This window comes from Streptomyces longispororuber (assembly GCF_024448165.1).
In the GTDB taxonomy this organism is placed as follows: domain Bacteria; phylum Actinomycetota; class Actinomycetes; order Streptomycetales; family Streptomycetaceae; genus Streptomyces; species Streptomyces longispororuber_A.
In genome coordinates, this window is sequence record NZ_JAMOLN010000034.1 from 1 (window position 1) to 57,284 (window position 57,284).

49 protein-coding genes and 2 pseudogenes are annotated in these 57,284 nt (G+C 71.2%); 16 read left to right on the forward strand and 35 right to left on the reverse strand.

The features are described from left to right. Positions 1–205: pseudogene (locus M4J07_RS12535) on the forward strand (hypothetical protein); the annotation flags it as partial. Beyond that, positions 202–852, forward strand: a complete 651-nt coding sequence (locus M4J07_RS12540) for a GNAT family N-acetyltransferase (protein ID WP_255971048.1) — start codon at positions 202–204, stop codon at positions 850–852. The pseudogene M4J07_RS12535 and the gene M4J07_RS12540, both read left to right, overlap by 4 nt. A 257-nt stretch (positions 853–1,109) precedes the next feature. Here M4J07_RS12540 and M4J07_RS12545 read toward each other — a convergent pair whose 3' ends face one another. The 11 genes and pseudogenes from M4J07_RS12545 to M4J07_RS12595 form a co-directional block, all read right to left on the reverse strand. Further along, positions 1,110–3,602, reverse strand: a complete 2,493-nt coding sequence (locus M4J07_RS12545; RefSeq protein WP_255971050.1) for an amino acid adenylation domain-containing protein — start codon at positions 3,600–3,602, stop codon at positions 1,110–1,112. Then, complete coding sequence (locus M4J07_RS12550) at positions 3,599–4,339, reverse strand: hypothetical protein (protein ID WP_255971052.1); 741 nt, start codon at positions 4,337–4,339, stop codon at positions 3,599–3,601. Before M4J07_RS12550 ends, M4J07_RS12545 begins: the two co-directional genes overlap by 4 nt. Further along, positions 4,332–5,072 carry a thioesterase II family protein gene (locus M4J07_RS12555; protein WP_255971054.1) on the reverse strand — a complete coding sequence of 247 codons (741 nt, stop codon included), beginning with the start codon at positions 5,070–5,072 and terminating at the stop codon, positions 4,332–4,334. Before M4J07_RS12555 ends, M4J07_RS12550 begins: the two co-directional genes overlap by 8 nt. Continuing rightward, positions 5,069–6,277: a cytochrome P450 gene (locus tag M4J07_RS12560; RefSeq protein WP_255971056.1), complete on the reverse strand. Its 1,209-nt coding sequence runs from the start codon at positions 6,275–6,277 to the stop codon at positions 5,069–5,071. The genes M4J07_RS12555 and M4J07_RS12560 overlap by 4 nt, the downstream gene beginning before the upstream one ends. 29 nt (positions 6,278–6,306) lie before the next feature. Next, positions 6,307–8,073: a non-ribosomal peptide synthetase gene (locus M4J07_RS12565; RefSeq protein ID WP_255971058.1), complete on the reverse strand. Its 1,767-nt coding sequence runs from the start codon at positions 8,071–8,073 to the stop codon at positions 6,307–6,309. 1 nt (position 8,074) lies between these two features. Further along, entirely contained in the window at positions 8,075–8,281 is a 207-nt protein-coding gene (locus tag M4J07_RS12570; RefSeq protein ID WP_255971060.1) for an MbtH family protein, read from the reverse strand. Between the two features lie 44 nt (positions 8,282–8,325). Continuing rightward, complete coding sequence (locus tag M4J07_RS48240; protein WP_255971062.1) at positions 8,326–9,534, reverse strand: MFS transporter; 1,209 nt, start codon at positions 9,532–9,534, stop codon at positions 8,326–8,328. A 16-nt stretch (positions 9,535–9,550) separates the two neighbouring features. After that, a complete protein-coding gene (locus M4J07_RS12580) occupies positions 9,551–14,377 on the reverse strand; it encodes a non-ribosomal peptide synthetase (protein WP_255971064.1) in 4,827 nt (1,608 codons plus the stop codon). A gap of 125 nt (positions 14,378–14,502) precedes the next feature. Then, on the reverse strand, positions 14,503–15,675 hold the full coding sequence (locus tag M4J07_RS12585; RefSeq protein WP_255971066.1) for a cytochrome P450: 1,173 nt from the start codon (positions 15,673–15,675) through the stop codon (positions 14,503–14,505). 157 nt (positions 15,676–15,832) lie between these two features. Continuing rightward, positions 15,833–16,519, reverse strand: a complete 687-nt coding sequence (locus tag M4J07_RS12590; RefSeq protein WP_255971068.1) for a TenA family transcriptional regulator — start codon at positions 16,517–16,519, stop codon at positions 15,833–15,835. A 243-nt stretch (positions 16,520–16,762) separates the two neighbouring features. Beyond that, positions 16,763–17,211, reverse strand: a pseudogene (locus tag M4J07_RS12595) (transposase); the annotation flags it as partial. On the opposite strand from M4J07_RS12595, the gene M4J07_RS12600 reads away from it, so the two are divergent. Then, positions 17,134–17,490, forward strand: a complete 357-nt coding sequence (locus M4J07_RS12600) for a DUF6221 family protein (RefSeq protein WP_255971070.1) — start codon at positions 17,134–17,136, stop codon at positions 17,488–17,490. The pseudogene M4J07_RS12595 and the gene M4J07_RS12600 sit on opposite strands and share 78 nt — an antisense overlap. A 264-nt stretch (positions 17,491–17,754) precedes the next feature. Here M4J07_RS12600 and M4J07_RS12605 read toward each other — a convergent pair whose 3' ends face one another. Continuing rightward, entirely contained in the window at positions 17,755–18,492 is a 738-nt protein-coding gene (locus tag M4J07_RS12605) for an SDR family NAD(P)-dependent oxidoreductase (protein ID WP_255971072.1), read from the reverse strand. Between the two features lie 84 nt (positions 18,493–18,576). On the opposite strand from M4J07_RS12605, the gene M4J07_RS12610 reads away from it, so the two are divergent. Next, positions 18,577–19,182, forward strand: coding sequence for a TetR/AcrR family transcriptional regulator (locus tag M4J07_RS12610; RefSeq protein WP_255971074.1), 606 nt, complete (start codon positions 18,577–18,579; stop codon positions 19,180–19,182). A gap of 347 nt (positions 19,183–19,529) precedes the next feature. Here the strand turns inward: M4J07_RS12610 and M4J07_RS12615 are convergent, their stop codons facing one another. Continuing rightward, positions 19,530–20,447: an MBL fold metallo-hydrolase gene (locus tag M4J07_RS12615; RefSeq protein ID WP_255971076.1), complete on the reverse strand. Its 918-nt coding sequence runs from the start codon at positions 20,445–20,447 to the stop codon at positions 19,530–19,532. 144 nt (positions 20,448–20,591) lie between these two features. On the opposite strand from M4J07_RS12615, the gene M4J07_RS12620 reads away from it, so the two are divergent. After that, complete coding sequence (locus M4J07_RS12620; RefSeq protein WP_255971078.1) at positions 20,592–21,041, forward strand: MarR family winged helix-turn-helix transcriptional regulator; 450 nt, start codon at positions 20,592–20,594, stop codon at positions 21,039–21,041. Positions 21,042–21,207: 166 nt separating this feature from the next. Here the strand turns inward: M4J07_RS12620 and M4J07_RS12625 are convergent, their stop codons facing one another. Continuing rightward, the gene (locus tag M4J07_RS12625; RefSeq protein ID WP_255971080.1) at positions 21,208–21,939 is read right to left on the reverse strand and encodes a TetR/AcrR family transcriptional regulator; all 732 of its coding nucleotides are present in this window, start codon (positions 21,937–21,939) and stop codon (positions 21,208–21,210) included. Between the two features lie 89 nt (positions 21,940–22,028). On the opposite strand from M4J07_RS12625, the gene M4J07_RS12630 reads away from it, so the two are divergent. Both M4J07_RS12630 and M4J07_RS12635 read left to right on the forward strand, forming a co-directional pair. Further along, positions 22,029–22,889, forward strand: a complete 861-nt coding sequence (locus M4J07_RS12630; protein WP_255971082.1) for an SDR family oxidoreductase — start codon at positions 22,029–22,031, stop codon at positions 22,887–22,889. A gap of 50 nt (positions 22,890–22,939) precedes the next feature. Continuing rightward, positions 22,940–23,965 (forward strand): YdcF family protein, encoded by a 1,026-nt coding sequence (locus M4J07_RS12635; RefSeq protein WP_255971084.1) that lies wholly within the window; start codon positions 22,940–22,942, stop codon positions 23,963–23,965. Positions 23,966–24,002: 37 nt separating this feature from the next. Here M4J07_RS12635 and M4J07_RS12640 read toward each other — a convergent pair whose 3' ends face one another. The 3 genes from M4J07_RS12640 to M4J07_RS12650 all read right to left on the reverse strand — a co-directional run bounded on the left by M4J07_RS12640 (position 24,003) and on the right by M4J07_RS12650 (position 26,958). After that, positions 24,003–24,758 (reverse strand): alpha/beta hydrolase, encoded by a 756-nt coding sequence (locus tag M4J07_RS12640; RefSeq protein WP_255971086.1) that lies wholly within the window; start codon positions 24,756–24,758, stop codon positions 24,003–24,005. 48 nt (positions 24,759–24,806) lie between these two features. Further along, positions 24,807–25,742, reverse strand: coding sequence for an SDR family NAD(P)-dependent oxidoreductase (locus M4J07_RS12645; protein WP_255971088.1), 936 nt, complete (start codon positions 25,740–25,742; stop codon positions 24,807–24,809). 436 nt (positions 25,743–26,178) lie between these two features. Then, entirely contained in the window at positions 26,179–26,958 is a 780-nt protein-coding gene (locus tag M4J07_RS12650; protein ID WP_255971090.1) for a glucose 1-dehydrogenase, read from the reverse strand. A gap of 106 nt (positions 26,959–27,064) precedes the next feature. On the opposite strand from M4J07_RS12650, the gene M4J07_RS12655 reads away from it, so the two are divergent. After that, positions 27,065–27,697, forward strand: coding sequence for a TetR/AcrR family transcriptional regulator (locus M4J07_RS12655; RefSeq protein WP_255971093.1), 633 nt, complete (start codon positions 27,065–27,067; stop codon positions 27,695–27,697). A gap of 121 nt (positions 27,698–27,818) precedes the next feature. Here M4J07_RS12655 and M4J07_RS12660 read toward each other — a convergent pair whose 3' ends face one another. After that, a complete protein-coding gene (locus tag M4J07_RS12660) occupies positions 27,819–28,700 on the reverse strand; it encodes an alpha/beta fold hydrolase (protein ID WP_255971095.1) in 882 nt (293 codons plus the stop codon). Positions 28,701–28,853: 153 nt separating this feature from the next. On the opposite strand from M4J07_RS12660, the gene M4J07_RS12665 reads away from it, so the two are divergent. Next, positions 28,854–30,890, forward strand: coding sequence for an AfsR/SARP family transcriptional regulator (locus M4J07_RS12665; RefSeq protein ID WP_255971097.1), 2,037 nt, complete (start codon positions 28,854–28,856; stop codon positions 30,888–30,890). Between the two features lie 281 nt (positions 30,891–31,171). Here the strand turns inward: M4J07_RS12665 and M4J07_RS12670 are convergent, their stop codons facing one another. Then, positions 31,172–31,720, reverse strand: coding sequence for a CGNR zinc finger domain-containing protein (locus M4J07_RS12670; RefSeq protein WP_255971099.1), 549 nt, complete (start codon positions 31,718–31,720; stop codon positions 31,172–31,174). A 147-nt stretch (positions 31,721–31,867) separates the two neighbouring features. Here M4J07_RS12670 and M4J07_RS12675 point away from each other — a divergent pair, with 147 nt between their 5' ends. From M4J07_RS12675 to M4J07_RS12685, 3 genes are all read left to right on the forward strand, one after another. Continuing rightward, positions 31,868–32,293, forward strand: coding sequence for a hypothetical protein (locus M4J07_RS12675; RefSeq protein WP_255971101.1), 426 nt, complete (start codon positions 31,868–31,870; stop codon positions 32,291–32,293). 127 nt (positions 32,294–32,420) lie between these two features. Next, positions 32,421–33,074, forward strand: coding sequence for a GPP34 family phosphoprotein (locus M4J07_RS12680; RefSeq protein ID WP_255971103.1), 654 nt, complete (start codon positions 32,421–32,423; stop codon positions 33,072–33,074). Positions 33,075–33,204: 130 nt separating this feature from the next. Beyond that, a complete protein-coding gene (locus M4J07_RS12685) occupies positions 33,205–33,570 on the forward strand; it encodes a winged helix-turn-helix transcriptional regulator (RefSeq protein ID WP_255971105.1) in 366 nt (121 codons plus the stop codon). 82 nt (positions 33,571–33,652) lie between these two features. On the opposite strand, the gene M4J07_RS12690 is transcribed toward M4J07_RS12685, so the two are convergent. Further along, positions 33,653–34,993, reverse strand: coding sequence for a CHASE3 domain-containing protein (locus M4J07_RS12690; protein ID WP_255971107.1), 1,341 nt, complete (start codon positions 34,991–34,993; stop codon positions 33,653–33,655). Positions 34,994–35,238: 245 nt separating this feature from the next. Here M4J07_RS12690 and M4J07_RS12695 point away from each other — a divergent pair, with 245 nt between their 5' ends. Then, on the forward strand, positions 35,239–36,732 hold the full coding sequence (locus M4J07_RS12695; RefSeq protein WP_255971109.1) for a TetR/AcrR family transcriptional regulator: 1,494 nt from the start codon (positions 35,239–35,241) through the stop codon (positions 36,730–36,732). A 51-nt stretch (positions 36,733–36,783) separates the two neighbouring features. Here the strand turns inward: M4J07_RS12695 and M4J07_RS12700 are convergent, their stop codons facing one another. Then, on the reverse strand, positions 36,784–39,030 hold the full coding sequence (locus tag M4J07_RS12700) for an ATP-binding protein (protein WP_255971111.1): 2,247 nt from the start codon (positions 39,028–39,030) through the stop codon (positions 36,784–36,786). Between the two features lie 224 nt (positions 39,031–39,254). Here M4J07_RS12700 and M4J07_RS12705 point away from each other — a divergent pair, with 224 nt between their 5' ends. Continuing rightward, entirely contained in the window at positions 39,255–40,055 is an 801-nt protein-coding gene (locus M4J07_RS12705) for a GNAT family N-acetyltransferase (RefSeq protein WP_255971113.1), read from the forward strand. A gap of 73 nt (positions 40,056–40,128) precedes the next feature. Here M4J07_RS12705 and M4J07_RS12710 read toward each other — a convergent pair whose 3' ends face one another. From M4J07_RS12710 to M4J07_RS12720, 3 genes are all read right to left on the reverse strand, one after another. After that, entirely contained in the window at positions 40,129–40,515 is a 387-nt protein-coding gene (locus M4J07_RS12710; protein WP_255971115.1) for a hypothetical protein, read from the reverse strand. 187 nt (positions 40,516–40,702) lie between these two features. Next, positions 40,703–41,107, reverse strand: a complete 405-nt coding sequence (locus M4J07_RS12715; protein ID WP_255971117.1) for an SsgA family sporulation/cell division regulator — start codon at positions 41,105–41,107, stop codon at positions 40,703–40,705. A 58-nt stretch (positions 41,108–41,165) separates the two neighbouring features. Next, a complete protein-coding gene (locus M4J07_RS12720; protein WP_255971119.1) occupies positions 41,166–41,780 on the reverse strand; it encodes a hypothetical protein in 615 nt (204 codons plus the stop codon). A gap of 309 nt (positions 41,781–42,089) precedes the next feature. On the opposite strand from M4J07_RS12720, the gene M4J07_RS12725 reads away from it, so the two are divergent. Continuing rightward, positions 42,090–42,749 (forward strand): response regulator transcription factor, encoded by a 660-nt coding sequence (locus M4J07_RS12725; RefSeq protein WP_255971121.1) that lies wholly within the window; start codon positions 42,090–42,092, stop codon positions 42,747–42,749. 33 nt (positions 42,750–42,782) lie between these two features. Here the strand turns inward: M4J07_RS12725 and M4J07_RS12730 are convergent, their stop codons facing one another. The 7 genes from M4J07_RS12730 to M4J07_RS12760 form a co-directional block, all read right to left on the reverse strand. Continuing rightward, the gene (locus M4J07_RS12730) at positions 42,783–43,148 is read right to left on the reverse strand and encodes a response regulator (RefSeq protein WP_255971123.1); all 366 of its coding nucleotides are present in this window, start codon (positions 43,146–43,148) and stop codon (positions 42,783–42,785) included. A gap of 161 nt (positions 43,149–43,309) precedes the next feature. Beyond that, positions 43,310–45,190 carry an MFS transporter gene (locus tag M4J07_RS12735; RefSeq protein ID WP_445276300.1) on the reverse strand — a complete coding sequence of 627 codons (1,881 nt, stop codon included), beginning with the start codon at positions 45,188–45,190 and terminating at the stop codon, positions 43,310–43,312. Between the two features lie 123 nt (positions 45,191–45,313). After that, positions 45,314–47,047, reverse strand: a complete 1,734-nt coding sequence (poxB, locus tag M4J07_RS12740) for a ubiquinone-dependent pyruvate dehydrogenase (protein WP_255971125.1) — start codon at positions 47,045–47,047, stop codon at positions 45,314–45,316. A gap of 237 nt (positions 47,048–47,284) precedes the next feature. Further along, complete coding sequence (locus M4J07_RS12745) at positions 47,285–47,464, reverse strand: hypothetical protein (RefSeq protein ID WP_255971127.1); 180 nt, start codon at positions 47,462–47,464, stop codon at positions 47,285–47,287. Between the two features lie 124 nt (positions 47,465–47,588). After that, positions 47,589–48,254: a TetR/AcrR family transcriptional regulator gene (locus M4J07_RS12750; RefSeq protein WP_255971129.1), complete on the reverse strand. Its 666-nt coding sequence runs from the start codon at positions 48,252–48,254 to the stop codon at positions 47,589–47,591. Between the two features lie 146 nt (positions 48,255–48,400). Next, complete coding sequence (locus M4J07_RS12755; protein ID WP_255971131.1) at positions 48,401–49,219, reverse strand: oxidoreductase; 819 nt, start codon at positions 49,217–49,219, stop codon at positions 48,401–48,403. A gap of 201 nt (positions 49,220–49,420) precedes the next feature. After that, positions 49,421–51,682 carry an ATP-binding protein gene (locus tag M4J07_RS12760; RefSeq protein WP_255971132.1) on the reverse strand — a complete coding sequence of 754 codons (2,262 nt, stop codon included), beginning with the start codon at positions 51,680–51,682 and terminating at the stop codon, positions 49,421–49,423. A gap of 261 nt (positions 51,683–51,943) precedes the next feature. Between M4J07_RS12760 and M4J07_RS48245 the strand changes: the two genes are divergently transcribed. Next, positions 51,944–53,221 carry a cytochrome P450 family protein gene (locus tag M4J07_RS48245; protein WP_255971133.1) on the forward strand — a complete coding sequence of 426 codons (1,278 nt, stop codon included), beginning with the start codon at positions 51,944–51,946 and terminating at the stop codon, positions 53,219–53,221. Positions 53,222–53,303: 82 nt separating this feature from the next. On the opposite strand, the gene M4J07_RS12770 is transcribed toward M4J07_RS48245, so the two are convergent. From M4J07_RS12770 to M4J07_RS12785, 4 genes are all read right to left on the reverse strand, one after another. Beyond that, positions 53,304–53,903, reverse strand: coding sequence for a DUF308 domain-containing protein (locus M4J07_RS12770; RefSeq protein WP_255971134.1), 600 nt, complete (start codon positions 53,901–53,903; stop codon positions 53,304–53,306). A gap of 43 nt (positions 53,904–53,946) precedes the next feature. Continuing rightward, complete coding sequence (locus M4J07_RS12775) at positions 53,947–55,587, reverse strand: tannase/feruloyl esterase family alpha/beta hydrolase (protein ID WP_255971136.1); 1,641 nt, start codon at positions 55,585–55,587, stop codon at positions 53,947–53,949. 261 nt (positions 55,588–55,848) lie between these two features. Beyond that, the gene (locus tag M4J07_RS12780) at positions 55,849–56,547 is read right to left on the reverse strand and encodes a cytochrome b/b6 domain-containing protein (protein ID WP_255971138.1); all 699 of its coding nucleotides are present in this window, start codon (positions 56,545–56,547) and stop codon (positions 55,849–55,851) included. Beyond that, entirely contained in the window at positions 56,495–57,220 is a 726-nt protein-coding gene (locus M4J07_RS12785) for a molybdopterin-dependent oxidoreductase (protein ID WP_255971140.1), read from the reverse strand. The genes M4J07_RS12780 and M4J07_RS12785 overlap by 53 nt, the downstream gene beginning before the upstream one ends. Positions 57,221–57,284: the final 64 nt, after the last annotated feature.

Below are 57,284 nucleotides of genomic sequence, written 5' to 3' on the forward strand. Positions count from 1 at the left end.
GGATGCTCTCGGTCTGATCGGACACACCATGTCGAGCTGGCCGCAGCTGGCCAGCGGGGTGATGCTGGGCGGCGCCCTGGTGACCGACGCCGCACGCCGCATCCTGCTGGGCGCGCCCGTGCCCTCGGGCCGCTACTACGCGGACCTCGAAGAGCTCGTCGGCCCCGTCGATGCCGAGCGCGTCCTCTCGGGAGCGGCCCGGTGAACCACCTGCCCGAACTCCACGGTGAGCACCTCTGGTTGCGCGAGCTGCGGGCCACCGACCTGGCACCGTTCGAACGCATCCACACCCACCCCGTCCTCACCCGCTACCTCGGAATCGACCGGATGGACGCCCGTCAGGCCCAGGACGCGTTCGCACAACACCTCGCCCAGCCCTACAGCCACCCTCGGCGCAAGCACACCCTGGCCATCTGCCCGCACGGCCAGGACGCCATGGTCGGCACCATGGGCCTGCTCGTCGAGGAGTACGGCCGCAACGCCATGCTCACCAGCCTGGTCCTGCTCCCCGACGCCCCCGTACGGGGCCACGGCCACGAAGCGGGGCGCCTCCTGATGGCCTACGGATTCGGGCACCTGGGGCTGCATCGCATCTGGGCCGGGCACCGCGCCGATCACACCCGGATGCGCGCCGTGATGCTCGCGGCCGGGCTGCACCCCGAGGCCACGCTGCGGGAACTGTTCCACACCCAGGGCCGTTGGCACGACGTCACCACCTACGCGGCTCTGGCGCCCGCATGGGTCAGCCGAGCCACCCCCGCCGAGCAGGCCATCCTCCGCGGTGCCGTCCTTCCTTCCCCTGCCGGCCCCTCGGACGCACCGGCCCAGTCCGCGTATGTGACAAGCAGCTGATGAATCGTTCCGTCGGCGGCCTTCGGTCATGCAGGGAGGGCCGCCGCGGTACCGGAACGCCGGCAGCAGGATCACGCAGCTGTCAATTGGCGCAGAGGCTCTGGATCTGCACGTCATCGTGGTTGGCCGCAGAAAGACAGTGATCGTAGGCGGAACAGTCGGGGCTTCCACGATCCTGGGATCGATAGACGGCGGCCAGACCGGCGTGGTCGGCCGCGGCTTGTTGGTGAAGCCCCGCACCAGGCTCGGCATGGCACTTACTGATCTCCCTCCGCGAGTGCGGCCGCCAGGACAGGACCGATCTGGTTCAACGCCGAGGGGCGCATCATCCGGAGATGTGTGGTGGCGATCTCGTGGGTCGTGATGCGGCCGCCGACGTGCGGGCTCCAGTCGTCGGCACGTGTATGCGGTCCAGCCGTGCACAGGAGCAGATCGCCGCCGAACCGGCCGGGGGTGAAGCGGTCTCGCAGTCGGCCGCTGTGCCTGAGGGTGGTGGTGATTCGGGCGATCACTTCCTCCGGCAGGCTGGCGACGCCGAGCTCTTCCGCGAGCGCCTCGTCGAGGGTGTCCCCGGCGAGGTCCTCTGTGTGCGTGCCGTCGGTCTCCGGGGGCAGTGGTGACACGTCCAGTACGGCGAGCAATTCGACCTGCTGCCCCTCCTGTTCGAGCTGCACCGCGATCTCGTGGGCGACCAGACCGCCGAACGACCAGCCGAGCAGCCGGTACGGTCCGCTCGGCTGCACTTTGCGGAGGTGACGCAGATAGTCCTCCGCCAGCTCCTCGATGGTGCTGGGCGGTTCGGACGCCCCGCTCAGGCTCGGCGCCTGCAGTCCGTACAGCGGCGTCCGCGGATCGAGGTGGTGCAGCAGGCCGGCGTAGGACCAGCTGATGCCGGTGGACGGATGGACGCAGAAGAGCGGTGTCCCGCTGCCGTGGCCGCGTAGTTCGAGCAGGACGTCATGGGCCCCGCTCCCCGTGGTGCGGCCCGCGATCAGCCGCGCGAGCGCGGTCGGTGTCGGTGCCTCGAAAAGGGCGCTGACCCCCAGTTCCACCCCCAGCGCGTCACGCACTCGGCGCATCAGGCTCATCACCATGAGCGAGTGCCCGCCGAGGTCGAAGAACCTGTCGTTTGGGCCGACTTCGCGAAGGCCGAGCACGTCGGCGAAGATCGTGCACAGCACCGCCTCCGCCGGTGAGCGGGGGCGGTCGGCCGACGCGTCGAACGTCGGCGCCGGCAGGGCTCGGCGGTCGACCTTGCCGGTGGGGGACAACGGGAACTCCGCGCACACCATGACCACTGCCGGAACCATGTGTGCGGGGAGCTGCTCGGACATGAACTCTCGTGCCGAGGTGCTCAGTTGTGCGGGATGCGCCGATCCGCTCGACCTGGCCGGCGTGACGTGCCCGACCAGACACGGCTCGCCCCGCCCGTTTGTGCCGGCGACGACCACCGCGTCCGCCACACCGGGGCAGCGGGCCAGCACCGACTCGACCTCGCCCAGCTCGATCCGGAACCCCCGGATCTTCACCTGGTCGTCGATCCGGCCGGAGTATTCCAGGCCCCAGCGCCCCCAGCGCACGAGGTCTCCGGTCCGGTAGAGCCGCTCACCGGCGGGACCGAACGGATCCGGCACGAACCGCGCGGCCGTCAAGCCGCCGCGGCCCCAGTAACCCCACCCCACGCCGACGCCGCCCACGTACAGCTCGCCGACCACACCGGGTGGTACGAGGTTCATCGCTTCGTCCAGGACATAGCACCGGACACCGGGCAGCGGTCGGCCGACCAGGCCGGTCGCGGTCGTCAGATGGCGGTCGAGGGCGGCATGCGTGACATGGACGGTGGTCTCGGTGATTCCGTACATGTTCACCAGCTGTGGCGTGGCCGGGTCGTGCCGCTCGTACCAGTCCTCCAGCTTCGCCAGGTCGAGCGCCTCGCCGCCGAAGATCACGTGTCGCAGGGCCAGTCGGGCGGAGGTGACCGGATCCTCGGCTTCGGCGCGTGCCAACTCGTAGAACGCCGATGGCGTCTGGTTGAGGACGGTGACCTGCTGGTCGGCCAGGAGCCGGAGGAAGTCCGGCGTGGAGCGGGCGGTGTGGACCGGGACCACCACCAGTGTGCCGCCGTGCAGGAGCGCGCCCCACAGTTCCCAGACGGAGAAGTCGAACGCGTAGGAGTGGAACAGCGTCCAGACGTCGTCCTGGCCGAAGTCGAACAGGTCGCGGACGGCGGCGAACAGTGCCAGGACGTTGGCGTGCGCGACTACGACCCCCTTCGGCCGTCCCGTCGATCCGGAGGTGTAGATCATGTACGCGGCGTCGCCGGGGTTCCGCACGGCCGGCGGAGGGCCGTCGGGGGTGTCTGCGAGGCGGGCCGCCGTGGCCGGATCGTCGAGCAGGAGTACGGATCCCCTGGGCGGGAGTGTCGCCGACGTGCCGACGACCACGACGGGGTCCGCGTCCCGCACCATCCACGCGATCCGTTCCCCGGGATAGTCCGGGTCCAGCGGCAGATAGGCCGCACCGGTCTTCAGTACGGCAAGCAGCGCCACCGGCAGGTCCACGGATCGCGGGAGGCTCACCCCGACGAACGCGCCGGGGCGGGCGCCGGACTCGGCCAGTAGGTGGGCCAGCTGGTTGGCCCGCCTGTCCAAGTCCCGGTAGGAAATGGTCTGTTCGCCGCACATCACGGCGGTGGCGTCCGGCCGGCGGCGCGCCTGCTCCTCGAACAGGTCGATCAGGTGCACAGTCACGATGGAATCAGCTCCCTTTGCCTCGGCGCCGGATCGGAAGAAGCACTGAGCCGGATCCAGGTGGCCTCCGCCCGGCCGAGCTCGGTCCCGTCGGCACCGAACAGCCCGCTGACCACCCGGGCGGTCCGTCCGGCGGTCTCGATGTTCCGGGCCACGACCACGGTGGGTTCCCCGGGCGGCGGGACGGCGTGGACGCGCGCGGACATCCTGCCGAGCACGTACGGGGAACCGCTCTGGTCGAGGGTCCAGCCGCCGGGGCAGTCGAGGACAGCCCAAACCGTGTCAGGGTCCACGTCGCCGGGGGTCCAGACGCACGCGGTGACACCCGGCATACCGTCCACTTCCCCTGGGGTCAGGTGCAGCGCGGCCGGGTCGGTCCTGGCGGTGCCGCACACCACGCACGACGGGAACGGGTGCGCTGTCGCGCCCTTGAAGATCGCGCCGGCTCGCTGGGCGGCGGCGACGGTGACGAACGGCGCCGTCGCTGGATGTTCGTGCCGCGCGGCGGACACCGTCGCGACGAGCTCGTGTTCGTGCCAGACACTGGCGCGCCCACGATGCGCCTGGACGTTCAGTTCGGTGTCGAGCGGCGGGGCCGCGTGCAACTGGACCACCGCGGCCGTGCCGACGGCGTCGGCGGCGGTCCGGGCGAACAGCCCGCACGCGTACCCGCCGTTGGCGCTGCCGGAGGGGCCGTTGCGGGTTCCGGCGATCCGGCAGGTGAGCACCTCAGTCATCGGAGGCCATTCCCTCGGCGAAGTGCGCCAGCAGTTTCGCCGGGGCGTCGAGGAACGTGTGATGAACGCCCGGCAGCACCACGCGGCGGACCCTCGCGGCGTACTGGTCCCACCCGAGCATGAGCTCGGGGGCGACCTCTTGGTCGTCCGACCAGCCGATCGTGGTGATCGCGGTGTCCAGGAGTACGGGCTCGGCCGGGTGGTAGGCCTTGTTCGCCTCTACGTCCGCTCGCAGCACCTCCGTGACGAGGTCCAGCACCGAGTCGTCGATGTCGCTGGCGCTCAACGCCACGAGTTCTGCGCGTAGTTGGTCGTCCGTCATCGTCAAGTAGCTGCCGTAGGGGCCTTCGTGGGGTGCGACCTGCGAGGAGCAGAAGAGCGTCCGTGGCATCGGCAGCCCCTCGCGCTGCAGCACGGCGCCGATCTCGTACGCGATCAGCGCGGAACTGCAGTGCCCGAAGAGTCCGAAAGGGCGGTCCATGGCGGGCAGCAGTGCCTCGACCACATCCTTCGCGAGCTGTTCGTAGGTCCCGAAGTGCGGCTCGCGCATCCGGTTCTCCCGACCCGGCAGCTGCACTGGGCAGAGGCCGGCCGCCCCGCCCGCGGTGTCCGGCCACCGGTTGTACATGGAGGCGCCCGCGCCCGAGTAGGGCAGACAGAAGATCCGCGACGGGGTGTCCGGCAGCGGCCGGGGCAGCCACCTGCGCAGCGGAACAGCCGATGCGTTCGTCATGGCCGTGCTCCTCGTGCCGTCACTGGCAGACTGGTGTATCCCGCGATGAAGTTGGACCGCAGCCGTACGGGTTCGCCGACGACCTCGATGTCGGTGAAGCCGGTCAGCAGCTCGTGGAACAGGGTCCGCAGCGCGACCCTGGCGACGGTGTGTCCGACGCAGTAGTGCGGGCCGACGCCGAAGGCGACGTGCTTGTTGGGGCGCCTGCGGATGTCGAAGGTGTCGGGCCGCGCGAACACGTCCTCGTCGCGGTTGGCCGAGCCCAGCCACGCGACGACCGCTTCGCCCGCGTGCACCGTGACATCCCGGATCCGCACGTCCCGTGTGGCGTAGCGCATGAAGTGCTGCGCGGGCGACGACCAGCGCAGGGACTCCTCCACCCCGCTGACCGTCAGCTCCGGATGCGCCGCCCAGTCGGCCAGCGTGTCGGTTCCGGCGAGCTCCAGCAAGGCGGCACTCGGCGGCTGGGCGGTGGTCACGTTGGCTCCGAGCAACAGGCTGTAGCAGTTGGAGACGATCTCGCTCGGAGTGAGCCGTTCCCCGTCGACCCGCATGCCGAGCAGCACGCCGATCAGATCGTCGCCAGGGGCGGCGTGCCGCTCCGCGACCACGTCCTGGAAGTAGGCGAACAGCTCACGGTGCGCCCGCACGAGGGTCCGCTGCGGGCCGCCCGAACCGACGTAGGCGGGGTCGTCCGGCGCGATCGACGCGGCCGTCAGCCGGGTCAGTTCGGGCCAGTCGGCCGGGGGAAGCCGCATCCACGATCCGATCACCGCCATCGGCATGGCCGCCATGGCCCCGGCGAAGTCGAACACGCCGCCGTCCCTCATGGGGGCGAGCAGCTCCCGGATCAGGGACCGGATACGCGGCAGGTCGCGCTCCACCTCCTTGACCGACAGGGCGCGCTGCAGCGGCTCCCGCAGCCGTGCGTGCCGGGGTGGGTCGGTGACCGCCATCTGCCGGCCACCGGCCGGATCGCCCTTGCCGAGGAGGGTGAGCAGTGAACCTTGCTCGGAGGTGAACGTGGTGTGGTCGCGCAGCACGTGCTGGACGTCGTCGTACCGGGTCACAGACCAGAACCCGTCGTCGCCGACCGGATGCCAGCTGACGGGCGTCACCTGGCGCAGACGGCGCCAGACGGCGTGCACATCGGTGGTGGCGAACGTCTCCGACGCGAACAGATCGACCCCTGGCCCGGCGTGCATCGGGCACCGGCCCCTCTCGACGGCGACGGTCATCGCGGTGCCCCGCTGCGCAGGGCGTTCTCCAGTTGCTCGCCGAGTTCACCGAGGGTCGGCTGCAGGTAGAGGACGCGCGCGGGAATCGTGACACCGAACTCCGTGCGTACCGCGACGAGCAGTTCCGTGGCGTTGAGCGAGTGACCGCCGAGGTCGAAGAAGTCGTCGTCGGCGCCGATCCGCTCCACGCCCAGCACGCCCTGCCACAGCTCGGCCAGGCGGTGCTCCAGATCGGTCCGCGGCGAGACGAACTCGTTCGGTACGTTGCGTGCTGTCAGGTCCGGCACCGGCAGCGCACTGCGGTCGATCTTCCCGTTGCCGGTCAGTGGCAGGGTGTCCCGTACCAGGACGGCCCACGGAATCATGGGCGTCGGCAGGGTCGCGCGCAGTTGTTCGCGCAGCCGCTCGCCCCAGTTGGGCGGTTGTACGTCCTCCGGTACGACATAGGCGACGAGCCGTTTCGTGCCGTCGGCGGCGGTGCGCACGACGACGGCGGTGCGGCTGACGTTCGGCAGACGGTGCAGGGCGGTCTCGACGGCGACCGGTTCGACCCGGTGGCCGAGGATCTTCACCTGGTCGTCGACTCGGCCGACGAACTCGCAGGCGCCGTCGGGCCGGAGCCGGACGAGGTCGCCGGTGCGGTACATCCGTGCACCCGGCTCGCTCGCGAACGGGTCGGGGACGAACCGGTCGGCCGTGGCGCCCGGCTGCCCCAGATAGCCGTGGGCAAGCCCGGCCCCCGACACGTACAGCTCACCGCAGGCGCCTTTCTCGACCGGCCGCAGCGCGGAGTCGAGGACCGCGATCCGCGTGCCGTTGACGGGAGTTCCGATCGGGATCGAGTCGAGGTCGTCCCCGGTCGCGGAGTCTGTCGTCCAGGTCGTGGTGAAGGTGGTGTTCTCAGTGGGTCCGTATCCGTTGGTGAACGTGATGCCCGGATGGGCCGCGAGCAGCCGCCCGACCGGGCCGGGCTGGATCACGTCGCCGCCCGCGACGAGGTGACGTACTCCGGCGAACGCGCCGACGTGGTGCGCGACCATCTCGTGGAACAGGCCGGCCGTCAGCCACGCCACGGTCACCCCGTGCTCGCGTACGGTCTCCGCCATCCCGTCCACGGTGATCCGGCCGGCCGGCGCCACCACGAGATGGCAGCCGTGGGTCAGCGGCGCCCAGATCTCGAAGGTGGAGGCGTCGAAGGCCAGCGGGGCCGCCTGGAGGAACACGTCGTCCTGGCGTACGGACATCCAGTTCATGTCCGTGACCAGGCGCAGGACCGCGCCGTGCGGGACCATCACGCCCTTCGGCCGGCCGGTCGAGCCGGAGGTGAAGCTGACGTAGGCGAGGTCGTCCTCCGTGGTGCTCGCCGGGGTACCGGGCGGGCGGACGGCGGCCGAGCCGGTGACCGTCGGCGAAAGCGTGGTGAACCCGTCGGGCACGCACGCGCGCAGCGCGTCGTCCGCAACGACGCATTGCGCACCGGCGTCGGTCAGCAGGTCGTTGCGGCGCAGCGGCGGGTCGTCGGGGTCGACGCCGACGTAGGCGGCCCCGGCCCGCAGGAGCGCGAGGAGTGTGATGACCATGTCGGCGGAGCGTCGCATCAGGACGCCGACGATGTCGCCCGGCTGGACACCGGCGGCCGTCAGGGTGACGGACAACTCGTCTGCACGGCGTATGAGTTGTTCGTAGGTCAGGGTCTCGCCGCAGGTGACCGCTGGGGCCGATGGGGTGCGAAGGGCCTGCCGGGCGACGCGTTCGTACAGCATGTCAGTTCCCTTCCATGCGCCTGCGGACGCTCAGCGGCCTCATGTCCGTCCATATGCGGTCGATGTGGTCCAGGCATTCCTGTCGGGGCCCGCGGAATCCTTCGGTGGTCCATCCGGCCGGAATCTCACGGTCGGCGAGGAGGATCGAATACTGTTCCTCACCGTTGAGCACGACGATGTAATCGACCTTTTCGCCGATGTCCACCATGATCGACCTCCGCATTTCGTCGACAGAAAATCTTGGGCGTTGCGCTATTTCTCGCTGCCGCGGACCGTCGTGACGAGCACGACCGCGACCAGGGGTGCCAGTCCCGCCAGGAGCAGTCCCGTGCCGGCGCCGAAACGTGTGACGAACCAGCCGGTGACCGGGCTGGCGAGGGCGATCCCTACGTAGCCGATGGCGGAGAAGTTTCCGAACGCCTCCGCGAGCCGCTCGGCCGGAGCCTGTTCGGAGACCAGCAGGATGACCGCGCTGTCGCCCGGCGCGAAGGCGATTCCGGCGACCAGCAGGCACAGGACGGCGATCCACAACCGGGGCGCCGCCGCGGCGCTCGCCAGGACGATGCCGTACGCGGCGGTCAGTACGCATGCGACCGTGCGGGTCGGCACCTTCCGCAGCGGGTGGGTGGCCGGCAGCGCGGCGTAGACCGAACCGCTGACCGCGCTCGTGGCGAAGAGGCCGGCGAGCACCAGGCCGCCATTGGTCGCGGGCTCGCCGTGATCGGTCATCAGGGCCGGCAGCGCCACGTCGAGCGCGCCGAGGTTGATGCCGATCCCCGCGTTGAGGACGAGCGGCGCCCACAGCATCCCGAGGAGCGCGCGCACCGAGGTGCGTTGCTGCGTCGTACCGCCCGGTTCCCGCCTGGGCAGGGTCCAGCTGAGCAGGGCGCCCGCGGCCGTCACCGCGGCCACGACGCCCACGCATGCCTGTGGTCCGATCGCGGCGGCGATCACGGCCGCCAGCGCCGGGCCGCCGATCCAGGCCACCTGCACGGCGACCGCGTCGACCGCGTAGGCCTGGGTGAGCTGCGGGGCGGGCAGGAAGTGCGGCAGTACCGACCGATAGGCCCCGCCCACCCCTGATCCGGCGCACGCGGCCAGGACGACGAAGACCAGCAGCAGCCACAAGGGGGCGCCCGCGGTCGCCGCGACCGACGTGGCGACGAGCCCGGCGGTCGCGGCGAGCAGGGACCACCCGAGAGCGTGGGGCAGCAGTGCCCGGTCCATCTGGCGGCCGCGCCACGGGGCGCACAGCGCATAGGTCATGGCACTCGCGCCGCTGAGCAGGCCGCTGCCGACGAACGACCCGGTCGCCTCGTGTGCGGTGAGCACCAGCGCGACCGGCAGTGCGGTCTGCGGCAGCCTGGCCAGTGACGCCGCGGCCAGCCAGCGCAGCCAGACGGGGTTCCGCCGCAGCGGTGGGGCCGGCGCGGTCTTCGGAGCGATTACCTTGCCCTGCACATCGAGCCTCCGCATCTCAGATCGGCATCGCGCCGCTGAGCAGCGCTTCGCGTTCGCTGGGCAGCAGCACGTCGGCTGTGTCGAGCCGGGCCCCCGGATCGGCCACCGTGGCGCGCATCACCTGGACGAGCCGCTGGGTCAGGGCTCTAACGGTCTCCTCGTCGAAGACGTCGGTGGCGAACTCGACCAGGCCGGCCATACCCTGCGGACTGCCGTCGGCACCGCGCCGCTCCGTGAACGAGAACGACAGGTCGAACTTGGCGGTCTGTGCGTCGATCTGGCGCCTGGCCGCTGCGACGCCGGGGAGGTCGAGTTCGGCCTCGCCCGCGCCTTGCAGGGTGAGCGTCACCTGGAAGAGCGGGTTGTGGCTCAACGAACGAGTCGGCCTGAGTGCTTCGACCAGCCGCTCGAACGGCACGTCCTGGTTGGCGTAGGCGGCCAGGTTGGTCTCGCGCACCCGCGCCAGCAGTTCGGTGAACGTGGGGTTGCCGCTGGTGTCGGTGCGCAGCACCAGCGTGTTGACGAAGAAGCCGACGAGGTCGTCGAGCGCGTCGTCGTTGCGGCCGGCGATCGGGGCGCCGATCGGGATGTCGGCGCCCGCGCCGATCCGGTTGAGCAGTCCGGCCAGCGCCGTCTGCAGCGCCATGAACAGGCTGGCGCGGCCCGCTCCGGCGAAGCGGGCGAGTGCGGCGTGCAGGTCGGTGTCCACGTCGAAGTGCACGGTCCCGCCCTGGTGTCCGCGCACGGCCGGGCGCGGCCGGTCGAGCGGCAGCTCCAGTGTCTCGGGCAGTCCGGCCAACTGCTGTGTCCAGTAGTCGACTTCGGACGTGACGGCCCCGCCGTCCGTGCCGAGGATCTCGTGCTGCCACAGCGTGTAGTCGGCGTACTGGACCGGCAGCGGCGTCCACTGCGGTGCGCCGCCCGCGCGCCGGGCCGCGTACGCGGTGGACAGGTCCCGCAGGAGCGGCCGCATCGACCAGTGGTCGGTGGCGATGTGGTGCAGGATGACGAGCAGCACGTGCCGGGTCGGGCCGAGCCGGAAGAGCACGGCCCGGACGGGCGGCGCGCTCGCCAGCTCGAACGGGCGCTCCACCTCGGACCGCAGGGCGTCGGCGAGTTCGGACTCCGAAGAGTCCACGGTGGTCAGCACGGGGTTCCCGGGGTCGAGGACACGCTGCCACGGTTCGTCACCATCGACCGGGAACGCGGTGCGCAGACTCTCGTGCCGGGTGAGCACGTCGTCGAACGCGGCGTGCAGCGCGTTCAGGTCCAGTTCCCCCGTCAGCGAGAAGGCCGACGGGATGTGGTAGGCGGACGCGTGGCCCACCGATGTCTCCAGCTGCTCGACGAACCACAGTCTGCGCTGCGCGAAGGACAGTGGCATCCGCTCCGGTCGGCTCATGACCCGGGCGGGCGGCCTGTTCGGCGCCAGGTCGTCGATGGCGTTGGCGATACCCGCGACGGTCTGCTGTTCGAAGATCACCCGCACCGGCAGGGGCACGTCGAGGACCGACCGCACCCGGCTCGCCAGCCTGGCCACCTGCAACGAGTGACCGCCGAGCTCGAAGAAGTCGTCGTCGACGCCGACTTCGGCGATCTTCAGCACGTCGGCAACCAGCCGGCACAGCAGCTCCTCCTGCGGGGTCCGCGGGGCGCGGCCGCCGGCCGTCCACTGCGGTGCGGGCAGCGCCGCGGCATCCACCTTGCCGTTCGCGTTGACCGGCATCCGGTCCAGCGCGACGAACGACGCCGGGACCATGAACGCGGGAAGGAGGTCGGCGAGGTACCGTCGCAGCCGCGCCGGTATCAGCCTCGTCCCGTCCACGCCCACCGCGTACGCCACGAGGCGGATGTCCCCCGGCGCCGGCTCGACCGCGATCACGGCGGCGCTTGCCACGTCGGGGTGGCCCAGCAGGGTGGCCTCGACCTCGCCCGGCTCGACCCGGTACCCACGGATCTTGACCTGGTGGTCGGTCCGGCCGGCGAAGAGCAGGGTGCCGTCACTGGTCCACCGGGCCAGGTCGCCCGTACGGTACATGCGCCGGCCGGTGCCCACGAACGGGTCGGGCAGGAACCGCTCAGCGGTCAGGGCGGGCCGCGCCAGATAGCCGCGGGCGACGCCTTCACCGGCGACGAAGATCTCACCGATCACGCCCGGCGGGACCGGCCGAAGCTGGTCGTCCAACAGGTAGATCCGCTGGTTCCACACCGGTCGGCCGATCGGGACGGCCGTGGCCTGCTCCTTGGCAGCCGCCTTCCCGGACAGGGCGAGCATGGTCGCGGCGTGTGTCTCCGTCGGACCGTAGTAGTTGAGCAGCCTGCGCTCCACGGGGCCGCCGAGCAGCGCGCGCATGTCGTCGCTCAGCATCAGGGGCGAGCCCGCCTGGGCGATGTCGGTGAACGCGGGCAGTTCGAGGCCCTCGGCGACCGCGGCCGAGCAGATGCTGTCGATCATCAAGGTCGGCGCGATGACCATCGTCACCCGGTGCCGGTCCATCCAGTGCACAAGGCGTACGGGGTCGGTACGCACGTCCGGCTCGGGGATCGCGATCGTGCCGCCGACGATCAGGGCCGGCAGGATCTCCTCGAGGGACACGTCGAATCCGACGCTGGCCAGCTGCGCGACGACACCTCCGGAGCTTCCCGTGTCGCGGTCGGCCTGCCAGCACACCATGTTGAGCAGGCCCGCGGCGGGCATGACCACGCCCTTGGGCACGCCGGTCGAGCCGGACGTGTAGATCAGGTAGGCAGCGGCGGCGGGGTCGCCGACGGCTCGTTCGTCCTCGGTGAGCGCCGTCGCCGGGTGGCGCTCGAGCCGCGTCATCTCGTCGGCGGCGTCGACGACCAGCGCGCCGGGCACCCGGTGTGCATGCTCGCGACGGGTCACCACGACCACCGGCGCGGCATCCTCGATCGTGAACGCGAGCCGCTCGTCGGGGTAGTCCGGGTCCACCGGCAGGTAGACCGCGCCGGCCTTGACCGTGGCCAGCAGCGCGACCAGAAGGTCCACGGACCGGTCGAGGAGCACCGCGACGACGCGCTCCCGGCCCGCGCCCCGGCCGATCAGCTCCCGGGCCAGCCGGTTGGCTCTGGCGTGCAGTTCCTCGTAGGTGACGCTGTCCGTGTCGGTGACGGCGGCGATCGCCGACGGCGTGCGCGCGGCCCGGTCCTCGAGCAGCGTCACCAGGTCGGCGTCCGGAAGGGACCGCGCGGAGTCGGTCCCATCGGTCAGCACCCGGTGCCGACCGGCCGCGAGGAGCAACTCGCCCTCCGCCACCGGCCGGTCGGGATCGGCGACGGCCTGGGCGAGGACCAGGCCGAACTGCTCGGCCATGGCCTCGACGGTGCTCTGGTCATACAGGTCGGTGGAGTACTCGATCATGCCGTCGATGCCGCACGGCGTGCCGTCGGCGGACCGTCGTTCCTGGACCGAGAAGAACAGCTCGAAGCGGGATACTCCGATGTCGACGGCGTCGAACCGGGACGTGATGCCGGGCGCGTCGAGTGCGGGAGCGACGTGCGTCTGCACCGCGAGCATCACCTGGAACAGCGGGTTCAGTCCGGGCGAACGGACCGGGTTGACCGCCTCGACGACCTGCTCGAACGGCACGTCCTGCGCGTCGAACGCGGCGAGATCGGTCGCCCGGACGCGCTCGACCAGCTCACGGAAGGTCGGTTCGCCGGAGGTGTCGGTGCGCAGCACCAGTGTGTTGACGAAGAAGCCGACGAGATCGTCGAGCGCCGCGTCGGTGCGCCCGGCGACCGGGGCGCCGATCGGCAGGTCGGTGCCGGCGCCGAGCCGGGTCAGCAGCGCGCCGAGCCCCGCGTGCAGCAGCATGAACAGCGTCGCCTGCTGCTCACGGCCGAGGTCGGTGAGGCGCTGGTGCAGCTCGGCGTCGAGGTGGAAGGGCACGCGGCCACCGCGGTAGCTGATGCCGGCGGCGGACCGGGGTCGGTCGGCGGGCAGGGCGATCTGCGCGGGCAGGTCCTTGAGCTCCGTCAGCCAGTGGCCGAGCTGCTTGGCCAGCATCCCGTCGGCATCGTCGTCGGCGAGTGTCCGCTGCCACTGGGCGTAGTCGGTGGACCGCACGGGCAGGTCCGGCCAGGCCGGAGCCGCACCGGCGAGCCGGGCCCGGTACGCCGAGGACAGGTCGTGCCGCAGGGGCTCGAACGACCAGCCGTCGACCGCGATGTGGTGGAACGCGAGCAGGAGTACGTGTTCCTGCGGGCCGAGGACGAAGAGGCGGGCCCGCAGGGGGACGTCGGCGGTCAGGTCGAAGCCCTCGGCGGCATGCCGCCTGACCGCCTCCGCCGCCTCGTCGGGCTCGACGTGCAGCACCGGCAGGACGGCCGCCAGGTCAGGAACGTCTTGAACCTGCTGGGTCGGCGTGTCCGACTCGGCCGGGAAGATCGTCCGGAGCGCGTCCTGCCGGGCGATCACGTCCCGCACCGCGTGCCGGAGCGCGACGTGGTCCAGCTCGCCGGACAGCCAGAGCGCCACCGGGATGTTGTAGCCGGACCCACCGCCGGCGACCTGGTTGAGGAACCACATGCGCTGCTGCGCGTACGACAACGGGATCTGCGGGGACGGTTCGTGAGGCGCGACGGGCGGGCGTGTCGTCCGGTAGGAGTCGAGCTTGCCCGTCAGACCGCTCGGTGTGGGCGAGGAGAAGAACTCCCGCGCGGTGATGTCCACCCCGAAGGCGGCGCGCAGCCGGCCGAGCACGCGGGAGGCCAGCAGCGACTGCCCGCCCAGCTCGAAGAAGTCGCCGTCCGGGTCCACTTCGGGCAGGTCGAGGATCTCGGCGAATATCGAGCGGACGAGATCGGTTCTCGGATCCATTCCCGATCGCTCCCTCGTGGAGTCGTGATACGCGGACATGACGCCCCTCCGTACGGCAACACGGTGCCGGTCTCGTGCGGCAGGTCGATTGGGCTGGGGAGTTCCCGTCGCTCGGAACGAGCCAGTCACTCGGAATGAAGAGCGAAGGGCAGATGTTCGAGGCTGTTGGTGACATAGGAGGGCGTGCGGCGCGGCTCACCGGTCAGCTCGATCCTCGCCACGCTGCCCAGGATCTCTTCGAGGAAGACCCTGATCATCACCCTGGCCAGCGGAGCGCCGATACAGAAGTGGCGGCCGCCGCCGAAGCTCACGTGCCGGTTGGGGTTCCGGTCCAGCTGGAGCTCCATCGGCTGGTCGAAGACGTTCTCGTCCCGGTTGAGCGACGACAGCCATACGCTCACCGCCTGACCCGCCTTGATCTCGACTCCGCCGACCGTCGTGTCGGCGACCGCGGTGCGCATGAGATGGGTCACCGGCGCCGTCCAGCGCACGAGTTCCTCGATGGCCGACTTGAGCGGGACCGCCCCGGAACGCAGCGCCTCCAGCTGCGCCGGGTTGGCGAGCAGTGCGAGCAGCCCGCCGCTCAGCACCTGACGCGTCGTCTCCCCGGCGGCCACAGCCAGGTTGTCGCAGGTCAGGATGATCTCGTCGTCAGTGATGTCGAGCCCTTCCGCCTGCGCGAGGACGAACGCCGACACCACGTCGCCGGTCGGGTGAGCCCGGCGCTCCTCGATCACGTCGGCGTAGTAGGCGAGCACCTCGAGGTGCGCCTGCTGGGCGGCCGTCCCGTCCAGGTCCGCGATGTTGCCCACGGCCGCCTCGGCGTACTCGGCGACCCGCTCCACGTCCTCGCCCTCGACACCGAGCAGACCGGCGATGACCTGGAGCGGGTAGGGCGCCGCGACGTCGTTGACGAAATCGTGGGGGCCGGCGTCGATGACCTGGCGCAGCAGCGACCGCGACACCTCCGTCGCCCGGTCCCGGAACCCGGCAGCCGCCTTGGGTGTGAACAGGGCGGCCGCCGCCTTGCGGAGCACGTCGTGCCGGGGCGGGTCGGAGAGCGTCATCATCACGCCCGCCCCCGGATACGGGTCGGACAGGTTGGGCCGCAGGAACGTACCTCTGGCCGAGCTGAACCGCTTCCAGTCGCTCAGTACCTCAAGGCCCTCGTCATAGGTCGTGACCGCCCAGAACGGTTCATGATCCGGTTCTTCGTGCCAGGAGACCGGGCATTCTCTGCGTAGCCGTTCCCAGGTGGCATGCGGATCGCCGTGCGAATAGAGACGGGGATCGGTCAACCTGGCTATGGCAGGGGCGGCCACTGGTCAACTCCTTCGCGTGGTGAGCGTCAGTCGCTTTCTTCAGTGGAGACCCCATGGGTCACGGAGCACTCCCTTTCTGGTACGGACCGCATCGCCGATGACGTCGTGCTCGGCGGTCCATTCCTGAGGAGCGTCAGGGAGCCGGGATCATCCCGGTCTCGATGGCCAGTCGGTCGAAGAAGGCAGTCCAGTGACGCCACATCGCATCGGCGGATTCGAGAACCGCCAGTTCCTGCTCCGGCTCGAGTCCCGAGAACAGGGCATTGGTCGCCTGGTCGACGTGGTCGGGTTCCTGCGTGACATGGATGTCGACCCACGCATTGCGCTCCGTGCCGGACTCCCGCTTCACCGCCTCGCCGATCGCCGAGACCATCAGCAGGTCCGTGACCTCGGTGGCGAAGATGCCGCCAAGCGCGGAACACCTCTCCGCCGAGCATGCCTCGTACCACGCCACCAGCGCGGCGGTCTCCGCGAACGGCTCGGAACCGGTCACCGTCCGACGGTCGTAGCCCGCCTTCTCCATGCTGTCGGCATAGATCACCTCGTGGGCGGCCTTGGCCGACCGAGCACCGGCCTCCTGCGAGAGAATCCGTGTGATCGCGCTCTTGGACTCGATGTCGGGCAAGACCGAGATGCAGCGCGCGAGGAAGGTCGGGAAGTAATGCAGCGGGTGCCACCACTGGCCGAGGAACATCGCAACGTGCTCGTGCGAAAGGTTGCGGCTGTTTACCTGCTTGAAGAACTCGTGATCGACAAAGGCGCGGTGCGCCTCGGTCTCAACAAGCCGATCGGATATCGATTCAACGATTTCGACTGCCATGATGCCCTTTCCCGTTCAGGTAGGCCACGAATGCGTCGCGACGGCATGGTCTTGATCTTTACGGGGGGGGAGCGCGAGAGACCCCCGCCGACCCTGTTCTCACCGTGCTGCTGGAAAGAGAGTGGCGTGCCCCGGAGGGGGTGAGCAAGAAAATGTAGCGCCCCTCAAGTCTGCCTAGAGGCAGTCATGTAACTGATCTTGGAGTCGGCGTCGGTGCGGCCCGTCGCTGTTCGAACTCGCCGCTCATACAGCGAGGTTGAGGTTGTGCAGGCGGGCGTTGCCGAGCATGGCGTGGTGGACGCCGTCGCTCTTGAGGCGACAGTCGCGCAGGATCTTCCGGCCCTTCATCCGGGCGAAGGTGTGCTCGACGCGGGCTCGGACTCGTCTGTGAGAGCGGTTGCGCTCTTCCCTCCAGGCCGGAAGATCCACTCCCCTGGTCCGGCGGTGCGGGATGACCGGGCCGGTGCCCTGGCAGCCGCCGTCGGCGATGGTCACGGTTTGCCGACCGCGTCTTTGCCGCCGGATTCCTCCCAGCCGCGGGAGTCATGCCGGTTGCCGGGCAGCGGCCGGCCGACCACGACAACCAGGCGGGTGTCTGCGTCGATGACGACCTGGTGAGCCGTGGAGTAGCGGTAGTTCTTCGGCTGCTCGGCGATCGTGCGATCACGGGTGGGCACCAGGGTCCCGCTCACGGGCACACGGTCGACTTCTGCCATGGGGAACTCGCCGGGTTCCGTCCCACGATCGCCCTGCATGTGACGCTGCACGACCCAGCTCGCGCTCTACGGGAGGTCGAGGCAAAGCGGCGCGTTCTGGCCCGCCATACGCTCAGCCCGGCCACAGGCGACCCGGAACTGCCGTGGGACAACCGCGATGACTGCCAGTTCGACGGCGAGACCTGGCCATGCGAAGACCTGCTCGACCTCGCCTCGCCCTACGCCGATCACCCTGACTGCCCTCGACCAGCCTGAGCCCAGAGATCGTTTACGGGGCAACCTTTAGTCGCGACGAGCCGCGTGTGCCCGGGACGTCGGCAATGGCGCCGGATCTGCTGCACCGCCAGAATCAAGCCGCCGTACTGGCCGTTCCGTCAGTGGCCGGCGATCTGCGGGCGATACGTCGATGCCCAAGACCACGACACCGTAGCTGTGACATCCGCTTCGGCCAACGGGCCAGCGGGCTCGCGTCGTCCCGAGCCCGCCGTGTTGCGATGGACGGAGCTCGCCGGCCGTCGTTCAGGCCCGCGTATAGCCGCCGTCCGCGAAGAGTTCGGCGCCGGTGACGAACGATGAGGCGTCCGAGGCCAGGAACAGGGCGGCCTCGGCGATTTCCTCGGCGTCGGCCAGTCGCCCCAGGGGCACGGTGGCCTCGGCGAAACGGTCGGCCTCCGCGCCTGCGACGCCCAGCAGTCCGGGGGTCCGGGTGGGTCCCGGGCTGAGCACGTTGACCCGGAATCGGCGCTCGCGCGACTGCCGGGCCCAGTTGTGCACGAGGTTGCTCAGGGCCGCCTTCGAGGCGCTGTAGACCTCGAGTTGTTCGTTGGGCCGCACGCTGTTGCTGGAGCCGATGACCAGGATGGACGCGTTCTCCGCCAGGAGCGGGAGCGCCTTTTGAACGGTGAACAGTGGGCCCTTGATGTTGACGGCGAGGGTCAGGTCGACGTTCGCCTCGGTGTGGGCGCCGAGCGCGGCGTCCGCGACGATTCCCGCGTTGGCCACCAGCACGTCGATACGTCCGGCCTCTTCGCGTACTCGCGTGTAGAGCGCGTCCAGGTCGGTCAGGGCCGAGACGTCGGCTCGTACGCCGGTGGCCGCAGGGCCCAACTCCTTGACCGCGGCTTCGAGGCGGTCGGTGTCCCGGCCGGTCACGAAGACCTGCGCTCCCTCCCGGACGAAGCGGTGGGCGATGGCCAGCCCGATCCCGCTGGTCCCTCCGGTGATCACGGCAACCTTGTCCTGCAGCACGCCTGGCATGGCGAACCCCTTCAGTTATGGAATCGATCGTCCATAACGTAGGCAGTAATGGACGATCGAGTCAAGAATGGGTACGGTGAGGTCATGGCGAGACCACGCGCATTCGACGAACGCCGAGTCCTGGAGCAGGCGCGGGAACAGTTCTGGGCGACCGGCTACGCAGGAACCCGGATGGACGACATCGCCCAGGTCACCGGTCTGGGCAAGGGCAGTCTGTACGGCGCGTTCGGCGACAAGGGCAAGCTGTTCCACCGCGTGTTCGACGACTGGTGCACCGCCGTCGTCGAGGTGGCCGAAGAGCGGCTGGCGGGTGGCCCGGACTCGGAGGCCCTGGCCCGGTTGTCGGGATACGTGCACCTCATGGCGGAGAACACCGCCTCCGACACCGAGCGCCGCGGGTGCCTGCTGGCCAAGGGCGTGGCGGAACTGGCCCAGCTCGACCCGACGGTCGCCGGGCGGTCGGCCGAGACCATGACCGCGCTGATGAACCTGCTGCGGACGGAGATCAGCGCCGCTCAGCGCCATGGCGACATCGACAGCTCCGCCGATCCGGAGCGGCTGGCGGCACTGCTGCTGACCGTGGTCCGCGGCATCGAGGCGGTCGGCAAGGGCGGCCTGGCCCCGGAGACCGTGCGGAGCGTTGCCGACACCGCGCTGGCGGTGCTGCCCACGCCCGAGGGGCGGGACTGACGCGCGGCGCCGCATCCAGGGGCAGTTCGGCCCGCGAGATCTGGTGCGGCGCCATCACCGTCACACGAAGCCGTGCGGGAACGGCTGGTGAGAGTAGGCGAGTTAGGCTCTGGACTCTCTCAGGAGTCCGACCCTGTCGGCGCCCTCCGCGCCGGCGACGAGGATGCCTACCTCCAGGGGCGATCGGTGCCCCGCGCACCGACACCATTGTGTGCCCGTGAGGGGTTCTTCCCCTCTCCGATGTGGGGAACGACGGCCCGACAGACACTCTTCCGCGCATCCCTCGCACTCACATCAGTCAACCCGAAGCACCTCCGACACACGCTCCGGGCCGAGGGATTCGGTCGTCATTGTGGCTGGTCGTGCCCGGCGTCCGTGGTGTCCAGGGGGCGCCAGGCGGGGCCTTGGCCGTCGCGGCGGACGTGCCCGAAGACCACGTCGGCGAAGTGGATGCCGAACCCGATCGTGTCGGGTTCTTCCAGCTCGGCGATGAGGCGGTGGCGGTGACCGGCGGACCGGGCCGGGTCATGGTCGTAGACGCAGGACCACTCGGGGTGGTCGGCCTGGATCGGTGAGTGCATGGAGTCGCCGAAGGCGATGAGGCGTCGTCCGCCTCCGGTGATGACGAACTCCGCGTGTCCTTCGGTGTGGCCGGCGGTGATCCGGACCTGTACGCCGGGGAAGATGTGCTGTCCGTCGGTCACCGTGCGGACGTGCGGCGCGAGCGCGGCGATGGCCTCGTCGGCCGTGTGGTCGGTCTCCGGCTGTGCGTGCTGGGCCCATTCCGGTTCTGTCACCAAGTAGTCGGCGTGGGCGAAGGCGCGCGCACCGGTGCCGGGGGCCGGGTGTACGGCCCAGCCGAGGTGGTCGGGATGCAGGTGGCTGAAGGCGACCGCTTCGATCTGTTCCGGGCTTCGGCCGAGTTCCGCCAGGCTGTTCAGGAACCCGCCGCCGTATATGGAGCCGTTCGGTGTTCCCGGGTCGGCCGACAGCGCTTGGGGGCCGAACCCGGTGTCGATCAGCAGCGCGCGGTCGCCGTGCTCCACCAGGAGGCCGCCGAGGCTCGCCACCAAGTGCCCGGTGTCGTCCAGATATTGCGGGTGAGCCGCCCAGAAGTCGTCGGTGCTGTCGGGCAGCCAGGCGCTCGGCCGGCCTTGTACTGCCCCGTCCGGTACGAAGGAGACCTTCGTGGCACCCAGCCATATCGAGCGGAGTTCCGCCGGGCGTCGCAGTCGCTCGTCTTGGTCGGCCAGCGAGTTCGGCATGGTTGCGTCTCCTCGTCCGTCGTATGCGTGCTGTGCCAGATCGTCGCTGCACGCGGGGGCGGCGACTCGGCAACCATAAGCATCAAGCTTGAATCATTCAAGCTTTCATTATTCAGACTTGATGAACTTGCTAGAGTGGGGAGCATGACCTCTTCCCCGCCTCCCCCGCAGGCGCAGGCCGTCGCAGAGCGAGAACTGTGCGGCCTGGTGAACGGGCTGGCCCATCAGATCTCCGATCACGTACGCCGACGGGCCGGCACCCTGGGCCTGACCGCGGCTCAGGCGACCGCGCTGCGGGAGATGACCGGGGCGATGACGATGCGCGAGCTCGCCGAGCGCATGAGCTGCGAACCCTCCAACGCCACGTTCGTCATCGACAAACTCGAGAAACAGGGCCTGGTCGAACGCCACGCCCACCCCACCGACCGGCGCGCCAAGCACCTCGTGCTCACCGCAGAAGGCACCACGCTGCGTGAGCAGCTCCTTGACCTGCTCACCCAGGACTCGCCGCTGGCCGCACTCACCCCCGCCCAGCAGCACACCCTGCAGAGCCTGCTGGAGAAGACCGTCAGCCAGCCTCAGAAAGCATCCTGACCCACGAAGCCCTCCTTCTCGGCCCGGACGGTCTCGTCCGGACGGTCTCGTCCGGACAGTCTCGTCCGGGACCATCACAAAGACGTCGCCGCCGCCATCGAAAGAGGCGCCACGCCCCGGCCCCGAGCGCGCACAGCCGCCCGCCTGCTGGGGCACTGACAGGCGATCAGGCGTGTGGCGTTCCGGCGTCCGCCGCGAGGCGGGTGAGCCACTCGTGGAGCAGGCTCTGCTCGGCGTCGCTGAGGACGTCGGCCTTGTCGGGGAGGGCCGCACGCAGCGCGCGGGCCGCCGGGGCGGGGCCGGATTCCTCGGCGGGGACCGTCGGCTCGGCCCGGGTGACAGCGGCGATCATGGCCTCGCGCAGGACGGTCAGCAGCATCGGGTCGCGGCGCTCTGCGGGGGTCGAGTGCCAGGTGGTGACTGCTCCTTGGCCGGTGGCCTGGATGATCTGGGCGGCCAGTTCTTCGTCGACCCGCAGCCATCCCGCGGCCGCCAGTCGGCATACTCGGCCGTGGAGGATCTCCAGGCCCGCGCGGTGTGCCGCGTCCGTTCCTGAGCTGGTGGATCTGTTCATCACGGCGAACAGTTCGCGATGCGAGACGCCGAACTCCACCACCATGTCCCAGCCGTGGCGCAGCTCCTGCACCGGGTCCGCCGGTGTGAGGTCGAGCTGGGCCCGCTTGTCCTTGAGGAACTGCGTGTAGCCGTGCTCGGCGACCGCCTCCAGAAGGCCGTCCTTGTCGCCGAAGTGGCGGTAGATGGCCGGCGGCTGCATTCCCGCCGCGGCGGCGACGGCGCGGGTGCTCACCGCTTCGGGGCCGCCGCTCTCCAGCAGTTCGACGGCCGCCTCGACGATGCGACGACGAGGGCTGTTGTCAGTGGTGTCACGGCTAGGCATGTATCGATGATATCGACATTTTGATTCCGGCGATAGTTCCAGTGTTATCGTTTGAGTGATTCCACTGGAAACCGTGTGGGGAGAACCCTGTGATCATCGTGACCGGAGCCACCGGAAAGCTCGGCCGTCGCACCGTCGAACACCTCCTGGAACGCGCCCCCGCCAAGCACATCGGCGTCAGCGTCCGCGACCCCCGCAAGGCCCAGGACCTCGCCGATCGCGGCATTCGCGTCCGGCAAGGCGACTTCGACGACCCCGCCTCCCTCGCGCACGCCTTCGAGGGCGCCGAGCAGGTGCTGCTCGTCTCCCTCGACCGTGCGGGCGAGGAATGCGTCACCGGCCACCGCGCCGCGATCGACGCGGCAGTCAAGGCAGGAGTCGGCCGCATCGTCTACACCAGCCAGATGGGCGCCGCCCACGACTCGCTGTTCCAGCCCTGCCGGGACCACGCCCGGACCGAGGACCTGCTGCGCGCCAGCGGCCTGCCCTGGACCTCGTTGCGCAACGGCTTCTACGCGGCCAGCGCCCTGCACTTCCTGGACTCCGCCCGCCGCACCGGCGACATCGCCCTGCCCGCCGACGGACCCGTCGCCTGGACCGGACACGACGACCTCGCCCTGGCCGCCGCGGCCGTCCTCACCGACCAGGGCCGCTTCGAAGGACCCACCCCGCCGCTCACCGGGCCTGCGGCCCTCGACTTCGACGCCGTCGCCGAAATCGCCGCCCAGGCCACCGGTCGGCCCTTCACCCGCACCGTCGTCTCCGACCATGCCTTCCGCGAGCAGGCGCTGGAGCACGGCGCTCCCACCCCCGTCGCCGACCTGATGCTGAGCGTCTTCGCGGCTGCACGAAACGGCGAGTTCACCGCCGTCGACCCGACCCTGGCCGAACTGACCGGCCGTCAGACCACTACCTTCCAGTCCCTGTTGGAGGACGGCTGGGCGGCATAGCCCCGCCTGGCCGTGAGAGGCGGCCCGCCGAAGCCCCTAGCATGTGCGGCATGTTGCTCTACGTGCCGTCCGCACTGTGCCTCGTCGGGTTCTGTGTGGGGGTGGTACGGGATCACCGCAGGCTCAGCAACGCGGTCTTCCTGGGGCTCACCGTCGTCTTCGCCGTGGTGGCCGCTCTGCTGCAACTCGGATCTGCGAAACCCGGCTTGAGCGGTGATGTCGCGTTCGGCCTTCTGGTCACGGCCGCTGTCGCTGTTGTCGTCCTGGCGGGTTTTCTGCTCGCCAACGGCGTCACCATGGTCCGCAAGGAAGGCAGGAGCCTGGCGAACCTGGTGTCCTTGGGGGTCGGCCTCGCGCTCATCGTGCTGCTCGCCCTGCTGGTCGCGGCGTTGGTCCTGCACTCGCGGACCCTGGCCGTCATCGCGGGGACCGCCGTCGTCCTGGCCGGCTATGTCGCCTTCCTGTTCGTGTGTTTCCTCTTCTACGCCGCCCTCTACCAGCGGCTGGTCTTCTGGCGCAGAGGCGACTTCGTCGTCGTCCTCGGCTCCGGGCTGATCGGCGGCAGTACCGTCCCTCCGCTCCTGGCCAGCCGATTGGAGAAGGGACGCAAGGAACACACAAGGCTGTCGCGTCGCGGGCGGCGGCCCGTGCTCATCGTCTCCGGCGGGCAGGGGCCCGACGAGGAACTGCCGGAGTCCCACGCGATGGCTTCCTACCTCGTCGAGCGCGGCTTCCCTGCCGACCTCATCGAGCGCGAGGACCGCTCCACGACCACGGAGGAGAACCTGACGTTCAGCCAGGCCCTGATGCACACGAAGAAACCCGCATCGCGCTGTGTGATCGTCACGAGCAACTACCACGCGTTCCGTGCCGCCATCACCGCGAGACGGGTGGGTGTGCGGGGCCACGTCGTGGGAGCGCCGACGGCTTCGTACTTCTGGCCGAGCGCCGTCATCCGTGAGTTCATCGCCCTCGTCGTGCACTACCGCCGCCTCAACGCGGCCATCCTCCTCGTCGTCCTTCTGAGCGGCCTGTTCCTCTGGTGGTGGGGCTGGCCGCCCACGAACCACATCTGAGGCTCCCACGCCACACGCCGCACCCCACACACCATGCTCAGCATCCGGCAGCAGTCACCTGCGGCGACGTACTCCACACATCCTGCGCCCGAACGCTGGAAGCGATCTCCTCCAGGACGTCGGCGAGTTCCTCCGGCATGGAGAGCATCGGGGTGTGACCACTGGGCAGGTGATACGTGGTACCGGTCCGCAGGGCGAACGGCTCCTGGTAGGACGGAGCGAGACTGCGGTCGTCGTCGCAGAGCACGTAGCTGCTGGGCAGCGTCTTCCAGCCGGCTCGGCTCACCGGTTCGGCGAAGGAGAGCGTGCTCTGCGGCAGCAGTCGGGCCAGAGCCGCGTCCCGCGCGCCTTGGGGCACGTCGTTGTAGAGCGTCTGCTCCGGGTCGTCCCTGACCGGGATGGTCCCCTCCACCGTGGCGAGGTCCGGCTGTTCGCCGCCGAAGCACGTCATCAGGCTCTCCCCCTCGTCCAGCGCGAAGGCCGACACGTACACGAGGTGGGAGACGTTGGCGGCTGCCGTGGTGGCCTCGGTGACCGGAGCGCCGCCGTAGGAGTGTCCGACCACGATCAGCGGGGCCTGAACGGCGTCGATCTTCTCGCGGACCGCCCGGGCGTCGTCGAGCAGGCCGGGCAACTTCCCTACGGCGCCCTCGGCCACGACGCTCGGCAGGTCGACCGTGTGGCTGGTCCAGCCGCGGCCGGCCAGTACGTCCTGGAGTTCGCGCCAGGCCCATGAGCCGTGCCAGGCGCCGTGCACCAGGAGGAACTCGGGGCGTCGCCGGTTGTCCTTCAACTCATTCCTCGTTCCGTGCGTGGTCGATGGTTGTGCGGGTGGCAGGGGTCAGCGCACCGCGGGGAGGGCGAGATCCCACAGTCGGTCCGCGGCGGCGGGGTCGACCGACCACCTGGCGACGCCGGCCATCACCTCGGCGCCGCCCTCGACGACCGGCGATTCCTGGTTGTCCTCGAAGTAGCGCCCGGTCACCCCTTCGAGGAGGGGCGAAGCGGCCAGCAGCACTGTGGTGGCCGCACCCTGGGCCGGGGTCTTGTAGTGGTCCGGGGTGAGCAGGTTGCCGTCCTCGTCCATGGCGCCGAGGGCCCGCATGGTCGCCCGGTCGATGTGCCGGGTCAGGTTGGTGTGAATCCATCCCGGCGCGCAGGCGTTGGCGGTGATGCCGTGCTCGGCCCACCGGCGGCTGATCCCGACGGCGAGCAGTACGTCGGCGGTCTTCGACTGGGCGTAGGAGACGAACGGGTCGTAGGGGCGGCGCTCGAACTGCGGGTCGTCGAAGTCGAATCCGGCCCGGAGCTGCGCGCCGGAGCTGAGCACGACCACGCGCGGCCTGTCGGCCTCCTCCAGCGCGGCGCGCAGGCCGACGGCCAGGGCGAAGTGACCGAGGTAGTTGGTGGCGAGCTGCGCCTCCCAGCCCTCGGCTGTGACCTGCCGGGTCGGGAGCATCATCACGCCTGCGTTGGCGACGAGGCCGTCCAGGGGACCGCTCCATGCCTGGCAGAAGGCGTGGGCCGAGGCCAGGTCGGCTAGGTCGAGGGCGACGGCCCGGGTTTCGGGGAACTCCGTGAGCAGCGGCGCGGCGGCAGCGGGGTCGCGGGTGGCGACGGTCACCTGGGCGCCGGCACCGGCCAGTGCGCGGACCGTCTCGACGCCCAGGCCGGAGGAGCCGCCGGTGACGACGAACCGGCGTCCGCTCAGATCGACTCCGTCGAGTACCTCCGCCGCGGTGGCGTGCTTGCCGAACGGAGTGGTGGTCAGCATCATGGCTGTGCCTGTTCTGGTGAAGGGGGTGGTGCCGCCCGGCCGCAAACACCTCTTCGCGCCCGTTCCGGCCGGACACCACTCATCGGGCTCAGGTATCTGATGCAGCCAAGGTATCTCACATACGTGTGACTATTGTGCATGCCTCACGGTCTTTCACCGTCGCGCCTGGTGAGCGTTACGCTGCCTGCGCCGCACCGAAGGCTCTGCTCCCTCTGCATACGTGTTTCTCACCGAGTGTTCCGGCACGAGCACACACATCCAGAGGATCCAGAAGAAGATCTCGATGCGGCGGGGGCGGCCGGTGCGGCGGCCCGTTGTGTTGATGTCGATGATCCGCTGGTGCGTCGTGGCGGCCGGAGTGATCTCGATGGCCGCGCGTACTGCCCGCGTCCATGGGTGTCCCTCCTTTCTGGTGTGGTGGTCGGGGTCGTCCAGGTCAGGCGGCGTCGTGCTGGAGCGCGGGGCCGAGGAGGAGTCCCCCGTCGATGACGAATTCCGAGCCGGTGGCGAAGGAGGCGTCGTCCGAGCTGAGGAAGAGCAGGGCGCGGGTGATGTCGGCGGGTTCACCGAGGCGGGGGATGGCGAACGGCTCCGGTGAGTAGAAGTCCGAGATCGGGGCGTCGCTGCCGGCGGCGGGTTCGGTGATGAACGGCGTGGCGATGACGCCGGGGTGGATGGCGTTGACCCGGATGTTGTCGCGGCCCAGTTCCAGGGCGGCGGTCTTCGTCAGGCCCCGTACCGCCCATTTCCCGGCGACGTACGGGGCGTAGAGGGCCGTTCCGCCCACGCCGGAGGTGGAGGCGATGTTGATGATGACGCCGCCGCCGTTGCGGCGCAGCGATGGGGCCGACGCCTTGATGCCGAGGAAGGTGCCGGTGAGGTTGATGTCGAGGATGCGGTCCCACACCTGACGGTCGGTGGTCTCGATCGGGGCGGCGGGGTTCTGGACCCCGGCGTTGTTCACGAGGACGGACAGCGGGCCGAAGTGCTCCTCGGCCGCCTGAACGGCGGCGTTCCAGGAGCTTTCGTCGGTGACGTCGAGCCGGACGTACAGGGCGCGGTCGCCGAGTTCGGCGGCGAGCGCGCGGCCCCGGTCCTCCGCGATGTCGGCGATGACGACGTCGGCGCCCTCGGCGTGGTAGGCGCGGACGTGGCTGGTTCCCTGGCCGCCGGTGCCGCCGGTGACGAGCACGGTGTGGTGGTCGAAGCGTTCCATGGGGTGGTTCCTTTCACAGTGGTGAGTCAAGTGACTCGCCTCGCCATTGACCGTACGAGGACGAGAGATGGTGAGTCAAGTGACTCACCTCGCCTAGGATGGGGCCATGACCACCGAGCCGTCGGCCTACCACCAGCGCGTCGCGGAGCAGAAGCGGGCCGCGATCCTGCGTGCGGCCACCCGTCTGTTCCTGGACTCCGGATACGACCGGACCTCGCTGTCGAAGATCGCCGAGACCGCCGAGGTGTCGAAGGCGACTCTGTTCAAGCAGTTCCCGACCAAGGCGGCGCTCTTCGACGCGATCGTCACCGCGTCCTGGCAGGCGGGCGACGGGGACGAGGCGGCTCCGCCGCCCGGTGATCCGCGGGCCGGCCTCGCCCTCATCGGCCGCCGGTACGCGGCCCTGCTCACCCGCCCGGACATGGCCGACCTGTTCCGGATCGTCATCGCGGAGCTGCCGCGCTTCCCGGAACTGGCCGAGTCGCAGTTCAACCGCGGGAAGATGCCCTACTTCGACTCGGTGCGGCGGTACCTGGAGGCCGAACGCGAGGCCGGCACGATCGTGCTGGACGATCCCGAGCTGGCCGCCACCCAGTTCCTCGGCATGATCTCCAACTACGTGTTCTGGCCGCGCATGCTGCTGCCTCGCTGGTCTCCGGACGGCACGGCTGTCGAGCACGTCGTGGACGAGGCCGTGGCGATGATGGAAGCCAGGTACGCCGCACCCGCCCGCACCTGACACCGCACGGCGGGGAACGCTCAGCGCCGACCGCGCCCCGCCGTGCGACGTGTGCACGGCGGGGCGCGGTCACCGCTCGCACCGGCCCAGGGCAGGGCAGGGGACAGCGGGGCGAGGGGTCTCAGCGCTCGCCGAGCGCCCGGATCTCCTCGGCGATGAGCTTCGGGTCCTCCTCCGCCATGAAGTGGCCGCAGGACACCGTGCGGTGCCGCAGGTCGTCGGCCCAGGCGCTCCACAGTCCCTGCGCGTGGTAGCCGAGCGCGGCGCCCCAGTCCTGCTGGAGGACCGTGACCGGCACGGCCAGCTTGTGGCCTGCCTCCCGGTCGGCGGTGTCGTGGTCCACATCCACGCCGGCCGAGGCGCGATAGTCGGCCACGATGGACGGCACGGCCGCCGCGGACGCCGCCAGGTAGTGCTCACGGACGTCGGCCGGGATCGCTTCCGGGTCCTTGGTCCAGGCGTCCAGGAAGTAGCCGAAGAAGGTGTCGGCGGCCCCCTGGATCATCTCCTCCGGCAGGCCCGGGGCCTGGGCCATCAGGTAGAGGTGGAAGCCGACCGCGCCGGACACGCCGCGCAGCGCGTCCCACATGTCGAGGGTCGGCAGCACATCCAGGAACAGCGCCCGGGAGACGGTGCCGGGGTGGTCCATCGCGGCGCGGAAGGCGACCAGGGCGCCCCGGTCGTGGCCGGCCAGGGTGAAGCGGTCGTGGCCCAGACCGGCGGCGAGGCGTACGACGTCCCGCGCCATGGTCCGCTTGGAGTAGACCTCGGGGCCGCTCTCTGCGGGCTTGTCGCTGGCTCCGTAACCGCGCAGGTCGGGGCAGATCACGGTGTGGTCGGCGGCGAGATCGGCGGCGACGTGCCGCCACATCAGATGGGTCTGGGGAAAGCCGTGCAGCAGCACGACCGGCGCGCCGCTGCCGCCGACGGCCGCGTTCAGGGTGACACCGTCGTCGACCGTCACGCGGTGCTCGGTGAATCCGGGGATGCTCGGGTGGGACACAGTGACTCCTGCGGCTCGTGGCAGAGTGGACGTTCCGGACCCGGCGGTGCGGGGCGTCCGGGGACGTCCCCCACACTGCGGGCCCCGGATCAGCGATCGATGAGTGGTCACGCGGCACCCCGGAGACGGCGCCGCCCGCGAAGGGAACGAGCCGTGGGCGTGGAGTTCGGACTGCTGGGGACGGTCGCCGCCTGGGACACCGAAGGGGCGTCCCTGCCGCTGGGAGCGCCCCGCCACCGGGAGGTCCTGGGGCGGCTGCTGATCGCCCGGGGCCGGGTCGTCCCGGTGGGCCGCCTCGTGGCCGACCTGTGGGAGGACGCGCCTCCGGCCGGCGCGGTCGGCGCGGTGCGCACGTTCGTCGCCGCACTGCGCCGGGCCCTGGAACCCGGACGTCCGCCCCGGCAGCCGTCCCGCCTCCTGGTCACCGACGGCCCCGGCTACGCGCTGCGCGCCGGACGCGAGGCGGTCGACGCCTGGCGCTTCGAGGACACCGCCGCGCGAGCCGCGGAAGCGCCGCCACGCTCGGCCGTCGCCCTGTGGGGCCAGGCCCTGGCCCTGTGGCGAGGGCCGGTTCTGACCGACTTCCCCGCCGCCGCGTGGGCCGCCGCCGAACAGGCTCGGCTGGAGGCGCTCCGCCTGGACGCGATCGAGCGGCGTGCCGACGCCCTGGTGGCGACCGGCGCCGCCCGGGACGCCGTGGCGGACCTGCAGGCCCATGTCGCCGCGCACCCGGGGCGGGAGGACGGCTGGGTCCTGCTCGTGACCGCGCTGGAGAGATCCGGCCGCCGCGGCGAGGCCGAGAAGGCCCTTCGCCACGCCCGCCGGACCCTCGCGGGGGCCTCCGGCGCCGCCCTGGCCCGCGTCGAGGCCCGCGTCCTGAGCAGCGACGCCTCGGCGACCGAGCCGGCCGGGGCGGCGGACGGGGTCTGGGACCGCACCGCCGCCGCCTGGGACCGTTCCGTGCCCGCCCGGTCCCGCGCGCGGCTGCATGCCACGGCCGGTCTGCTCCGCGACCTCGCGGTGACCGGCGCCGAGGGTCTGGAGGAGGCGCGTGAACATCGGCGGGACCTGGTCGCGGCGGCCGAGACGACCGGCGACACCGAGCTCGCCGCCAGGATCATCGGCTCCTACGACGTCCCCGCGGTCTGGACCCGCGCCGACGACCCCGACGGCGCGGGCGAACTCGCCCGGTCCGCCGCCCGCGCCGCCGCCCGGCTCGGCCCGGACGGCCCGCCCGCGCTGCGGGCCAGGCTGCTGTCGGTCGTCGCGGTCGAGTCACGCGGCGACGCCGCCGCGGACACGCCGCCGCCGCGGGCGGCCGACACCTCCGGCGTCGAGGCGTGGCGGCTGCGCGCCGAACGCGCCGCCGAGGAGGCAGTGCGCCTCGCCCGCCGTCTCCACGACCCCGCGCTGCTCGCGTTCGCCCTCAACGGCGCCTTCATGCAGTCCTTCGCCACCTGCGGATCGGCCGCCCTCCGCGACGGCCTCGGTGCCGAGCTGACCCGGCTGGCCGTCGACCATCAGCTGCCCAGCCACGAGGTACTGGGCCGCCTCGTCCGTCTCCAGGCCCTCGCCGGACTCGGCGACCTCGCGTCCGCGGACGCGGAGGCCGAGGAGATCGACCGGCTGGCACACCGCAACGAACGACCGCTCGCCCGGGTGTTCACCTCGTGGTACCGGGCGCTGCGCACCTGCGAGAACGACGGATGGGCCGTGGCCCGACCCCACTACACGAAGGTCCTCACGGAGACGGCCGACTGCGGCATGCCCGGACTCACGCGGGGAGCGGCCGTCCTCGTCGCGCTGGTCCCGGCGATGCGCGGCGACACGCTGCCCGACCTGGACGACTTCGCCGGCCTCGACGCCGGCCCCTACCGGCCGTGGCTCGACCCGCTGCTGATGGCCGCCTCCGGCGCCACCGAACGAGCCCGGCACGCCCTCGCGACGGTCCCCCGCCCGCCCCACGACCTCCTCCAGGAAGCGCTCTGGTGCGTCCTCGCCCGCACGGCCGCGGCCGTGGGACACGAGGGGGTCCTGCGCCGCGCCCGCGACGAACTCGCCGCCGCCGAGGGCGAGTCGGCGGGCGCCGGGAGTGGCCTGATCTCGTTCGGGCCGGTCAGCCGGCATCTGCGGGCCGCCGACGCGGCCCTCGGGGCACACGAGCCGTCGCGTACGCGGCCGGACGCCTAGGGCCTGCGCGCGGCGGGGCCGTGCAGGTCTGGCTGAGGAGTGCGCCGGGCAGGCCTCAGGCGTTCTGAGCGTCCGACGGGCCGCGCGTGGCGGCTCCATGGCCGGCACCGCTGAAGGGCATCGGTGAGGACGCCGGGCGAACGGGAGACGAGGGACGGGGGACGGGGGACGAGCAAAGGTGACGGCGCCCGACGCCGCGGGCGACCCGCGCCCGGCTGATGCGCGTCCACCCGGATCATGCACACCGCCTACCTGCGACAGCAGGCCGGCCGGATCGGGGTTCAGTCCTGGGTGGCGTGCTGCCGGGCTCGGTACGCGGCGGCCTTGACCCGGTTGCCGCAGGTCTTCATGGCGCACCACTCGCGGCGGTGGCCGCGTGAGCGGTCGAGGTAGACCTGGGTGCACTCGGGGCGGGAGCATTCGCGCAGCAGTGCTCCGTCGTCGCCGCCGAGGATCTCGACGGCCTCGCGTGCCAGCGCCGCGAGGCCCTGGGAGACCGTGCCGGTGCGGGTGGTGCCGTCGGGGCCGAGCCGCAGCGTCACCGGCTTGCCGGACGCCTGCAGGTTCAGCTCGGCGACCGCGTCGGTGGGCAGCGGCTTGCCGTCCAGGCGGGCGGCGACCAGATCGTAGATGGATTCGCGCAGGTCGATGGCGATGGCGAGGTCCACCTCGCTCGCGCCGGGTGCCAGGTCGAGCATCTTCGACTCGACGAACCAGTCGTCGAGCAGCTCGGGGGTGGCGAGCTTCTCTGTCGGCTCTTCGTTGCGGCGCGCGCGCAGCGTGCCGACGAAGTCGAGCGGGAGCGTCCCGCAGGGAAATGCATGATTCACGTAACCATACTGACAAGTGACTCAGGAGAACGCAACCCCCGCCACCGGCCCGTTCGCCGGGCGGAACCGTCTTGACGGGTGACGCGGGACGTGGAATCTTAGTAACCGTTCCAGCCGGTTACTTCTCTGATGCAAGGGGCTCCTCCCATGGCCGTCGTCCGATTCCACCTCATCTCCTCCCTGTCTCCCGCGCAGGCCCTGGCCACGCTCACCGACTTCGGCCCCGGCCGCGCGGAGGCCTGGCCGACCATCGACGCCGACCACTTCACGGTGCACGAACTCGGCGTGAACTCGGCCGAGGTGACCGAGGGGACGAGCGCCGCCTGGGAACGGGCCCGGTACACGTGGACCGATTCCAAGGTCACCGTCACCACCTTGGACTCGAAGCTCTTCGGGGCGGGCGGCGGCTGGGTCTTCGACCTCACGCCCGAAGGCGACGGCACGCGCGTCGACGTCGAACTCACTCGCGTTCCCAGCGACTTCAAGGGGAAGATGCTCGCCTCCCTGCTCCCCCTCGTCGCTCCGTCGTCCCTGCGCAAGTCCTTCTCCGGCCCGCTGAAGGCTGCCGCCTGACGGCCCCGGCACCCTCTTGGCCGACGTCACGTGCCTCCGCGTGGCACCCTGAACACACCCGGAACGACGGCCCGGGTGAGCGCCGGGACAACCGCCCCGGACTCGGCCGATCGACATGGAGACACGTATGAGCACCGCACAGGATCTGGCGATCATCGCCCTGTCGGCGTCCGACCGCGAAGTGGGACAGGGCGATCTGTCGCTCGCGCTCGCCGGAGCCGAGGTGCTCGACCTCGTCGAGGCGCAGGTCCTCGGCCTGGACGGCGAGCGTCTGGTGCCCGGTACCGGATCCGCGGCCGACGACCGGCTGCTGGGCGAGGCCGCCGCCTCCGTCGTCCGCCAGGAACCGTACGAGGCGGTCGAGGACTGGCTGTGGCGGCGCGGACGCGAGCTGTCCGCGGCCTATACGGACGAGTTGGAGCGGGCCGGGCTGGTGAACCGCACCCGCGGCAACCGACTCTTGTCGAGGCCGGAGCGGGTGGTCCTCGTGGACTCCCCCGCCGTCCGCCGGGCCGAGGAACGCCGCGCCGCGGGCGAGCCCGTGCTCGCGGCCCTCGCCGCCGCCGTCGGACTGGGCGACCGGGCGGACGACAAGGGCAAAGAGGGCGACGACGAGGGTCAGGACGTGGGCAAGGACCTGGACGCGGGCCATGACCTCACCGACGACGCGACCGTGACGGTCCTGGCCGCCGTGGGGAACGCCGTGATGGAGCTGGAGGCCGTACGTCAGCGGCGCTCGGTCGAGAACGCCGCCTTCGACAACGTGTGGCGCGGGTTCTGAACACCTACAAAAGCTCCGGGGCCGGCCCACGCCGTATGCGGCCCGGTCCCGCCGGCCCGGTGGAGCGGGGAACATGTTTCTCCCCCATTGGCCGTCCGCACAGCGCAAGAAAGGAAAGTATCCTCACCGCATGACGGTCGATCAGCAGCACGACGCCGCCGGTTGCAGGCAGGTCAGTTCCGCCATCACCCGGGTGTTCCAGCTGCTCGGCAAGCGCTGGACCGGCCCGATCCTGGCCGTGCTGACCGGCGGACCCGCCTACTTCGTGGACCTGCGCCGGGCGGTGCCGGGGATAAGCGAGCGGATGCTCTCCGACCGGCTCACCGAACTGGGCTCCGCCGGGCTCGTCGAGCGCGACGTCGACGCGGGGCCCCCGCTGCGGGTGTCGTACCGGTTGACGCGGGCGGGAAGCGCCCTGGAACCGGCCCTCGCCGAGCTCGGGACCTGGGCCGAGACTCATTTGCCGGAGAAGCAGGAGCCGCACGCCGGTTGCTGACCGGACCGGCGGGCGGGACAGACCTCCGCCGGGCCGAGGCGGAGCGGGGTGGGGCGCCGGGCGGTGGCACGTTCCGCCCCGGTCAGTCCCCCACCGGGATCTGGACCAGGACCGACGTGCCGGCGCCGGGCGGCGACTCGATCGACAGCTTGCCGTCGAACGCCGCGACCCGGTCGGTCAGTCCGGTGAGACCGCTGCCCGGTGTCGCCGTGTCCACGCCGCCGACGCCGTCGTCCACCACACGTATCCGCAACACCTCGGTGAGGTCGAGGTAGATGTCGATCCGGGAGGCTTCGGCGTGCTTCACCGCGTTCGTCACGGCCTCGGCCACGATGAAGTACGCGTTCGACTCGACGGCCGAGGAGATGCGGCGGTCGTACGTGCTGTGGACGACGACCGGCACCGGGCACCGGGACGCCAGGTCCTCCACCGCCGTCACCAGGCCGCGCACCGTCAGCGCGAGCGGGTAGATCCCGGAGGCGAGCTCCCTCAACTCGTCGATCGCCGTCTGCGCGTTGGTGATCGACTGGTCGAGGAGTTCGGTCACCGTCGTCTCCGTCCCGGGCACCATCTCGCGCGCCAGCCTGAGGCCGATCATCAGGCTGACCAGGCGCTGCTGCGCCCCGTCGTGGAGGTCGCGGGCCGTGCGCCGGTGCACGGCCTCGACGCTTTCCATGATGCGGCGGCGGCTGTCCTGCAAGGAGACGGCCATGGAGTTGAAGGACTCGCCGAGGGCGCCGACCTCGGCCACCTTGCTCGGGGGTATCCGTACGCCGAGGTCGCCGCCCGCGAGCCGCTGGGCGGCCGCCGCCGCGCCGCGCACCGGCCGCACCACGGCCCGGTGCTGGAGCACCGTGACCACGGCCACAAGACCGATCGACGCCGCGAGACCCACGGCCGCCGTGATCACCGCCTGGCGGCTGTTGGCGCCGGCGGCGTCGGTACGTTCCGCCAACTGGACGCGCTCGGCCTCCATGTACCGGTCGAACTGCGCCCGCAGGCCGTCGACCCGCCGTTTGCCCTCCACTGCCACGGCCGCGCCGGACGCCGCGCGGTCCCCGCGCCGTACCGCGTCGACGAGCGGGACCGAGTAGTCGTTCAGGTAGGACCGCACGCCCTTGGTGATCTCGGCGGCGATCCGCCGCTGTTCCGGCGACGTCACCGACGCCGTGAACCGTCGGGCCTCCGCCGGGAACGCCTTGCGGGCCGCCGTCCACGGCTCCAGGAAGTCCTTCCGCCCGGTGATCACGAAGCCGCGCTGGCCCGTTTCGAGGTCGAGGACGATCTGCTCCATGCTCCCGGACTTCACCAGTGCCGTCCGGGACGCGCGGCGCGCCGAGACGGAACTGTTCGCGTCGGCGATCGCCCACAGCAGCACCGTGAACGCCACACCTATCAGCAGAGCGAAGAGACTGCTCGCCACGATGGTCAGGCGGGTCAGACCAAGCTGCCGCCCCCGATACCCACGCACCCTGATGCCCGCCTACATGTGATGTCCGAGTCCGCCCCGCCGGGACAATGTATCCGGGCCCGTTCGGGGAGCACAGGCAGAACGGACGCAGTCGACGGGCGCGGCAAGCTGCATGCGAACTGCCTGTTCCCGCGCGCCCGCGTCCGCTGGGATGGGGAAGGGCATGCTGGCCGGCGCTCCAGGAACGGGGGTCACTGATGAACACGCAGGTCGAGGTCTCCGTCCTCACCGCCGCGGAGCAGAGCGTCCGCACTCCTCCGCAGGCCCCCGCCGGGCCCTGCGGACCGGCCGCACAGGACGGGCTGGTCAGCCGCGAGGCCGAGTTGCTGGAACTGCGGGCGTTCGTACGGGAGGCCGTGACACACGGTGCGACACGTGTCGTGCGCGGCGGCGCCGGGTCGGGCAGGTCGGTACTGCTGGAAGCCGGTGTCGAGCAGGCGGCGGCCGCCGGGATGCGGGTGCTGCGTTGCACGGGCGGCCGGAGTGGCGTCCGGCCCGGTATGCCGGGCCTGCTGCAGATCCTGTGGCCCCTTCTGAGCGATGCCCGGCTGCCGCCGGCCGGCCGGGACCGTCAGGTCCTGGAGGCGCTTCTGGTGGATGGTGCTCCCGCCCGTGAGGATCGGGCGCGGCTGCCTTTCACCGTGTTCCGGGTTCTGGAGTCGGCGGGCGCCGAACGCCCTGTGCTGATCGCCGTCGACGACTGGGACGCTCTGGACGAAGCCAGCGCCGAGGTGCTCGCGTTCGTCGCCCGTAGAACCGCCGGTCATCCCATGGGTGTTCTGATGACCGCGCTCACCCAGGGGGCGCGCTCGGCGTCGTTGGCCGGTCTGCCTGAGGTGCCGCTGCGCCCGCTGACTCTGGCCGAGTCCGCGGCGCTGCTGGCGATGCGTCGTCCGGGAACCGATCCGCACACGGTGCGCGACCTCATGGCGACGGCGGCCGGCAATCCCCTGGCGCTCCTGGAACTTCCCGTGGCGACCGGCGGCGCCGCGGCCCGTCGGCCGCCCTCTTGCAGTCGTTGTACTCATGCCGTCGTCGGCGCGATCTGCGACCGTGCAGTACCGACCGCCGCACGCGTCGCGCGTGCGCAGGGACCAGAGGAAAGGGTCATACCCATGGCGCGCCCTCGTGGATTCGACACCGCGCTGGCAGTGGAACAGGCCGCACACCTCTTCCGGGAGCGCGGCTACACCGCCACCTCACTGCCCCTCCTGACCGAGCGGCTGAGCATCGGAAGCGGCAGTCTGTACGCGGCGTTCGGATCCAAGGAAGGTCTCTACGCGCAGGTGCTCGCCCGGTACTGCGACGACCTCGTGGACCGTCTCGCGGAGCACCTCGACTCCACCGCGGACATCCGCGTCACCGTGCGCGACCTGCTGCTCGCCCTGGCCTCGGCCGACCTGGCCGCCCCCGAGCGGGGCTGCCTGCTGGTCGGCGCCGCGACCGAGCGGGCCGGCCACCCCGCCACGGTCGAGCGGGTGAGATCGGCCATGGCCGCGATGGAGTCCGTGCTCGCCCGCGCGCTGGAACGGGCTCAGCGGCGCGGCGAACTGCGGGCCGCCCACAGCCCGGTGGAGCTGGCCCGCTTCCTCACCACGTTCGTCCAGGGCCTGCGCGTCATGGGCAGCGCGGGGGCGGACCGGGCCTTCTTGGAGGCCGCCGTGTCGGGGGCTTTGAAGGCGCTGGACTGACGTACACACTCACGTGCTCGCTGACGTGCTCGCTGACGTGCTCCGGGAGGGTCAGTCCGCCCTCGACGGCAGGGATTCCGCCTTGGCCCACATCTGCGCGGCGTCGCGCACGCGCAGGGCGGTCAACAGCTCGGCGGCGCACACCCAGTTCGCCCGGGCCTGCGCCTCCTCCCCCTGCTCCAGCTGGGCGGACGCGAGGTGGTCGAGGACTCCGGCCCGGTTGTAGTCGTCGAGGAGTTCCTCGAAGAGCCGCAACGCCGTGCGGTAGCCGGTGACCGCGGCGTCGAGCCGGCCGAGTCCCTGCTGGGCGCGGCCGATCGCGTCCCAGGCACCCGCCTCGAACCGGCGGTCCCCCACCTGCCGCAACAACGGCAGCGCCTCCTCGCAGGTGGCGATGGCCGCCTCGTACTCCCCCAGGTGGGCCAGGACCCAGCCGACATTGCTGAGCGTGCTCGCGATCCCGTCCGGCCGGCCGATCCCGCGGTAGATCTCCAGGGCCCGCCGCGGATGGAGCAGGGCCTCGGTGAAGCGGCCCTGACGGATGCGGAAGAACCCGATCTCGCACTCGATACGGGCCCGCACCTCGGGCGGCAGCCGGTGCAGATCCGCGAGCATCGCGTCGATCGACGCCTCGACCTCCTCGGTGTGTCCCGTCTCCAGCAGCGCACGCGTCAGGTTCGAGCGGCTGCGTACGGTGGCCACCGGGTCGTCGAGCGCGAGACCGGCGTCGAGCCCGACGCGTGCCGTGCCGATCTCCTCGGACCAGCGGCCCACCACTTCGTTGTAACCGATCCATTCCCGCGCGCAGTTGCCGCGCAGGCGCAGCAGCCGCGGATCGTCCAGGGACAGCACGGCGGGTCCCACGGCCGACTCCTCCTGGCGGAACCAGTGGAGCGCCTCGTCGCGGTCGGCGAGCACCACGTGCACCACACCGTCCAGTGGCTGCTCCTCCGGTTCGGGGTCCAGTTGCGACACGTGGCGGTTGGCCGTGTGGGCGTTGTGGCGCAGGTAGTCCAGCAGGCGGGCCTGCGCGCCGAGGCGGTCGTCGTCCTCCTGGTCGGCCAGTTCGCCGCCGTAGGCCCGCACCAGGTCGTGCTGTATGTAACGGCCGTCGGCGTCGCGGGAGAGGAGGCTGGCCGCGGTCAGTGCGCGCAGGTGGCGGCGGGCCGGTGTCAGTTCCACGCCCGCGAGCGTGGCGGCGGCCTCGGCGGACACGGCCGGGCCCGGGTGCAGGGACACGTACCGGAAGAAGCGGGCCGTCCCGGCGGTGAGCGCCCGGTAGGACCAGGAGAAGACGGTGCGGACGTCCACGCGCAGGTCGTCGGTGGCCAGGGCGTCGAGCCGCGGCCGGGTCCGCCGCAGTTCGCGTACCGCGAGGCGCAGCGGCATCCGCGGTTCGCTGCTGAGCTGGGCACCGACCACGGCGACCGCGAGCGGCAGGAAGCCGCACAGGCCGACCAGTTCGGCGGCGGCCTCGGGTTCCTCGCGGCAGCGCTCCTCCCCGATCCTGGCGGCGAGCGCCGCGAGCGCCTCGTCCTGTCCCCACACGTCCAGGTTGATCGACGCGGCGCCCTCGACGGCCACCAGCCCTGACAGCTGGTTGCGGGAGGTGACGATGGTCAGGCATCCCGGGGACGTCGGCAGCAGCGGTCCGACCTGCTCCGGGTCCTTGGCGTTGTCCAGGACGGCGATCAGCCGCCGGTCCGCGGTCAGCTCCCGGAACAGCGCGCCGCGCCGGTCGACGCCGGACGGGATGTCGCCGCTCGGCACCCCGAGCGCCCGCAGGAAGCCGCCGAGCGCCTCACCGGGGTCCAGGGGGTGTTCCGACGCCTCGAACCCGCGCAGGTTCACATACAGCTGGCCGTCGGGGAAGCGGTCCGCCACCTGGTGCGCCCAGCGCACGGCGAGCGTCGTCTTGCCCACACCTGCCATGCCGCCGATCGCGGAGATGACGACGTGTCCGCCCTGGCCGGTGACGCGGTCGGTGAGGTCGTGGACGGTGGCGAGGGCCGCGTCGCGGCCGCGGAACTGGGCCAGGTCGGGCGGCAGTTGGCGGGGCACCACGGCCTGCGGCGCCCGTCGGGAGGCCGCCCGCACGAGACTGCTTCGCTCGTCCTCGTCCAGGCCGAGCGCGTCCATCAGCTCGGCGAGCGTCGACTGGCGCGGCAGACTGTGGCCCCGTTCCATGTCGCTGATGGCGCGTCCGCTCACCCCGGACGCCTCGGCGAGGCCCTCGATCGTCAGCAGTGAACGCTGCCGTGCCCGGCGCAGCAGCCGGCCGAACGTCCCCTTGTCCATCCCCACTCCGAGCCGGGCCGCACGACGGCGCCCGTGCCGATCCGTGCCGATGGCCCGGGAAGGCCGTCAACGTAGCAGTTCTGGATTGAACATTCGCAGAGGTGTCTCACATGTCGAACGGCTCGAACGGGGTGCTCCGCGCACACCTCGGTGAACCCTCACACGTCCGGCGTCGTTCACACAGAGCGGGCTGCTCCCGCACACCGACGACCTGAGGGGTTCTGGTGCACGATCTGGCGGACTCGATCGAATCGATGGAACAGCTCTCCGTGGCCTGGCGTGCCATGGTGCTCGACCGGGACCCGGACGCGGACGTCCGCGACCTCCCCGGCATCGCCGTCCGCTGGGCGGACTGCCGCTTCGCCTTCTGGAACTGCCTCACGCTGACCGAGGTCGGCGTGGGGCCCGGCCTCCTGCGACAGCGGCTCGACGAGGCGGCCGGGATCATGCGGTCGAAGGAGCACCCGGGCTTCCTGTGGGTCTTCGACGACCTCCTGCGGGACGACGCCCGGGCCGGGCTCGACGCGGCGGCCGGACAGGCCGGTCTCGAACACGCCTTCCCCGGCACCGGGATGGCCGGGGACTTCCTGCCCGTTCCCGAACCGGTCCACCCCGAGCTGGACTTCGTACGGGTGACGACCGACGCGCACCTGCTGGCCTTCGCCGACATCAACGCGCGAGCTTACGGGTTCCCCGTCGAGGACGGCCGCGACGGCCTGGCCGGCTCCGCGCTGTGGCGCGACCGGGTGCACGCCTTCCTGGGTCTGCGGGACGGGGTGCCGGTGACCTGTGCCGGCGCGGTGGAGGCCGAGGGGCGTCTGTTCGTCGCACTCGTCGCCACGGATCCGGCCTGGGAACGCCGCGGCTACGGCGAGGCGGTCACCCGCAAGGCGCTGCACGAGGGGGCCCGCGCCACCGGACTGACCCGGGCGACGCTGCACGCGACCGCCGCCGGGGCTCCGGTGTACCCGCGGATCGGCTTCGAACCGAACTCGCCGATGCGTTTCTACGCGCTCAAGGACTGACGGACTGACGCAGGCGGCGGGGCGGCCGTGCCGATTCCCTGACGACTCGGCACGGCCGGGGGCCGGTATGTGGCTACGGAGTCGTGGCGAGCACCCGGTAACTGCGGAACCCGGTCGCGACCTCGGTGCCGCTCTGGTGCAGGCCGTCCAGCCGCAGGACGGCGTCGGTGTAGGGGGAGTCGGGCACCCCCGGAGCGCAGTCGGCCTTGTAGTAGACGTCCATGTACTGGGTGAGCGAGTAGTTCTGCACCGAGTACATGGCCTGCGGCAGGGTGTGGCACTCGTGGTCCGCGGGGTCGGCGCGCACTTCCGTGCCGCTGAAGTCGTGGTTCGTGTAGAAGGCGATCCCTCCGATCTCGACGGCCGCGGCGGGCTGGACCAAGCCGACGCCCGCGAACACGGCCGCTCCCGACGTCGCCGCTGCCACGGCCACGAGTCCGCGCTTCCACGGTGTGCGCATGTCCTACTCCCTGTCGATATGTCGCTGTGTGAACGTGTGGATGTGTGGATGTGTGGATGTACCGGGCCGGTCGTCGACCTCGACACATGTGATCCGTACGCCCATACACTTGCGCATTCAACGAAAACTGGAAAGCCGTGATCCGGTCATCTGTCTCTGGCTTCCGCCGACTGCCTCAGTCGCTTCTTCACTCGACCCGCTGGACGAGCTCGTCCCAGTCCACGCCGTCCAGTTCGGTGCCGCGCGGCACCATCTCGTAGGTCCTGGCCAGCCAGTTCGCGACCGGCTCGGCGTCGAACTCGATCAGCGCGGTGTGGCCGCTGCCCAGGCGGACGCAGAGCGAGGTGAGTTCGCCGTCGTCGTCGTGGACCGGCCACAGCCGGACGTCGCCCTCGCCCACGTGGTCGGCCAGCCCCTCGGCCATCAGGTCACGGGACAGGACCCAGCGCACCGGCTGCCGCCCGCCGGTCTCGAAGGCCAGGGCGACGGCGAGCGGATCGGTGCTGTCGTACGACACCTCGCAGGTGCGCGGCAGGGCGAGGTCGTCGAACACCCAGTGCGCGATCTGCAGGGAGAGCTGGCACTTCTTCATGGTGGCCTCCTAGAGGGACCGGCCGGTCGGCCGCGGGACGGAGAGGGGTTCGTTCGCGTCAGTCGATGGCCCGGAGCGTGCCGGGATGGCGGCGGGCGGCGGCGAACGCCTCCACCGCCGCGGTGGCCACGAGGACGAGGCCGCCGACGTCGGCCAGTTGCGCCAGGGACTCGAAGGGGAAGGCCGTCATGAACAGACCGGCCGACACGATCACCGCGTTCAACAGGTCGTCGTAGACGAAGACATGGCTCACCGAGGACGAGGTGACCGAGACGGCCATGGTGAGTCCCCGCAGCAGCCAGCCGCAGCCTGTCCACACGCCGAGCAGGAACGCCGTGTCCGCCCAGCCGTGCCAGAGGGCGACGCCCAGCGCGAGCGCCGCGAGCCCTCCGGCGGCCAGCAGCCGGCGGACCGTCGCCGACGCCATCGAGTCGCGCACCGCAAGCAGATGGAGCACTCCCTGCACGGCCATGTGCACCCCGAAGAGCGTTCCCGCCTCCTCCGGCGTGGGTACGGGCACGGTGATCAGCACGCATCCCACCAGGGCGGACGAGAGTGATCCGGCGAGCATGGTCCGCCGCGTGAGGGCACCGCCCGGGCCGGCGACCACCCGGGCACCGAAGCGGCGCACGGGCCGTCGGGCCTCGTCCCGCGGGATGTCCAGCTGCGCCATGTCCTGTTTCCGTTCGTCAACCACATGTGTGTGGGCTCGTGGGCCGGAGGGATCCCGGGTTCCATGTGACTCATTCTGTGAGTGGCGCGCATCCGGGTCTGTCGTGTGGTCCCTCGCCCTTGCTGGGGGCTCCCTCACCCGGTTGTAGGGTCTACCCCACGCCGTGGCCGACGACTTCGGCACCGTTCCGCACCCCGCACGTGCGGTGCCGCGCCCCGGGGCCCAGTCGCTCTCGCTCAAACACGGGAGCGCGGCCGATCACACGTCCCGTCATATGTTTGTGGCACTACCGCAGGCTAGGATGCCGCCATGAGCCAACCACTGCGGGCGGTGCTCGGCGAGGACCAGCCGATCGTGCGCGAAGGAATCGCGACCATTCTGCGCCGGGCCGGCATCGACGTGGTCGCGGCGGTCGACGACGCGGTGGACCTGGTCGCCGCCGCCGAGGAGCACCGGCCCGACGTGGTGATCACCGACATCCGGATGCCGCCGGACCTGGCGGACGACGGGCTGCGCGCCGGGCGGAAGATACGGGCCGCGCGGCCGGAGACCGCCGTCATCGTCCTGTCCCAGTACCTCGACGCGTCGTACGCGCTCGATCTGGTCGGGGACGATCCGGGTGGCGTCGGCTATCTCCTGAAGGAGAAGGTGGCCAGCCCGCAGATCCTCATCGACGCCGTCGAGCGGGTCGTGGCCCGTGACTCGGCCCTCGACCCGGACGTGATCGCGGCGCTGCTGGGCCGCAAGCGTCCGGAGGACCCGCTGGCGGCGCTGACGCCCAAGGAGCGGGAGGTTCTGGCGCTGATGGCCGAGGGCCACTCCAACAAGGGCATTTCCGAGAAGCTGTTCGTGAGCGTCGCCGCCGTGGAGCGGCACGTGACCGGCATCTTCCTCAAGCTGGGACTCAGCCAGACCGCCACGGGCCAGCACCGGCGGGTGCTGGCCGTGCTGCGCTACCTGAAGCAGTGACGCGGGTGACGCCGGCCCGCGCGGGGGCCTGCGTCACGAAGCGGTGGGGCTGAACAGGCTCCGCAGATCCGCGTCGAACAGTCTGTCCTTGGCGACGAAGGATTCGATTCCGGCCCGCTCCAACTCCTCGTGCGACCAGAGCGACTTGTCGGTGGACGTCAGCACGATCCGCGGCGGGTTCTGCTCCTCGGTGACCTGGCGGGCCACGGTCAGTCCGTCCGTGTCCGGCAGGTGGAGATCGAGCAGCAGCCCGTCGGGGCGGTGGTCCCGCACCGCGGCGAGGGCGGACGCGCCGTCCCGGGACTCCGCCACGACACGCAGGCCCCGCGCCGTCAACAGCATCGTGGCGACGCGGCGGAACCCGGGGTCGTCGTCGACGACGACGATGTTGATGCACATGCTCTCAGCATGCCCAACGGCCCGGCGGGCGGACCATAGGGGGAGCCCTACGGTTTGTGTATCCCCCACGCAAGGTCAGCCCGTGTGCCGCGCCCGTCTACGTCGACAAGGGCGGGGCCCCGGGCCGGGCCGGCGGCTCGGCCCGGGGCCCCGAAGGGCGGTCAGCCCGTCGGTACCGTCAGCAGGATGTCGTGCGCGACGGGCTCCTCGGCCACCACGATCGTGGACGTCTGTGGCCGGTAGCCGTCGGCGGAGGCGATCAGGACGTACTGTCCGGCGCCGGGCACGTCCAGCGTGTACGAGCCCTCGGGCCGGGCGGCCGACCGGCCCAGCTCGCTCCCGTCCACGGTGGTCAGCGTGACCTCGCCGGCCGGGACGAGATCGCCCCCGGCGACGCGGATGCGGCCGTGGACGGCGATGCCCGCGGGGACTTCGGAGGCGGTCCGGCCCGCCTCCGCCGCCTGGGCCAGACCGCTGGACGCGCGCAGCGGGACCTCCTTGATGAACAGGGTGACGAGCAGGGCGAGCAGGGCGATCGGAGCGACGTACAGGAAGACGTCGCCGATGCCGTGGCCGTAGGCGCCCTCCAGCCAGGTACGGACGGGGGCGGGCAGCAGGGCCAGGTCAGGCAGCCGGCCGCCGCCGGAGGCCGTCGCGGCCGTCGCCCTGTCCTGCGCGTCGAGTTGGGTGATGGTCTCGCGGGCGTAGTGGCCGATCCGGGTGGTGAGGACCGAGCCGAGCACGGAGACGCCCACCGCGCCGCCGAGGGAGCGGAAGAAGGTCACCGTGGAGGACGCGGCGCCGAGGTCGCCCGGGGACACCTGGTTCTGGGTGCACAGCACGAGGTTCTGGAGCGTCATGCCGACTCCGAGACCCATCAGGGCCATGCAGAACGCTATGTACAGGTACGACGTGTCGTAGCGGAGCATGCCGAGGAGGGCCAGACCGGCCGAGAGCAGGACACCGCCCGCCAGCAGCCAGCCCTTCCACTTCCCGGTGCGGGTGATGATCCGTCCGGAGACGGTGGAGGAGACGAACAGGCCCGCGATGAACGGGATCGTCATGACGCCCGACATGGTCGGCGACGCGCCGCGGGCCAGCTGGAAGTACTGGCTGAAGAAGACGGTGCCCGCGAACAGGGCGATGCCGACGAACAGGGAGGCGACGGAGGCGAGGGCGATGGTGGGGTTGCGGAACAGCCGCAGCGGGATGACCGGCTCGCTCGCCTTCGTCTCGACGAACAGGAAGACCAGCGTCAGCAGGATCGCCGCACCGACCAGGGTGTACGTCTGCCAGGACAGCCAGGCGTACTTGTCGTCGGCGAAGGTGACCCAGACCAGCAGGACGCAGACGGCCGCGGTGACGAAGAAGGAGCCGGCCCAGTCGACCTTGACCTGACGCCTGATCACGGGCAGGTCCAGGGTCCGCTGCAGCACGACCAGCGCGACGACGGCGAACGGGATGCCGACGAACAGGCACCAGCGCCAGCCGAGCCATGAGGTGTCGGTGATGACGCCGCCGAGCAGCGGGCCGCCGACGGTGGCGACGGCGAAGGTGGCGCCCAGGTATCCGGAGTAACGGCCGCGCTCCCGTGGGGAGATCATCGCGGCCAGCACGACCTGGGCGAGGGCGGACAGACCGCCACCGCCGAGGCCCTGGACGACCCGGGCGCCGATCAGGGTGGCGGGGTTCTGGGCGAGCCCGGCCAGCAGGGAGCCGAGGACGAAGACGACCAGCGACGACTGGACCAGGATCTTCTTGCTGAACTGGTCGGCGAGCTTGCCCCACAGCGGAGTCGAGGCGGTCACCGCCAGCAGGGACGCGGTGACGACCCAGGTGTAGGCGCTCTGTCCGCCGCCGAGGTCGCCGATGATCCGGGGCAGCGCGTTGGTGACGACGGTCGAGGAGAGGATGGCGCAGAACAGTCCGAGCAGCAGTCCCGACAGGGCGCGCATGATCTGCGCGTGGGTCATCGGCGGGTGGGCGGCACCTCCTTCGTGAGGGGCGTGCGCCCGCACACCTGTGTTCGGGGTGGTTGTCATGGGAGTGGTTCCTTACGTGGTGACAGCGCCGTCATTGCCTGAGGCAACTACGTTGTCGCGCGCGGCGGTTTTTGCGGCTGTGTTCGGGTGTCTTCGGGTTCTTCGGTCGGCTGTGCTGCGCGGTCAGCGCAGGAGGCGGCGGGACACGTTGGTCGTGACCAGGTCGAGGAGTTCCTCGCCGCGGCCGGACAGGACGGTGCGGATGGCGTAGAGGGTGAAGCCCTTGGCTTGCTCCACCGTGACAGCGGGTGGCACGGACAGCTCCTGACGTGCCGTCATGACCTCGACGAGGGCAGGCCCTTCGTGGGCGAAGGCGCCCTTGAGCGCGTCCTCCAGGTCACCGGGCCGCTCGACGCGGCGTGACCACAGGCCGACCGCGGCGGCGACCTCGGCGAGCTGCGGATTGTCCAGCTCGGTCGCGTAGTTGACGATGCCGGCGGCCTTCATCTCCAGCTCGACGAAGTTCAGGGAGCCGTTGTTGAAGACCACGATCTTGGCGGGCAGGCGGTTCTGCCGCAGCGTGAACAGTTCGCCGAGCAGCATGGTGAGCCCGCCGTCGCCGGACAGCGAGACGACCTGGCGGCCCGGGTACGCGGCCTGTGCGCCCACGGCGTGCGGCAGGCCGCCCGCCATCGTGCCGTGGTTGAACGAACCGATCAGCCGCCGCCGTCCGTTGAACGTGAGATAGCGGGCCGCCCACACCACCGGGGAGCCGACGTCCACGGTGAAGACGGCGTCGTCGGCTGCGAGGCGGTCGATGGTGCTCGCCACGAACTGCGGGTGGATCGGGGTGCGTTCGCGGTCGTTGACGGCGAGCGAGTCGAGTGATCTGCGGGTACGGGCGTAGTGCGCGAGGGCGTCGTCGAGGTGCCCCCGCGCGCTCTTGACGGACAGCAGCGGCAGCAGCGCGGGCAGGGTGTCGCGGACGCTGCCGACCAGCGGCAGGTCGACGTGGGTGCGGCGGCCGATCTGCTCGCCGCGGACGTCGAGCTGGATGACCTTCGCGCCCTGCGGATAGAACTGCCGGTAGGGGAAGTCGGTGCCCAGCATCAGCAGGGTGTCGGCCTCCTCGATCGCCTTGTAGCCGGAGGCGAAGCCGAGCAGGCCGGTCATGCCGACGTCGTACGGGTTGTCGTACTCGACGTACTCCTTGCCGCGCAGGGCGTGCACGACGGGTGCCTTGAGGGTCTCGGCAAGCCGGACCAGGTCGACGTGGGCCCCGGCCGCGCCGGCGCCCGCCAGGATCGTCACCCGCCGCGCGTCGTTCAGCAGCGCGGCGGCCTCGCGCAGGGCCTCGTCGTCCGGGCGGACGACGGTGCGGGCCGGGCGCACCACCGTGGGGGCCAGGTCGCGGGGGGTCTTGCCGAGGAAGATCTCGCCGGGGACGACGACGACCGCCACTCCCCTGCGTTCGACGGCCGCGCGCATCGCCGTCTCCAGGACGCGGGGGCCGTGCTCGGGGCTTGTGACGACCTCCGCGTAGACGCTGCAGTCGGCGAACAGCTCCTGCGGGCGGGTCTCCTGGAAGTAGCCGGAGCCGATCTCGCTGCCCGGGATCTGGGCGGCGATGGCAAGCACGGGGACGCGGCTGCGCTGGGCGTCGAAGAGGCCGTTGATCAGGTGCAGGTTGCCGGGGCCGCAGCTGCCGACGCAGACGGTGAGGTCTCCGGTCAGTCCGGCCTCGGCCGCCGCCGCGAGGGCGGCGCTCTCCTCGTGCCGCACATGGACCCAGTCGACGTCCTCCTCCCGGCGGATGGCGTCCGTCAGGCCGTTGAGCGAGTCACCCGGCAGGCCGTACAGACGGCGCACCCCGGATGCCTTGAGCGAGGCGATGACGTGTTCGGCGAAGGTGGACATACGGAGGGCCTCTCGTCGGTCGTGGGCGCTGCGCGGGCGGAGGGGGAACCGCTCGGGCGGAGGCGGCCCGTACACCGGGACTCACCTCGGCCGAGGAGCGCCCGACCAGTTTCGTCCGGCCGTCGACGCACACACATCCGTCGAATGACTGCGTGCCAGGAATCCGGGTGTTCTGCGCGTGTGAGTCGGACGACTGTACGCGTCCGGCACCGCCTTGCCGGCCGCAGGACACGGAGGTCACAGCACGGCCCCGAGGAACGTGACGGCCGCCAACTGGCGTGCCTTTCGGGCGTATTCCTCCGCCTCCCGGGGCTGCTCCCGACGGTCGTTGCAGTTCACCCGCCGGTGCAGCTCCTCCATGGCCTGCTGCTCCTTGCTCAGCGGTCCGGCGAAAAGGGGGTACCGGATCGTGTTCATGGTTCTGCTCCCGTCGGCAGGACGTGTGAGTGCACCGTGGCACATGAGTAAGACTGAACCCACACACGTAACCTGTCAAGCAGGTTATGTTCTTGATGTTGCGCGGCGCGCTGCGGCCGCGGGGTCACGGAAGGCGCAGCAGTCCGATGACGCCGACGTGCAGGGTGCGGCCGAGCCGGGTGGCGAAGTCGACCTTCGTGTCCGCGAGTTCGGGGGTGCGCTGGGCCTCGGCGACGGCGTCCGACGGGTGGGCGAAGGGCCAGAGCCCGGCGGTGTACACGACGGTCAGGGAGACGAGTTCGCGGGCCGCGTCCGGGGTCAGCGCGGTGATGTGGCTCCGCAGCAGACCGGCCAGCTCGTCCAGGAGCCGGACGTGGACGAGCTTGAACTCACGGACGGCCTCGGCGGAGATGTTCCGTTCCAGCTCAGGGCCGAGCGCGCTGAACAGGCCGCACAGCAGGGGCCGTTCCGCCAGGGACCGGGCCACGGTGTCGGTGACCGCGTCGGGAGCGGCGGGCCCGGCGGCGGCCAGGTCCGCGGACAGTTCCTCGATCCACTGCGCCAGGGACCGGTTGAGCAGTTCGAAGAAGACCGCTTCCCTGGTCTCGAAGTAGCGCACGACGTTGGTCTTCGACAGCCCGACCCGGCGGCTGAGCTCCCGCAGGCTGATCTCGCCGACCGTCATCTCGCCCAGGAGTTCGGTCGCCGCGTCGAGAATGGCTTGCTTGCGCAGCTCGCGCTGCTCGGCGCTGCGCGCACGCTGGAAGGCGGCCGGCCGCTCGTCCGTCATCGTCGTTTCCCCAGGGAACTGTCCCGCGGCCCGGGTCCGGCGCCGCCTGCGATCACCCTAAGCCCCGCCGTCACCAAGCCCCGCCCGCGCCGCCGCCGAGGGCGCCTCCCGGCGGGTGTCATACGGCGGGTGCCAGGCCGCGGCTGTCACACGGATTCGCTGACGGCCCGCCATTCGGCGTCCTGCGCGGCGAGCCGTTCGGCCATGGCCCCGGCTGCGGCGACGGCGTCCTTGCCCAGGAGGAGGCGCAGGGGCGGCCGGTCGCTCTCGGCGATGTCGAGCAGGACCTGGGAGATACGGGCCGGGTCGCCGGGCTGCTGTCCGTGCGCGCCGCGGATGCCCTCGACAGCGCCCCCGACCACGGCCTCGTAGGGGGCGCTGACCGGCGGGGTGGCCATGGAGGAGCCGGCCCACTCGGTGCGCATGCCGCCCGGCTCGACGACGGTGACCTTGATGCCGAGGGGGGCGACCTCCTTGGCGAGGACCTCGGAGAAACCGCCGACGGCCCACTTGGCCGCCTGATAGGCGCCCAGGCCCGGGACGCCGACGCGTCCACCGACGGAGGAGACCTGGATGATGTGCCCCGAGCCCTGCTCGCGCAGGACCGGAAGGGCGGCCCGGGACACGTTGACGACACCGAAGAGGTTGGCGTCGATCTGGTCGCGGAAGGTCTGCTCGGTCATGTCCTCGATGGCCGCCATGTCGGCGTAGCCGGCGTTGTTCACGACCACGTCCAGGCGGCCGAAAGCATCTACGGCGGCCTGCACGGCGCGCCGCGCCGCCTCGGCGTCGGTCACGTCCAGGGTCACCAGCCGGACCCGGTCGCCGTACTGCTCGGCGAGGTCGTTCAGTGCCTCGGTGCGGCGGGCGGTGGCGACCAGGTTGTGGCCCGCCTCCAGCACGGCCTCGGCGACGGCGCGGCCGAGGCCGCGGGAGCTTCCGGTGATCAGCCAGGTCTTGTTCATGACGATTCCTCGATTCGGTTCGTCCCCCGCCCCACTTAAGAGGCCAGTGGAACTTTACGTTCTCGACGTTAAAGGTCCAGTGGCCTCTTGTCCAATGCGAAGGGTGTGGTGAGGTGAGGGTCACATGTCATCGAGCGGGCACACGTCAGGTGCGCATCAGGCATGCTTCGGGAATACGTGTGAGTGAGCGGTCCAGACCTGCTAGAGCAGATCCCCGTGACCGCGCGACGCCTCCGCGTTGGCGCGCATCCGCTCCGCGCGCGGGCTGTGGATCGCGCTCAGCAGGTCGGCCGCACGCAGCCAACTCGCCCGCGCCCCCGCGTGATCGCCCTTCTCCCGCTGTGCGGTCGCGAGGTGGTCGAGCACCTCGGCCTGGTTGTAGCCGTCGAAGGCCTCTCCGTAGACCCGCAGCGATTCCCGGTAGTCCGCGATCGCGCCGTCGAGCCGGCCGAGGTGCTGGCGGGCGTAGCCCATGGTGTCCCAGGCGGCCGCCTCGATGCGGAGGTTGCCGTCCCGCTGCAGCAGGGGGACGGCCTCCTCGCACAGGGCGATGGTCTCCTCGTACCGGCCGAGCAGGGCCAGGTACCAGGCCACCGCGTTCATCTCACGGGCCGTGGACCGGTCGTCGCCCAGCGTCCGGTAGATCTCCAGCGCCCTGCGGGCATGGTGCAGGGCCTCTTCGTGGCGCTTCTGACGGCCACGGACCCAGCCGACGGTCCGTTCGGCGAAGGCCCGCTCCACCGGGCCGATCCGGTCCAGCTGGCCGAGCATCAGCTCGACGTACCGGTCCGCCTCGTCGGTCCGCCCCGTCTCCGCCAGCGCGCGGGCGAGGGCCGCGGCGTTGCGGACGACGGCGGCCGGCTCGTCCAGCCGCTGCGCGGCGTCCAGGCCGATGCGCTTGGTCGCGATCTCCTCGCTCCAGCGCCCCATGACGGAGTAGTAGCCCACCCAGTCCTGCGTGAGGGTCATGCCGATGCGCAGCAGCCGCGGATCGTTCATGGAGCGCAGGGCCGACGAGACGGACGTCTCCTCCTGGCGGAACCAGTCCAGCGCCTCCTCCCGGGTGCCGAGCGCGACGCTCACCACGCCCTCGGCCGGAGGCACGGCCTCCGCCGTGGAGGCGGGCCCCAGGAAGCGGTTGGCGATGTCGGCGTTGTGGCGCAGGTAGTCCAGCAGCCGGATCCGGGCGGCGAGGCCGTCGTCCTTCTCCTGCTCGACGAGTTCGACGCCGTAGGCCCGGACGAGGTCGTGCAGCACGTGGCGGCCCTCCGCGTCCCGCGACAGCAGGTTGACGGCGCTCAGCTGCCGCAGCATCCGGCGGGCCTCCCGCATGCCGACACCGGCGAGCGAGGCGGCCGCCTCCGCCGACACCGACGGGCCGGGGTGCAGGGCCAGGTGCCGGAAGAAGACGGCCGTCTCCGGCGGCAGGGTCCGGTACGACCACGAGAACACGGCCCGGACGTCGCTGCGCCGGGCGCCGGCCGACAGGGCGTCAAGGAGCGGTCCGGTCCCGCGCAGCTCCCGTACGACCGTCCGGAGCGGGAGCTGCGGTGTCGCGCTGACCTGGGCGGCGACGATCGCGACCGCCAGGGCGAGGTGTCCGCACCGTTCCACCAGTGCCGCGGCCGCCTCGGGTTCCGCGCGGCAGCGCTCCTCGCCGATCCTCGCGGCGAGCGCGGACAGCGCCTCCTCGCGCGTCCACACGTCAAGGCCCACCGGCGTCGCGCCCTCCACGGCGACCAGGCCGGAGAGCTGGCTGCGCGACGTGACCACGGTCAGGCATCCGGTCGAGGCCGGCAGCAGCGGTCTGACCTGCTCCTCGTCGCGCGCGTTGTCCAGCACGACGATCAGCCGCCGGGACGCCGTCCGCTCCCGGAAGAGGGCGCTGCGCTCCTCGGTGCCGCGCGGCATGTCGAGGTCCGACACCCCCAGGGCGGCGAGGAACCCGCCCAGGGCCTCGGCCGGGTCCATGGGCCGGGTCGCGTCCTCGAAGCCGCGCAGGTTCACGTACAGCTGCCCGTCCGGGAACCGGTCCGCGACCTGGTGCGCCCAGTGCACGGCCAGCGTCGTCTTGCCCACGCCCGCCATCCCGCCGATCACGGCGACGACGACGTGTCCGCCTTCCGCGCGGGCGGCCTGTGCGGTGAGCCCGTACGCCGTCGCCAGCGCGTCGGTACGGCCGCGGAACGCCGCCAGGCCGGGCGGCAGTTGCCGCGGCACCCGTCCGGCGCTGCGTCCGGCACGGCGGGCGGACGCCTCGACGAACCGGCGCCGCTCGTCCTCGTCCAGGTCCAGGGCGTCCATCAGCTCGCTGAGCGTCGCCTGCCGCGGCAGGCTCTGTCCCCGCTCCATGTCGCTGATCGCGCGGACGCTCACGCCGGAGGTCTCCGCGAGGCTCTCCAGGGTCAGCAGGGAGCGCTGCCGTGCCGCCCGCAGCAGCCGGCCGAATTCCGCCCTGCCCACACCCGCCCCCCGGCGCACCCGTTCTGGAACGACCATTAAAGCAAGGGGAGGGCCGGGGGCCCGCAGCCGTGCCCCCTTCGCCGCCGGTGACGCGGGACGGACCGTGGATGTCACGAAGCGGCCGGTGCCCGCCCCCGGGTGCACGTGCATCGCGCGTGCCCCTGCGGCACGTCCGTGCGCGGGTGGGGCGGATGAACCTTCGGCGGATCCGGCACGTTGTCAGGACGACCGCCGAGTCTGACGAGAGGTTTGGGACATTTCGTGAGCCCCCACCAGGACGCACCGGACCAGGACGCACCGGACCAGGACGCACCGGATCAGGACTCCCCGTACCGGGACGGCCGGGTGGTCATCGATTCCGCCTTCAAGGCCGACGCCCCGGCTCGCTACGCCCGGTTGCGCGGGCTCGGCCCCATCCATCCGGCCGAGTTCCACCTCGGCCTGCGGGGCTGGGTGGTGGTCGGTCACGACCTGGCCCGGGAGGCGCTGGCCCATCCCGCGCTGCTCAAGGACGCCACGCCCGCCGCCGATGCCCTGGCCGCAGCGGGCTACGTACTGAACCGGCCCTCGGTCGGACTCGGCGCCCAGATGATGGAGGCCGACCCGCCCGAGCACACCCGGCTGCGCCGGCTGGCCTCCGCGGCCTTCACCCCGCGCCGCACCGCCGAACTGGCCCCGCGCATCGAGCAGATCGCCCACGGTCTGATCGACGCGCTGCCGCCCGCGGGCGAGACCGACCTCGTGGAGGCGTTCAACGCCCCGCTGCCGGCCACGGTCATCGCCGACCTCCTCGGCATTCCCGAGGAGCACCACCTGGACTTCCGCCGCTGGTCGTCCCAGGCGCTCCAGGTGGCCTCGCCGGAACACCGCACGGCGCTGGCCGGGCTGCACGCGCTGCTGGCCGGCCTGGTCGCGGACAAGCGCCGCGTCCCGCAGGACGACCTGCTGTCGGCGCTGGTCGCCGTGCGCGACGAGGAGGACGGCCGGCTCACCGAGGAGGAACTCGTGGGCACGGCGCTGATGTTGGTCGTCGCCGGCCACGAGAGCAGCGTGAACCTGCTGGGCAACGCCGTGCTGTCCCTGCTCCAACACCCCGATCAGCTACGGCTGTTGCGCGAGCGGCCCGAACTGATGCCGGGCGCGGTGGAGGAGTTCCTGCGGCACGACACCTCCGTCGAACGCTCCACCAACCGCTACGCGGCCGAGGACATCGAACTGGGCGGGGTGGCGATCCCCCGCGGCGGCATGGTCGTCGTCGCGCTCGGTGCGGCCGGCCGCGACGCCCCACAGGCCGACGGCGGCGACCCGGCCGTGCTCGACGTGGCCAGGCCGGGCGCCCGTCATCTGGCCTTCGGGCACGGCATCCATCACTGCCTGGGCGCCCCGCTCGCCCGCCTGGAGGCCACCGTCGCCCTGCGCACCCTGCTCGCCCGGGTCCCCGAACTCGAACTCGCCGTCCCCGCAAGCTCGTTGGAGTGGATCGGGTCCGGCATCATCCGCGGGGTGCTGTCCCTGCCCGTGCGCTACCGCGTCGGCTGACCTGCGCCCACGAACGACGAGAACGCTCCGGCCCGCGCCTCGAAGGCGCGGGCGGGAGCGTTCGTCTGCGCGGGTACGCCCGTCAGACGGTCCGCGTCCGCAGCTGGCGCGACTTCCAGCCCAGCAGCAGGGCCTGGAGGATGAACCACACGCCGCCGCCGGTGGCGTACACCGACAGGACGTCGAGCGAGGGGTGGTCGCCCGCGGCCTGGATGTTGTAGGTGATGCCGACGAGGAAGGACAGGCCGCCCGAGATCAGGGTCGGCCACTGCTTGCCGTACTCGGGGCCGCGCCGCCGCCATCCGACGATCACCTGGGCGGCACCGGAGACCACGGCCCAGACGCCGAACACGTGGAGCACCGGTGCCACGCCGCCGGCGCCCGCGATGCCGAGCGCGACGGCGGCCAGCGTGCTGAGCGCCCCGTTGAACGCGGTGACGCGGCGCTCGGCGCCGTCGGGGGTGGCACGGTGGTCGAGCAGCGAGGACACCGCGTCGATCAGCGGGTAGACGACCAGCAGCGTGACGGCCGGCGCGTCGACGTCCTCGTGGAGCGCGGCGAACGCCAGGGCCCACGCCACGGCGAGGACGCCGCGGCTCAGGTACAGCTTCACCAGGGAGGAACGTTCGCCCGCGGCAGCCTGGTTGGTCGTCGGGGTCGATGTCGCCGTCTGGGTGCTCATGTCGGTTCGGCCTTTCTCAGGTCAGGGGTTGTCGTCGGCCCGGTCAGTGCCGGGTGGGGGCGACGCAGCGGAAGCTGGTGGCGAGGGACGGGTCGCCCTGGCCCTTGTAGCGGGACACCGCGGGGTAGGCGCACAGGTCACGGTCGACCTTCTCGCCGGCGGTGTTGACCAGCGTGGCGGGCAGGGTCTTGGGCGCCTTGCCGTGCTCGACCCAGGCGGTCAGCGCGGCGAGGCCGTCGGTGGAGCCGTCCTGCCCGTTGAGGCCGCAGTGGCTGGTGTTCGGGGCGAGGAAGAGCCGGTAGAAGTCGTCCACCCGGTTCGCACCGCCGAGTTCACGCTCGACCTGCTGGTGGTAGCGCACGGTGCCCTGGGCGGGGATGTACTCGTCGGTGTCGCCCTGCCAGGTCAGCAGCTTGCCGCCGGAGGCGCGGAAGTCCGACAGGTCCGGGTCGTCGGTGCCGATGACCTTGTCGTACTCGGCCTGGGACTGCCGGAACAGCTTGGTGAACTCGCTGTAGGTGATCTTCGTGAGGTCGAAGTTCGGGTCCTTCTTCAAGAAGAGCTGGACCCAGAGGGCGGGGACCTGGAAGGGCTGGCCCTTGACGACGCCGTCGGCGGGGTCCGGCGCGGAGTGCGCGAGGCCCTTCAGGTCGGCGCCGACCGGGACGCCGGCCCACAGCTTCTGGCCCGAGGTGGTGCGGGGGCCGTCCCAGATCTTGCGGACCACGGCCGCGTCGGCCGCCGTGATGGTGCGTTCCTCGCCGTCGCAGTCGACCTTGGTGCCGATCAGCCGGCGCGGGTCGAAGTCACAGCGCGAGGAGTCGTTGACCAGACCGTCGCGCACCCCGTCGAGCTTGTCGCAGGCCTTGACGGCGGCGTCGGTGAACGCGTTCAGCTCGCAGTCGGTCGGATAGGTCTTCTCGTTGTTCATGACCACCTGCGGCCACAGGGTGGCGACCTCGAACTCGTCCCAGTTGACGGCGGGCGCGTCCGCGAGGATGCCGTCGTAGTCGTCGGGGTAGGCCTGGGCCTCCATGTAGCCCTGGCGGCCGCCGGTGGAGCAGCCGGTGAAGTACGAGTAGGCGGCGCGCTTGCCGTAGACGCCGTTCACGACCGCCTTGCCGACGGCCGCCGCCTCGTGCTGGGAGCGGGAGGCGAAGTTCTTCAGTGCCGGACTGTTGACCTGGTTCTTGCTGTTGAGGACCCAGCTGGTGTCCAGGACGTCGCCGACGCCGGCGTCCGTGGTGGTCACCGCGTAGCCGTTCTTGACCGCGGTACCCAGGCCGACACCGTTGTCGCCGGCGCTGTAGGCGCTGCCGCCGATCGCCTGGAAACGGCCGTTCCACTTCTCCAGGGGCAGCCACGTCTGGACCTTGGCGTGGTCGTTCTCTCCCGGATGGGTGAGCGTGACCGTCACCTGGCAGAAGGCCGGGACGCCCGAGACCTCGCCGCCGAGGAGTCCGGTGCCGTGGACGGTGCCGCCGGCCTGGCGGACCGCGGTCACCGACTCCACGGCGGTGCCCGCCGGGGCCTTCACGGACGGCGCCGCGCAGGCGGCGGCCGTGGCGGCGGCGGCCGTGGCGGTGGCGGTGTTCCCGGCCTCGTCCGCCGATGCGGTCGGCAGGTACACCGCCGCCGCGACCAGCGGCACACCTGCCGCGAGTGCCGTCAGAGCCTTCTTCATCAGTGTCCATCCAAGAGGTAGGTGTGCGCCTGTGGCGCTGATACATGTGCATGCCGGGCGGCATGCCGAGAACATACGAGGACCGTATCACCGTTTAAAGCGGTGACGATAGAGGGAGTGGGTTCCTGACTGGAAGTCTTGTGGGAACCCGGCGTCCGGACGGGCCCGGTGTCGCCGCCCGATACCCAGCCTGTCCGTGAACCCCCGGCGGAACAACAGTCAGTTGACGGCCCCCGCACGGGACTTGGGGAGACTCGGCACCTAGGTCATTCGACGGTCGTCCGTGACCGACGGCGTCTTCGCGCGCTCCTCGCCCAGCCACTTCGCGTGGTGCCGCTGCGCCCAGGACCTGCTCACATACCCGGTACGCATCCCGAGCAGGGCCTCCGGATCCTGGCGGGCCTTGCGCATGTGCCCGAGTACGACGGCAGTGATCGCCCAGGCCAGGAGATCGTGGACGAAGATCGCGCTGGTGCGGGAGATGAAGGGCAGCAGCCCCATGAACCACATCAGCAGGCCGGTGAACATCATCATGAGCACGGCGCCGGCGATCCAGCCCGCGTAGAGCTTCTGTCCCGCGTTGAACTTGCCGGCCGGTCGCGCCGCGTAGGAGGTCTGCCGTCTGCGGACGGCGCGCAGCCACTGCCGGTCGTACGCGGCGAAGCGGTTGATGCGGCGCAGGTCCTGGCGGAAGGCGCGGGAGCCGAGTCCCAGCAGGAAGGGCAGGGGCAGCAGGATGCCGGACCACTCGTGGAGCGTGACCATCAGGTGCCGCCTGCCGACGAGTTGGGCCAGCGGCCCGAGGTAGAGACAGGCGGCGGTGACCAGGCACACCACCATCAGGTAGCCGGTGGTCCGGTGGATCCAGCGCTCGGCGGTGCTGAACCGGCGGACCCTGTCGGCCGGTTCAGGCCGCATCGCCGTGCCGGTCGGCGCCGTCGAGCCAGCCGTCGACCGCATAACCGCGCTCCTCCCAGTAGCCGGGGACGACCTTGTCGGTGACCGAGATGCCGGACAGCCACTTGGCCGACTTGTAGAAGTACATGGGGGCCACGTAGAGGCGGACCGGGCCGCCGTGCGCGTGGGTGATGGGCTTGTCCTGCATGTTCAGCGCGATCAGGACGTCGTCGCGGCGGGCCTGTTCCAGGGTGAGGCTCTCGCTGTAGGCGCCGTCGAAGCAGGTGAAGCGGATCGCCGCGCCCGGCGAGCGCACCCCGGCGTCGTCGAGGACGTCCGCCAGTCGCACCCCGTCGAAGGGCGTCTTCTCCACGCGCCAGCCGTCGGTGCAGACGACGTCGTGCACGACCCGGGTCTGCGGCATCGCACGCAGCTGGTCGAGGGTGTAGCTCCTGGGCTTGTCCACGAGTCCGTCGATCCGCAGCCGGTAGTTCGTCTCGTCCTTGTGCGGTACCGAGCCGACGACGCTGTAGTACCGGAAGCCGCCCGGGTTGGGCAGCAGGCCGGTCGCGCCGGTGGGGTCGAGCTGGGAGGCGGCGCCGAGGAACCCTTCCCAGCCGCGCTGGAGATACGGCGCCGCCGCGAGTCCCGCGGCCCCGGCAGCGAGCACGCCCAGCATCGCGCGCCGCCCCACCGGTGCGCCCTGGGCGGCTTCCCGTTCCGGCTTCTCTGCCATGGTCAGTGCTCCTTCGGAGGGGTGACGGTCCGGTGCGTGCACGACGCTCTGCACGTTCACACAC

Coding starts and splice junctions, on each gene's coding strand:
- M4J07_RS12550 (WP_255971052.1), bottom strand. CDS start 4,339: ATGACTGAGGTGCTCACCTGCCGGATCGCCGGAACCCGCAACGGCCCC.
- M4J07_RS12555 (WP_255971054.1), bottom strand. CDS start 5,072: ATGACGAACGCATCGGCTGTTCCGCTGCGCAGGTGGCTGCCCCGGCCG.
- M4J07_RS12560 (WP_255971056.1), bottom strand. CDS start 6,277: ATGCACGCCGGGCCAGGGGTCGATCTGTTCGCGTCGGAGACGTTCGCC.
- M4J07_RS12565 (WP_255971058.1), bottom strand. CDS start 8,073: ATGCTGTACGAACGCGTCGCCCGGCAGGCCCTTCGCACCCCATCGGCC.
- M4J07_RS12570 (WP_255971060.1), bottom strand. CDS start 8,281: ATGGTGGACATCGGCGAAAAGGTCGATTACATCGTCGTGCTCAACGGT.
- M4J07_RS12580 (WP_255971064.1), bottom strand. CDS start 14,377: ATGGATCCGAGAACCGATCTCGTCCGCTCGATATTCGCCGAGATCCTC.
- M4J07_RS12590 (WP_255971068.1), bottom strand. CDS start 16,519: ATGGCAGTCGAAATCGTTGAATCGATATCCGATCGGCTTGTTGAGACC.
- M4J07_RS12605 (WP_255971072.1), bottom strand. CDS start 18,492: ATGCCAGGCGTGCTGCAGGACAAGGTTGCCGTGATCACCGGAGGGACC.
- M4J07_RS12610 (WP_255971074.1), top strand. CDS start 18,577: ATGGCGAGACCACGCGCATTCGACGAACGCCGAGTCCTGGAGCAGGCG.
- M4J07_RS12615 (WP_255971076.1), bottom strand. CDS start 20,447: ATGCCGAACTCGCTGGCCGACCAAGACGAGCGACTGCGACGCCCGGCG.
- M4J07_RS12620 (WP_255971078.1), top strand. CDS start 20,592: ATGACCTCTTCCCCGCCTCCCCCGCAGGCGCAGGCCGTCGCAGAGCGA.
- M4J07_RS12625 (WP_255971080.1), bottom strand. CDS start 21,939: ATGCCTAGCCGTGACACCACTGACAACAGCCCTCGTCGTCGCATCGTC.
- M4J07_RS12635 (WP_255971084.1), top strand. CDS start 22,940: ATGTTGCTCTACGTGCCGTCCGCACTGTGCCTCGTCGGGTTCTGTGTG.
- M4J07_RS12645 (WP_255971088.1), bottom strand. CDS start 25,742: ATGATGCTGACCACCACTCCGTTCGGCAAGCACGCCACCGCGGCGGAG.
- M4J07_RS12650 (WP_255971090.1), bottom strand. CDS start 26,958: ATGGAACGCTTCGACCACCACACCGTGCTCGTCACCGGCGGCACCGGC.
- M4J07_RS12655 (WP_255971093.1), top strand. CDS start 27,065: ATGACCACCGAGCCGTCGGCCTACCACCAGCGCGTCGCGGAGCAGAAG.
- M4J07_RS12675 (WP_255971101.1), top strand. CDS start 31,868: ATGGCCGTCGTCCGATTCCACCTCATCTCCTCCCTGTCTCCCGCGCAG.
- M4J07_RS12680 (WP_255971103.1), top strand. CDS start 32,421: ATGAGCACCGCACAGGATCTGGCGATCATCGCCCTGTCGGCGTCCGAC.
- M4J07_RS12685 (WP_255971105.1), top strand. CDS start 33,205: ATGACGGTCGATCAGCAGCACGACGCCGCCGGTTGCAGGCAGGTCAGT.
- M4J07_RS12695 (WP_255971109.1), top strand. CDS start 35,239: ATGAACACGCAGGTCGAGGTCTCCGTCCTCACCGCCGCGGAGCAGAGC.
- M4J07_RS12700 (WP_255971111.1), bottom strand. CDS start 39,030: ATGGACAAGGGGACGTTCGGCCGGCTGCTGCGCCGGGCACGGCAGCGT.
- M4J07_RS12710 (WP_255971115.1), bottom strand. CDS start 40,515: ATGCGCACACCGTGGAAGCGCGGACTCGTGGCCGTGGCAGCGGCGACG.
- M4J07_RS12715 (WP_255971117.1), bottom strand. CDS start 41,107: ATGAAGAAGTGCCAGCTCTCCCTGCAGATCGCGCACTGGGTGTTCGAC.
- M4J07_RS12720 (WP_255971119.1), bottom strand. CDS start 41,780: ATGGCGCAGCTGGACATCCCGCGGGACGAGGCCCGACGGCCCGTGCGC.
- M4J07_RS12725 (WP_255971121.1), top strand. CDS start 42,090: ATGAGCCAACCACTGCGGGCGGTGCTCGGCGAGGACCAGCCGATCGTG.
- M4J07_RS12730 (WP_255971123.1), bottom strand. CDS start 43,148: ATGTGCATCAACATCGTCGTCGTCGACGACGACCCCGGGTTCCGCCGC.
- M4J07_RS12735 (WP_445276300.1), bottom strand. CDS start 45,190: ATGACAACCACCCCGAACACAGGTGTGCGGGCGCACGCCCCTCACGAA.
- poxB (WP_255971125.1), bottom strand. CDS start 47,047: ATGTCCACCTTCGCCGAACACGTCATCGCCTCGCTCAAGGCATCCGGG.
- M4J07_RS12745 (WP_255971127.1), bottom strand. CDS start 47,464: ATGAACACGATCCGGTACCCCCTTTTCGCCGGACCGCTGAGCAAGGAG.
- M4J07_RS12750 (WP_255971129.1), bottom strand. CDS start 48,254: ATGACGGACGAGCGGCCGGCCGCCTTCCAGCGTGCGCGCAGCGCCGAG.
- M4J07_RS12755 (WP_255971131.1), bottom strand. CDS start 49,219: ATGAACAAGACCTGGCTGATCACCGGAAGCTCCCGCGGCCTCGGCCGC.
- M4J07_RS12770 (WP_255971134.1), bottom strand. CDS start 53,903: ATGAGCACCCAGACGGCGACATCGACCCCGACGACCAACCAGGCTGCC.
- M4J07_RS12775 (WP_255971136.1), bottom strand. CDS start 55,587: ATGAAGAAGGCTCTGACGGCACTCGCGGCAGGTGTGCCGCTGGTCGCG.
- M4J07_RS12780 (WP_255971138.1), bottom strand. CDS start 56,547: ATGCGGTCGACGGCTGGCTCGACGGCGCCGACCGGCACGGCGATGCGG.
- M4J07_RS12785 (WP_255971140.1), bottom strand. CDS start 57,220: ATGGCAGAGAAGCCGGAACGGGAAGCCGCCCAGGGCGCACCGGTGGGG.